General features: G+C 60.4%; 53 protein-coding genes (1 of these 53 cut by a window edge). 37 read left to right on the top strand and 16 right to left on the bottom strand.

Annotation, left to right across the window (positions count from 1 at the left end):
• The 9 genes from Q9295_RS15495 to Q9295_RS15455 all read left to right on the top strand — a co-directional run.
• Positions 1-439, top strand: the 3' portion of a protein-coding gene (locus Q9295_RS15495; RefSeq protein WP_306681491.1) for a GNAT family N-acetyltransferase. It extends 101 nt beyond the left edge of the window; only the last 439 of its 540 coding nucleotides appear in the window; its start codon lies beyond the left edge, outside the window; it ends in the stop codon at positions 437-439.
• 7 nt (positions 440-446) lie between these two features.
• Positions 447-725 (top strand): acyl carrier protein, encoded by a 279-nt coding sequence (locus Q9295_RS15490; protein WP_306681490.1) that lies wholly within the window; start codon positions 447-449, stop codon positions 723-725.
• Complete coding sequence (locus Q9295_RS15485) at positions 718-1,890, top strand: cytochrome P450 (protein WP_306681489.1); 1,173 nt, start codon at positions 718-720, stop codon at positions 1,888-1,890. Before Q9295_RS15490 ends, Q9295_RS15485 begins: the two co-directional genes overlap by 8 nt.
• 2 nt (positions 1,891-1,892) lie before the next feature.
• Entirely contained in the window at positions 1,893-3,449 is a 1,557-nt protein-coding gene (locus Q9295_RS15480) for an AMP-binding protein (RefSeq protein ID WP_306681488.1), read from the top strand.
• Between the two features lie 136 nt (positions 3,450-3,585).
• Entirely contained in the window at positions 3,586-4,404 is an 819-nt protein-coding gene (gene phnC / locus Q9295_RS15475) for a phosphonate ABC transporter ATP-binding protein (protein ID WP_306681487.1), read from the top strand.
• A 66-nt stretch (positions 4,405-4,470) separates the two neighbouring features.
• Positions 4,471-5,370, top strand: coding sequence for a phosphonate ABC transporter substrate-binding protein (gene phnD, locus Q9295_RS15470; protein ID WP_306681486.1), 900 nt, complete (start codon positions 4,471-4,473; stop codon positions 5,368-5,370).
• Positions 5,371-5,455: 85 nt separating this feature from the next.
• Positions 5,456-6,331 carry a phosphonate ABC transporter, permease protein PhnE gene (gene phnE, locus Q9295_RS15465; protein WP_373457472.1) on the top strand — a complete coding sequence of 292 codons (876 nt, stop codon included), beginning with the start codon at positions 5,456-5,458 and terminating at the stop codon, positions 6,329-6,331.
• A 3-nt stretch (positions 6,332-6,334) separates the two neighbouring features.
• Positions 6,335-7,675, top strand: a complete 1,341-nt coding sequence (phnE, locus tag Q9295_RS15460) for a phosphonate ABC transporter, permease protein PhnE (RefSeq protein ID WP_306681485.1) — start codon at positions 6,335-6,337, stop codon at positions 7,673-7,675.
• On the top strand, positions 7,672-8,289 hold the full coding sequence (locus Q9295_RS15455) for an LbetaH domain-containing protein (protein WP_306681484.1): 618 nt from the start codon (positions 7,672-7,674) through the stop codon (positions 8,287-8,289). Before phnE (Q9295_RS15460) ends, Q9295_RS15455 begins: the two co-directional genes overlap by 4 nt.
• 19 nt (positions 8,290-8,308) lie before the next feature.
• Here Q9295_RS15455 and phnF read toward each other — a convergent pair whose 3' ends face one another.
• Positions 8,309-9,028 carry a phosphonate metabolism transcriptional regulator PhnF gene (gene phnF / locus Q9295_RS15450; protein ID WP_306681483.1) on the bottom strand — a complete coding sequence of 240 codons (720 nt, stop codon included), beginning with the start codon at positions 9,026-9,028 and terminating at the stop codon, positions 8,309-8,311.
• Positions 9,029-9,146: 118 nt separating this feature from the next.
• Here phnF and phnG point away from each other — a divergent pair, with 118 nt between their 5' ends.
• The 7 genes from phnG to phnN all read left to right on the top strand — a co-directional run bounded on the left by phnG (position 9,147) and on the right by phnN (position 14,224).
• Complete coding sequence (gene phnG, locus Q9295_RS15445; RefSeq protein ID WP_306681482.1) at positions 9,147-9,617, top strand: phosphonate C-P lyase system protein PhnG; 471 nt, start codon at positions 9,147-9,149, stop codon at positions 9,615-9,617.
• Positions 9,614-10,180 (top strand): phosphonate C-P lyase system protein PhnH, encoded by a 567-nt coding sequence (phnH, locus tag Q9295_RS15440; protein WP_306681481.1) that lies wholly within the window; start codon positions 9,614-9,616, stop codon positions 10,178-10,180. Before phnG ends, phnH begins: the two co-directional genes overlap by 4 nt.
• Positions 10,180-11,268 carry a carbon-phosphorus lyase complex subunit gene (locus Q9295_RS15435; RefSeq protein ID WP_306681480.1) on the top strand — a complete coding sequence of 363 codons (1,089 nt, stop codon included), beginning with the start codon at positions 10,180-10,182 and terminating at the stop codon, positions 11,266-11,268. The genes phnH and Q9295_RS15435 overlap by 1 nt, the downstream gene beginning before the upstream one ends.
• A 70-nt stretch (positions 11,269-11,338) precedes the next feature.
• Positions 11,339-12,205 carry an alpha-D-ribose 1-methylphosphonate 5-phosphate C-P-lyase PhnJ gene (locus tag Q9295_RS15430; protein WP_306681479.1) on the top strand — a complete coding sequence of 289 codons (867 nt, stop codon included), beginning with the start codon at positions 11,339-11,341 and terminating at the stop codon, positions 12,203-12,205.
• An 8-nt stretch (positions 12,206-12,213) separates the two neighbouring features.
• Positions 12,214-12,996, top strand: coding sequence for a phosphonate C-P lyase system protein PhnK (gene phnK / locus Q9295_RS15425; RefSeq protein WP_373457473.1), 783 nt, complete (start codon positions 12,214-12,216; stop codon positions 12,994-12,996).
• Between the two features lie 2 nt (positions 12,997-12,998).
• Positions 12,999-13,682, top strand: coding sequence for a phosphonate C-P lyase system protein PhnL (gene phnL / locus Q9295_RS15420; protein ID WP_306681477.1), 684 nt, complete (start codon positions 12,999-13,001; stop codon positions 13,680-13,682).
• Entirely contained in the window at positions 13,679-14,224 is a 546-nt protein-coding gene (phnN, locus tag Q9295_RS15415) for a phosphonate metabolism protein/1,5-bisphosphokinase (PRPP-forming) PhnN (RefSeq protein ID WP_306681476.1), read from the top strand. Before phnL ends, phnN begins: the two co-directional genes overlap by 4 nt.
• On the opposite strand, the gene Q9295_RS15410 is transcribed toward phnN, so the two are convergent.
• Positions 14,191-14,871 (bottom strand): DUF1045 domain-containing protein, encoded by a 681-nt coding sequence (locus tag Q9295_RS15410; RefSeq protein WP_306681475.1) that lies wholly within the window; start codon positions 14,869-14,871, stop codon positions 14,191-14,193. The genes phnN and Q9295_RS15410 overlap by 34 nt on opposite strands.
• Before the next feature lie 95 nt (positions 14,872-14,966).
• Between Q9295_RS15410 and Q9295_RS15405 the strand changes: the two genes are divergently transcribed.
• The gene (locus Q9295_RS15405; RefSeq protein ID WP_306681473.1) at positions 14,967-16,106 is read left to right on the top strand and encodes an alpha-D-ribose 1-methylphosphonate 5-triphosphate diphosphatase; all 1,140 of its coding nucleotides are present in this window, start codon (positions 14,967-14,969) and stop codon (positions 16,104-16,106) included.
• A 70-nt stretch (positions 16,107-16,176) separates the two neighbouring features.
• Here Q9295_RS15405 and Q9295_RS15400 read toward each other — a convergent pair whose 3' ends face one another.
• The 3 genes from Q9295_RS15400 to Q9295_RS15390 all read right to left on the bottom strand — a co-directional run bounded on the left by Q9295_RS15400 (position 16,177) and on the right by Q9295_RS15390 (position 20,181).
• The gene (locus Q9295_RS15400; RefSeq protein WP_306681472.1) at positions 16,177-16,773 is read right to left on the bottom strand and encodes a peptidoglycan-binding domain-containing protein; all 597 of its coding nucleotides are present in this window, start codon (positions 16,771-16,773) and stop codon (positions 16,177-16,179) included.
• A 112-nt stretch (positions 16,774-16,885) separates the two neighbouring features.
• Positions 16,886-18,712 carry a YadA C-terminal domain-containing protein gene (locus tag Q9295_RS15395; protein WP_306681471.1) on the bottom strand — a complete coding sequence of 609 codons (1,827 nt, stop codon included), beginning with the start codon at positions 18,710-18,712 and terminating at the stop codon, positions 16,886-16,888.
• 593 nt (positions 18,713-19,305) lie between these two features.
• Positions 19,306-20,181: a helix-turn-helix domain-containing protein gene (locus Q9295_RS15390; RefSeq protein ID WP_373457471.1), complete on the bottom strand. Its 876-nt coding sequence runs from the start codon at positions 20,179-20,181 to the stop codon at positions 19,306-19,308.
• Positions 20,182-20,758: 577 nt separating this feature from the next.
• Between Q9295_RS15390 and Q9295_RS15385 the strand changes: the two genes are divergently transcribed.
• The 7 genes from Q9295_RS15385 (at position 20,759) to Q9295_RS15355 (ending at position 28,185) form a co-directional block, all read left to right on the top strand.
• On the top strand, positions 20,759-21,916 hold the full coding sequence (locus Q9295_RS15385; RefSeq protein WP_306681469.1) for a TIGR03364 family FAD-dependent oxidoreductase: 1,158 nt from the start codon (positions 20,759-20,761) through the stop codon (positions 21,914-21,916).
• Complete coding sequence (gene phnX / locus Q9295_RS15380) at positions 21,913-22,716, top strand: phosphonoacetaldehyde hydrolase (protein WP_306681468.1); 804 nt, start codon at positions 21,913-21,915, stop codon at positions 22,714-22,716. Before Q9295_RS15385 ends, phnX begins: the two co-directional genes overlap by 4 nt.
• Positions 22,717-22,778: 62 nt before the next feature.
• Positions 22,779-23,882, top strand: a complete 1,104-nt coding sequence (locus Q9295_RS15375; protein ID WP_306681467.1) for an ABC transporter substrate-binding protein — start codon at positions 22,779-22,781, stop codon at positions 23,880-23,882.
• 2 nt (positions 23,883-23,884) lie between these two features.
• Positions 23,885-24,790 (top strand): ABC transporter permease subunit, encoded by a 906-nt coding sequence (locus tag Q9295_RS15370; RefSeq protein WP_306681466.1) that lies wholly within the window; start codon positions 23,885-23,887, stop codon positions 24,788-24,790.
• Entirely contained in the window at positions 24,781-25,608 is an 828-nt protein-coding gene (locus tag Q9295_RS15365; RefSeq protein ID WP_306681465.1) for an ABC transporter permease, read from the top strand. Before Q9295_RS15370 ends, Q9295_RS15365 begins: the two co-directional genes overlap by 10 nt.
• Positions 25,605-26,642, top strand: coding sequence for an ABC transporter ATP-binding protein (locus tag Q9295_RS15360; protein WP_306681463.1), 1,038 nt, complete (start codon positions 25,605-25,607; stop codon positions 26,640-26,642). The genes Q9295_RS15365 and Q9295_RS15360 overlap by 4 nt, the downstream gene beginning before the upstream one ends.
• On the top strand, positions 26,626-28,185 hold the full coding sequence (locus Q9295_RS15355; RefSeq protein WP_306681462.1) for a sulfatase-like hydrolase/transferase: 1,560 nt from the start codon (positions 26,626-26,628) through the stop codon (positions 28,183-28,185). The genes Q9295_RS15360 and Q9295_RS15355 overlap by 17 nt, the downstream gene beginning before the upstream one ends.
• Positions 28,186-28,797: 612 nt before the next feature.
• On the opposite strand, the gene Q9295_RS15350 is transcribed toward Q9295_RS15355, so the two are convergent.
• On the bottom strand, positions 28,798-29,439 hold the full coding sequence (locus tag Q9295_RS15350) for a hypothetical protein (protein WP_306681461.1): 642 nt from the start codon (positions 29,437-29,439) through the stop codon (positions 28,798-28,800).
• A gap of 586 nt (positions 29,440-30,025) precedes the next feature.
• Between Q9295_RS15350 and Q9295_RS15345 the strand changes: the two genes are divergently transcribed.
• Positions 30,026-31,426: a M20 family metallopeptidase gene (locus tag Q9295_RS15345; protein ID WP_306681460.1), complete on the top strand. Its 1,401-nt coding sequence runs from the start codon at positions 30,026-30,028 to the stop codon at positions 31,424-31,426.
• A gap of 10 nt (positions 31,427-31,436) precedes the next feature.
• Here Q9295_RS15345 and Q9295_RS15340 read toward each other — a convergent pair whose 3' ends face one another.
• Positions 31,437-33,086: a gamma-glutamyltransferase family protein gene (locus tag Q9295_RS15340; RefSeq protein ID WP_306681459.1), complete on the bottom strand. Its 1,650-nt coding sequence runs from the start codon at positions 33,084-33,086 to the stop codon at positions 31,437-31,439.
• A gap of 204 nt (positions 33,087-33,290) precedes the next feature.
• Between Q9295_RS15340 and Q9295_RS15335 the strand changes: the two genes are divergently transcribed.
• The 5 genes from Q9295_RS15335 (at position 33,291) to Q9295_RS15315 (ending at position 37,880) form a co-directional block, all read left to right on the top strand.
• Entirely contained in the window at positions 33,291-34,322 is a 1,032-nt protein-coding gene (locus Q9295_RS15335) for a hypothetical protein (RefSeq protein ID WP_306681458.1), read from the top strand.
• A 389-nt stretch (positions 34,323-34,711) separates the two neighbouring features.
• On the top strand, positions 34,712-35,485 hold the full coding sequence (locus Q9295_RS15330) for an ABC transporter ATP-binding protein (RefSeq protein WP_306681457.1): 774 nt from the start codon (positions 34,712-34,714) through the stop codon (positions 35,483-35,485).
• A gap of 10 nt (positions 35,486-35,495) precedes the next feature.
• The gene (locus Q9295_RS15325) at positions 35,496-36,221 is read left to right on the top strand and encodes an ABC transporter permease (protein WP_306681456.1); all 726 of its coding nucleotides are present in this window, start codon (positions 35,496-35,498) and stop codon (positions 36,219-36,221) included.
• Positions 36,218-37,021: an ABC transporter permease gene (locus Q9295_RS15320; RefSeq protein WP_306681455.1), complete on the top strand. Its 804-nt coding sequence runs from the start codon at positions 36,218-36,220 to the stop codon at positions 37,019-37,021. Before Q9295_RS15325 ends, Q9295_RS15320 begins: the two co-directional genes overlap by 4 nt.
• A gap of 88 nt (positions 37,022-37,109) precedes the next feature.
• Entirely contained in the window at positions 37,110-37,880 is a 771-nt protein-coding gene (locus tag Q9295_RS15315) for a transporter substrate-binding domain-containing protein (RefSeq protein WP_306681454.1), read from the top strand.
• A 63-nt stretch (positions 37,881-37,943) separates the two neighbouring features.
• Here the strand turns inward: Q9295_RS15315 and Q9295_RS15310 are convergent, their stop codons facing one another.
• The 3 genes from Q9295_RS15310 to Q9295_RS15300 are packed head-to-tail and all read right to left on the bottom strand — an operon-like array spanning position 37,944 to position 42,328.
• Positions 37,944-39,608 (bottom strand): ABC transporter ATP-binding protein, encoded by a 1,665-nt coding sequence (locus tag Q9295_RS15310; RefSeq protein WP_373457470.1) that lies wholly within the window; start codon positions 39,606-39,608, stop codon positions 37,944-37,946.
• Between the two features lie 34 nt (positions 39,609-39,642).
• Positions 39,643-41,139 (bottom strand): malonate--CoA ligase, encoded by a 1,497-nt coding sequence (locus Q9295_RS15305; protein ID WP_306681453.1) that lies wholly within the window; start codon positions 41,137-41,139, stop codon positions 39,643-39,645.
• A 16-nt stretch (positions 41,140-41,155) separates the two neighbouring features.
• Positions 41,156-42,328 carry a CaiB/BaiF CoA transferase family protein gene (locus Q9295_RS15300; protein ID WP_306681452.1) on the bottom strand — a complete coding sequence of 391 codons (1,173 nt, stop codon included), beginning with the start codon at positions 42,326-42,328 and terminating at the stop codon, positions 41,156-41,158.
• A 135-nt stretch (positions 42,329-42,463) separates the two neighbouring features.
• On the opposite strand from Q9295_RS15300, the gene Q9295_RS15295 reads away from it, so the two are divergent.
• Positions 42,464-43,141 (top strand): GntR family transcriptional regulator, encoded by a 678-nt coding sequence (locus Q9295_RS15295; RefSeq protein ID WP_306681451.1) that lies wholly within the window; start codon positions 42,464-42,466, stop codon positions 43,139-43,141.
• A gap of 25 nt (positions 43,142-43,166) precedes the next feature.
• Here Q9295_RS15295 and Q9295_RS15290 read toward each other — a convergent pair whose 3' ends face one another.
• Both Q9295_RS15290 and Q9295_RS15285 read right to left on the bottom strand, forming a co-directional pair.
• The gene (locus tag Q9295_RS15290; RefSeq protein WP_306681450.1) at positions 43,167-43,931 is read right to left on the bottom strand and encodes an enoyl-CoA hydratase/isomerase family protein; all 765 of its coding nucleotides are present in this window, start codon (positions 43,929-43,931) and stop codon (positions 43,167-43,169) included.
• 21 nt (positions 43,932-43,952) lie between these two features.
• Entirely contained in the window at positions 43,953-44,639 is a 687-nt protein-coding gene (locus Q9295_RS15285; RefSeq protein WP_306681449.1) for an SDR family NAD(P)-dependent oxidoreductase, read from the bottom strand.
• An 86-nt stretch (positions 44,640-44,725) separates the two neighbouring features.
• Between Q9295_RS15285 and Q9295_RS15280 the strand changes: the two genes are divergently transcribed.
• The 3 genes from Q9295_RS15280 (at position 44,726) to Q9295_RS15270 (ending at position 48,142) form a co-directional block, all read left to right on the top strand.
• Positions 44,726-46,276 carry an ABC transporter substrate-binding protein gene (locus tag Q9295_RS15280; protein ID WP_306681448.1) on the top strand — a complete coding sequence of 517 codons (1,551 nt, stop codon included), beginning with the start codon at positions 44,726-44,728 and terminating at the stop codon, positions 46,274-46,276.
• A gap of 62 nt (positions 46,277-46,338) precedes the next feature.
• Positions 46,339-47,295 carry an ABC transporter permease gene (locus Q9295_RS15275; protein ID WP_306681447.1) on the top strand — a complete coding sequence of 319 codons (957 nt, stop codon included), beginning with the start codon at positions 46,339-46,341 and terminating at the stop codon, positions 47,293-47,295.
• Positions 47,296-47,305: 10 nt separating this feature from the next.
• Positions 47,306-48,142: an ABC transporter permease gene (locus Q9295_RS15270; RefSeq protein ID WP_306681446.1), complete on the top strand. Its 837-nt coding sequence runs from the start codon at positions 47,306-47,308 to the stop codon at positions 48,140-48,142.
• A gap of 143 nt (positions 48,143-48,285) precedes the next feature.
• Here Q9295_RS15270 and Q9295_RS15265 read toward each other — a convergent pair whose 3' ends face one another.
• The 4 genes from Q9295_RS15265 to rsgA all read right to left on the bottom strand — a co-directional run bounded on the left by Q9295_RS15265 (position 48,286) and on the right by rsgA (position 51,343).
• Entirely contained in the window at positions 48,286-48,720 is a 435-nt protein-coding gene (locus Q9295_RS15265) for an amidohydrolase family protein (RefSeq protein ID WP_306681445.1), read from the bottom strand.
• Complete coding sequence (locus Q9295_RS15260) at positions 48,720-49,487, bottom strand: hypothetical protein (protein WP_306681444.1); 768 nt, start codon at positions 49,485-49,487, stop codon at positions 48,720-48,722. Before Q9295_RS15260 ends, Q9295_RS15265 begins: the two co-directional genes overlap by 1 nt.
• A 183-nt stretch (positions 49,488-49,670) precedes the next feature.
• Complete coding sequence (locus Q9295_RS15255) at positions 49,671-50,243, bottom strand: hypothetical protein (RefSeq protein WP_306681443.1); 573 nt, start codon at positions 50,241-50,243, stop codon at positions 49,671-49,673.
• A 68-nt stretch (positions 50,244-50,311) separates the two neighbouring features.
• Positions 50,312-51,343 (bottom strand): ribosome small subunit-dependent GTPase A, encoded by a 1,032-nt coding sequence (rsgA, locus tag Q9295_RS15250; RefSeq protein WP_306681442.1) that lies wholly within the window; start codon positions 51,341-51,343, stop codon positions 50,312-50,314.
• Between the two features lie 150 nt (positions 51,344-51,493).
• Between rsgA and Q9295_RS15245 the strand changes: the two genes are divergently transcribed.
• The 3 genes from Q9295_RS15245 (at position 51,494) to Q9295_RS15235 (ending at position 55,890) form a co-directional block, all read left to right on the top strand.
• A complete protein-coding gene (locus Q9295_RS15245; protein WP_306681440.1) occupies positions 51,494-52,090 on the top strand; it encodes a hypothetical protein in 597 nt (198 codons plus the stop codon).
• Between the two features lie 1,096 nt (positions 52,091-53,186).
• Positions 53,187-54,134: a hypothetical protein gene (locus Q9295_RS15240; protein ID WP_306681439.1), complete on the top strand. Its 948-nt coding sequence runs from the start codon at positions 53,187-53,189 to the stop codon at positions 54,132-54,134.
• Positions 54,135-54,684: 550 nt separating this feature from the next.
• Complete coding sequence (locus Q9295_RS15235; RefSeq protein ID WP_444860517.1) at positions 54,685-55,890, top strand: tyrosine-type recombinase/integrase; 1,206 nt, start codon at positions 54,685-54,687, stop codon at positions 55,888-55,890.
• Positions 55,891-56,122: the final 232 nt, after the last annotated feature.

Here is a 56,122-nt window from a genome sequence, read left to right as displayed (position 1 = left end):
TTATGTGAAGCGCGGATTGAACATCAGCACCCGTGCTTTCACCCTCTTCGACCATATGCGCCATATCGAGCAATGCCGGGATGAGGGCTTCCTTCTTCTGACCATCGCGGATGCAGCCAATCTCGGGCTGAACTGCTATCTGAAGGTCCGGTTCGACAAGACGCATAAATTGGCCGATTTCGATTTGGCTATGGATCGCGCCTTGCAGGATCGAGCAGAGCTTTTGCTGAACGCCAGCCGCGTTCTGATGCGCCATCTTTTCAAGCGGATGGGGGTGGCAAAGGTGAAGCTGCGGATCAATCGCGCGAATGCAGCCGCCCGGCTTTACGCCGATCAGTCGAAGTTCCAATTGGAAGGCGTTTTGCGCAGTGAGGTGCTCACGCCGAACGGCAAACGCGACGATATCTTGCTTTACGCGCTTTTCCCTGAACCGAAGTAAGCCATTTATGACCTCGCAGCCGATCCATTTTGCCGCGCCCAACCCACGCAAAGCTCTCACGCCCGAGAAGCTGCGTGATGCGATATGCCGCTGCCTTGCCTTGCCCAAAGGCGCTTTGTCGATGGATGAGGATCTGCGCGACCGGGCAACGATCGACAGTCTGGCGATCGAGTTGATCACGCTGGAGATCGAAGATTTGACCGGGCAGATCCTGAACCTCGATGCGCTATATCGTTGCACCACTGTGAACGATATTTTTGCTTTGGTGACAGGCGCGGATGTTTGATCAGCTGCTGCAGATCGCGCAGAGCCATCCGCAGGAAAACCGCCCGCTGACAATGCAGGGGGAGCAGATCCTGCTGATCCAAAAGCCTGCCGATATCTTTGCCGTCATGCGCGCGCCCTCGCATGTGCTGGAAAAAGACTTGCAGTGGATGCGGCAAATCCTTGGACCGTCGCGCTTTACGGAAAACGGTCTCGCTTGGCAGGCACGGCGCGCGCTCAGCGACACGTTTTTCAAAGAGTTTTCAGCCCCCGCGCTTGCCGCTGCAACCAAAGCCCGTGTCGCGCGGATGATCTTCGAGGCAGGGCGCAATCCCCCGGCTCCTTGTCACTCCGCGCTCTATCAGTTGCTGTTGGACGTGTTTTTAGAGGTCCAGTTTGGCGTCGAACAGGATCAGCTGCCCCTGATCGATGCGCGCGCGATCATGCTGCTTTCTGATACGGCGTCGCGCAACACCTTTGTCTCCAACCACTATTTCAAAACGATTGAGCCTGATGCCCGCGCGGCCCAGCTGCGCGCTTTCAAAGCCGCGCGTGAGCAGGCTTTGGACGCTTTGCGCCGCTTGCGGCAGGGCCATGCTGCCTCGCAGCCGATCTTTGCGCGCTTCACCGAAGCCGAGGCGCGCGGCGAGATCGAGAACGTCGATCTTGAGGTGTTGAACCTGATCGTCGCGGGCGTCGATTCTTCAAGCTCTGCATTGCATTGGATGGTGCTCGCGCTCGCGTCTCACCCTGAATTGGCTGAAGGTATCCGCGCCGAGGGCGGCAATGCGGCGGCGCGGTTTGTTGAGGGTGCGCTGACTTTTCTGCCTGCAACTCCCTTGGTCGCCCGGCGCGCGCTTTGCGATTTTAGCTTTGCGGATGGGAGGGTACTTGCGCCGGGTCATCGGGTCATCGCCAACCTACTTGGCGTGAATGGTACCGATGCCGATACGCTGATTGCAAGGATCCGCGACAGTGTCTTGGCCGAGGATAAGCTTGGTCGTCTTTTGGCCTTTGGAGCGGGCGAAAGGGTATGCGCCGGTGCACTCTTCGCGCGGCAGATGCTGAAAGCTGCGGTCGAGGGGTTTGCCGAGCTGAGCGCGCCGAAGATCGTCTCGGGTCCCTTGGGGGCGCTGGACTGGCGGCTCTCGCTGTCGCTGAAGCAGCTTCCAAGCGTGGCGTTTTGACGATGGGGGCCGAAACCGCCTTTCAGGCGCTTTGCCGTGCGGCGCAGACCGCGACGGGGATCACCTTCTACGACCGTCCGACCGAGCCGGGCGTGAAGCTCAGCTATGCGAGATTGCAGCGTAAAGCTGAGCAGGCGGCCAATCTCTTGGTGTCGCTTGATCTGCCGCGGCAGGCGCGGGTTGCCCTGATCGCGCGCAATGATGCTGACTTTGTCACCCTCTTTTTTGCGGTGCAGGCGGCAGGTTGCACGCCTTGTAATCTGGCCGAGCCGCATCCGCGCAAGGACCGCATGGCCGAGGTTCAGCGGCTTGCGCAGTATCTTGCGGCGGCCAAGGCGGATCTTCTGATCGCCGATGACGACATTCTTGAGATGGTGCGCGGCTCTGCGCTTGTAGCCTCGGTTCAGCTGGTCGCATCGCAAAGCCTTCTGGATGAGACAGAGGCCACGGCCTTTGTACCGCGCCAACACGAAGCCGCTGATCTGGCGGTTATCCAGTTCACCTCTGGCACGACCTCGCAGCCAAAGGCGATCGCGCTTGGGCATTCTGCGCTGGACCATGCCGTCCGCGCCCTTTGTACGCGCTTGCAGGTTGGCCCCTCCGATTGCGCCCTTTCTTGGCTGCCGTTGGCGCATGACATGGGCTTTGTGGGGATGCTGCTCTGCTCGGTCTATAGCGGGATCGAGTTGCATCTGCTTTCGCCACGTGCCTTCCTGCGGGCGCCGCTGGACTGGCTAGACCTTTGCGCGCGGACTGGTGCCAGCATCACCTATGTGCCGCCCTTCGGGCTAGAGCTGTGCAGCCGGCGCCAGCAGGCCGAGAACCGCCCACTGCCCGCGCTTGCAAAGCTGCGTGTCATTGGTGTTGGGGCCGAGCCTATCAAGGCGCAGGTCTTGCAAGAGTTTATCGCTCGCTTCGGTTTGGGGGGCCGCGAAGGGGTGATCCACCCAAGCTATGGTATGGCCGAGCTGGGTCTTGGTGTCAGCATCGGCAGTGGCATCCGGGAAGGCATTTGCACCGATAATGGGGGCGGCTATCTTGATTGCGGCGCGCCCTTGCCGGGGGTCGATGTTTCGATCGTCGACCCTGAAGGTCAGCTGTGCGCAGAGGGGCAGGCGGGGCGCATCTGCGTCTCGGCCCCAAGCTTGGCCACGGGCCTTGCAACCTTTGCCCATCCGAAAACCGCCCAGCCGCTCTATGACACCGGGGATATCGGGTTTCTCCGCAGCCAGCAGCTCTTCGTCGTTGGTCGAGGCGATCATGCGGCCAAGGTGAATGGACGGATGATCAACCTTGATGATATCGACCAATTGCTGCGCGAAACGACCGGCTGCACAAGCAAAGACGTGGTGTCGGTTCTGGAAGAAGGCCCCGACGGCCGCGCAGCATTGGTGATTTATCTTCACAGCACAGCGGCGGCCGAGCCTGAGGTAAAGGGCTTGGAGGCCGCCGTGTTCCAAGCCTTCGGCGCGCCCTGTCGGATTGTGCTGACGCCGACCTCTCCGACCCGGTTCTCCGCCTCAGGCAAGGTGATCCGAAAGTCGCCGGACCGGGTATAATCAAGCTACAGCAGGCGCGGGGCAGGGCGATCGCTATGGCTCAGCCCTCTTGCATTATCATAAAAACGTCACCGAACTGAACATCGGCTGTGATGTGTCGCCGTTATCCCCCACCTAGACCTGTGGGAGATGGCTTTTGCTTCGCGTTCAGAACGTCACCAAGATTTTCGGCAACCGCACTGCGGTGGATCAGATCAACTTCCGCATTGACGGGCCGGCCTTTGTCGGGATCATCGGGCGCTCGGGTGCGGGCAAGTCGACCGTTCTGCGGATGATGAACCGGCTGACCGATGCCAGCTCGGGTGCGATTGAGGTGGATGGCCAGAACATCCTTGCCCTGCAAGGCGCGCAGCGCCGCGAATGGCAAAGCCAATGCGCGATGATCTTCCAGCAGTTCAATCTGGTGCCACGCTTGGATGTGGCCTCGAACGTGCTGCATGGGCTGCTCAATCGCCGTTCGACCTTGACCACTTTCTTCAACCTCTGGCCCCGCAGCGATATCTTGCGCGCGCTTGAGATCCTTGACCGGCTGGGCATCGCCGAGCAGGCCCCGAAGCGGGCCGAGGCTCTGTCGGGCGGGCAGCAGCAGCGCGTGGCGATTGCGCGGGCGCTGATGCAAGACCCCAAGATCATCCTTGCTGATGAACCGATTGCCTCGCTTGACCCGATGAACGCCCAAGTGGTGATGGACACGCTGAAGCGGATCAACACCGAAGACGGGCGGATGGTCATCGCCAACCTGCACACTTTGGACACTGCGCGGCGCTATTGCGACCGGGTGATCGGCATGCGCGATGGTCGCATCGTGTTTGACGGCGTGCCGTCGCAACTTTCGACCGGCGTGGCCCGCGACATCTATGGCGCGGATGAGAGCTTTAACGAGGCCGCGACCTCGACCTCGATCCCGCAAGATCACATCCCCGATCAGGCCTATGCCGATCAGATGATGGCTTAACCCTTTCCCCCGGCCCGCCTTGCCCCGGAACGGGGGGGGCGGCCTTTTTCCACCGACGGAGACGTTATGAAACAGATCGTTCTGGCCCTTGCGGCCACCACCGCGCTGACCTCGGCTGCTTCGGCGCAAGGCATCACCGGCTTCAACATCGGCATCCTTGGCGGCGAGAATGCGCAAGACCGCATGACCTCGAGCGAATGCTACCGCGTGGCGATTGAAAAAGAGCTGGGTGTGCCGGTCAAGGTCTTCACCCCCGCCGATTATGACGGCGTGATCCAGGGCCTCTTGGGCGGCACCTTGGACATGGCTTGGCTGGGCGCTTCGGGCTATGCCAAAATCTACCTGACCGACGCTGAAGCCGTTGAAGTGAAGTTGACCAAGCAAAACATGGACGGCTCGACCGGCTACTACGCCTTCGGCTTTGCCCATAAAGACTCGGGCATCACCTCGATCGAAGAGGCCAAAGGCAAAGGCTTTGCCTTCGCCGAGCCGAATTCGACCTCGGGCTATCTGGTGCCGGCAGCTGAACTGACCGAAACCCTTGGCAACCTTGAAGAATTCTTCTCGGAAGTGAAATTCTCGGGCGGCCATGAGCAGACCATCGTTGCTGTCGCCAATGGCGATGTGGACGCAGGCGTCAGCTGGGCCGATGGTCTGGGCAACTGGGAAGACGGCTACAACTCGGGCGCCTTCCGCAAAGCCGCGGATTCCGGTCTGGTCGAGATGAATGATCTCGTAGAGATCTGGAAGTCCAAGCTGATCCCGGAAGGCCCGATGGTTGTCCGCAAGGCACTTCCGGAAGACGTGAAGGCCAAAGTCACCCAACTGACCGCTGACCTGCACGAGACCGACAAGGCCTGCGCCTATAGCGTTGCTGCCGGTGAAGCCAAGGACTTCGTCGAGGTTGGCCACGACGAATATCTGGGCGTGATCGCCGCACGCAAGCTGCAAGAAGCCAGCCAATAATTTCCCAGCCTAAGAGCGCCGTGTCCCCAAGGGGCGCGGCGCTTTTTTACATGCCTACGGCCCTGGCCGGGCAAGGAGAGCCTTCATGGTAGATATCGCCTTCGGGCCTGAGCCGGGACCAAGACCGAAAGCCGACGATCCGGCTGCGCATTACATGGAATTGACCCGGCGCCGCCGGCTCTATGGCACGATCCTTTTGGTGTTCTTCATCGCCACGATGGCCTCGGGCTTTCATCTGGCCGAAGAGCGCAACGCCGGAGGGTTCTTCTCGGGCCTGCCGATGGTCTTTGCCTTTCCTTCTGAAGTGGTGGCCGAGGCTTGGGAAAAGCGCGCCAATCTGCCGGGCCTTTTCTGGTCCTATCTGCCCTCGCTGATCGAGACGCTGAATATTGCAGCGGTATCCACCCTGATTGGCGGCGCGCTGGCCGTGATTATGGCGCTTTTGTCCTCGCCCGGCCTTTCGCCTTGGCCGCGCCTGACGCCGGTTTTGCGCCGTATCATGGATGCCAGCCGCGCTGTGCCTGAGATCGTGATCGCATTGATCTTGATCTATATCCTTGGCCCTGGCCCGGTGCCTGCGGTCATCGCCATTGCCATTCACACCACCGGGGCTTTGGGCAAGCTTTTCTCCGAAGCGGCTGAGAATTCCGACATGAAGCCCGTCGAAGGGCTGACCTCGGTCGGGGCCAATTGGATGCAGCGGATGGGGCTTGGCATCTTGCCGCAGGTCGCACCGAACTGGCTGTCCTATGGCTTGATGCGGCTTGAGATCAACGTCCGCGCCTCGGCGATCCTTGGCTTCGTGGGTTCGGGCGGCATTGGTTATGATCTAAAGATCGCCATGCAATGGGGCCTTGGCCGCTACGATCAAGTGGTTGCGATCTTCTTGCTGCTCTTCCTTGCCATCGCGGTGATTGACCGCCTGTCCGACAATGCCCGCGCGCGTCTGGTAAAGGGATAAATCATGACCACCACCACCCTGAACCCTTCGGTTTCCCCAAGCCTTGCCCAAAGCGTCACCGCACAATTTGCCCGGCGCAAGATGAAGGCGATGCTCTTGCCGCTGATCGTGCTGGCCTATCTGATCTATAGCGCAATGGCCTTTGATCTGCCGGGGCTGGCAAGCCGCGCGCGGATGGACAATGCCGCCATCCTGATGTCGGACTTCTGGCAGCATAAGACCCATGTCACCCGCAACAACCGCTCGGGCGTGGTAAGCATTGCCATCGATGGTGAGGGCAAGGGCACCTATCCGGCGGGCTATCTGCCCGAATGGGTCAGCGAGACCAGCGATGGCACCAAGGTTGACCTTGGGAATGGCCATTTGATCACCTATTTCGACGGTGGCGCGCGCTATGAGGTGCCGGGCTACGGCGATATCGTGATCACCCAGACGGCGGATGGGGTGACGCTTGATGCGCCGCAGCCGCTGCCCGAGTGGATCAGCGCCAGCGAGTCCCGCGTCAGCGTCACCACCGATGCCGGGCGGTTCTCCTACACCCGCGCCAAGGCCGAGACCCTCAAGTATCAAGCAGGCTGGGCTTTGTTCTTCTTCGGCATCGAAAGCCCGTTCCACTATATGAGCTGGCCTGAGATCGCCGCCTCGGTGCTTTGGGGAGAGCGGGTCGAGGCGGAGCGGTCGAACATTTCGGCCGTGTTGCACGACTTCTGGACCAATTCGATGTGGCGGCACGGGGATGTCGCTTGGGCGATGTTCGAGACCGTGCTGATGGCCTTCCTTGGCACCTTTGGCGCTGCCCTTGTGGCCTTGCCTTTGGCCTTTATGGCTGCACGCAACATGATGCCCTTTGCCAGCCTGCGCTTTGCGCTGCGCCGGGTGTTTGACTTCATCCGCGGCGTTGATGGCTTGATCTGGACCATCGTGCTGGCCCGTGCCTTTGGTCCGGGGCCGATGACCGGGGCTTTGGCGATCTTGCTGACCGACACTGGCAGCTTTGGTAAGACCTTCTCGGAAGCGTTGGAAAACATTGACGAAAAGCAGGTCGAGGGCATCCGCTCTACCGGCGCCAATACTGTGCAACGTGCCCGCTTCGGCGTGCTGCCGCAGGTCGCTCCGGTGCTTTTGAGCCAAGTGCTGTACTTCCTTGAATCCAACACCCGTGGCGCCACCGTGATCGGCGCAATCGTTGGCGGCGGCATCGGCCTTTTGCTGACGCAAGCGATCCAGACCCAGAAAGATTGGGAAGATGTGGCCTATTACATGGTCTTGATCGTGCTGACCGTGATGGCGATGGACAGCTTCTCGGGCTGGTTGCGCCGCAAATTGATCAAGGGCAACGCATGACCAAATTATCCTCAGATCAGCCCTTGATCCATCCGGGCGTGCAGCTGGAGAATTCCAGCTGCGGCGCTTGGGTCGAGCTTGGCGAGCAGAGCGTGATCCTGAACAGCCGCTTTGACGATTACGCCTATTGCGGCCGGCTTTGCGATATCGCCAACAGCCATATCGGCAAATTCGCCAATATCGCCTCGATGTGCCGGATCGGGCCGACCGATCATCCGATGGATCACGCCAGCCTGCACCACTTCCTTTATCGCTCCTCCTATTATTGGGAAGGCGAGGCGGATGACGCAGAGTTCTTCGCCCGTCGCAGCAGCCGCCGCACGGTGATTGGCGTGGACACTTGGCTGGGGCATGGGGTGATCGTGAAGCCCGATGTCACCATCGGCACCGGCGCGGTCATTGCCTCGGGCGCGATCGTCACCAAGGATGTGCCGCCCTATATGATTATGGCAGGCGTTCCAGCGGTGCCGATCCGGGCGCGCTTTACCCCCAACGTGGCCGAGCGGATGCTGGCCTTGGCGTGGTGGGAGTGGGATCACACCCGCCTGCAGGCGGCTTTGACGGATTTCCGTCAGCTGAAGGCCGAGGCTTTCTTGGAAAAATACAGCGGCTAATCCCGCCACACCCTGACCGTCAGCCTGCCCCCTCGGGCGAGACGGTCAGGGTCACCCGATCCCCCGCAAACCATGTTGACCCATATTCCACCGGCACCCCCGCCGCATCGGCATTGATCGCGACCGAGCGCAGGATTGGCGCGCCCTCTTTCAGTTGCAAATGCAGCGCTTGCAATGGGGTGGCGAGTTTCGCCGTCAGCCGAGTTTCCTTCCGGGTGTAATCCTCCAACCCGCAAGCCTTAAGCGCGGCGGTCAGGGAAGGGGTCTGCGCCAGATGGCGCAAAAGCTCGGGGAACCGCCCGGCATCAAGGACCGAGCGGAAATGCGCGACGGGCTGGCCATCAACCAGCGACAGGCCCTCAACCACATGCACCGGGGCCGCTGGGGGCAAGGCCAAAGCCTCGGCCTCTTTTGTCGAAGCCGGGCGGGTCTCGAGCAGCGTCAATCTGCGCGAGGGCGTGCGCCCGGTGGCTTCCACGTTTTGGTGAAACCGCACCCGGCGGCCCAGCGGGTAATCTGTTGGCCTTGCGGTGACGAAAACCCCCGCACCCCGGCGGCTGCTGACCAAACCTCCCTCAGCCAGAGCCGCCAGCGCATGGCGCACGGTGTGGCGGTTGACGCCAAAGCGGCTGGCCAGTTCGGCCTCGGTCGGCAGGCGGGTGCCGGGGGGGTAGATCCCTTCGGCGATCTCGGCCGAAAGCGTGGCATGGATGCTTTGCCAGATCGGAGTGCGACTCATCTGTCACCAAAATTTCACAACAAAAGCGTTGAGGCCGAAGCGGCGGGCCTTTATGGATTTGTATAGTTGTCTAGTTATCTAGACAAGTCCGAAATCTTGTCGAGGACAAATGTCTCAGATGCAAAACTCCCCTGACACGGTCGCGCTTGCGGACCCCGCTCAAGCCGCGCGGCAAGAGTGGATGGCCGTTCTGGCCAAGGCCTCGCCGGCGCGGCTGGCCGAACTGCTGCCCAAGCTTCCCGCCCATGAACTTTTGCGCGCGCCTGAGATTGGCGCGGTGATGGTGCGGGGCAGGGTGGGTGGCACCGGCGCGCCCTTTAACCTTGGCGAGATGACCGTGACCCGTTGCTCGGTGAAGCTGGCGGCGGGCTCTGTCGGCCATGCTTTCGTGCAAGGCCGCGACAAATCCCACGCTTTGCGCGCCGCCCTTCTGGATGCGATGCTGCAAGCGACAGGCGCTGCGGCGCTGGAGGCCGAGGTGTTGGCCCCCTTGCGCCAAGAGGCCAAGGCCCGTCGCGATCTGCGGGCTGAAAAGGCCGCCGCGACCCGTGTGGAATTCTTCACCCTGATGCGCGGAGAGGATAAATGACCGCAATCTTGACCGGCGGTTTCGCCGATCCCGCCCCGCAATCTGCCCATGCGTTCCGCGCTTTGCTTGAAGCGATGGCGCGGCCGGGTCGCATCCATACCGTGCTAGGCGCCGAGCCGCCTGCGCCCTTGTCCGTCGCCGCCGGTGTCACGCTTTTGACGCTGACCGATGCGACGACCCCTCTGCATCTGGCCGGAGCCTACGATTGTGCTGATCTGCGCAGTTGGATCGCCTTTCACTGCGGCGCGCCGCTGGTCTCAGCACAAGAGGCGCAGTTCGCCCTTGGCGCTTGGGAGGATCTGCACCCCGTCACCCAGTTCAAAATCGGCGATCCTGCCTATCCCGACCGCTCAGCCACGCTGATCGTCGAGATGCCGGAACTGACGGCGACCGGGGCCAGATTGACCGGGCCGGGGATCGCGGCGGAGGCGCGGCTTTCGCTGCCCGAGACGGCCGCCTTCCAAGCCAATCGCAAGCTTTTCCCCTTGGGCTTTGACGTGATCCTGACCTGCGACAAGCGCCTTGCCGCCTTGCCGCGCAGCACCAAAGTGGAGGCCAACTGATGTATGTTGCTGTCAAAGGCGGCGAGCGTGCCATCGATGCCGCCCATGCCTGGCTTGCCGAAGAGCGGCGCGGCGATCTTGCCATTGCCGAGTTGAGCATCGCGCAGATCCGCGAACAGCTGGCGCTGGCGGTGAACCGGGTGATGGCCGAAGGCTCGCTTTACGACCCTGATCTCGCCGCTTTGGCGATCAAACAGGCGCGGGGCGATCTGATTGAAGCGGTGTTCTTGATCCGCGCCTATCGCACCACTTTGCCGCGTTTCACCGCCTCAACCCCGGTTGATACTGCGTCAATGACCGTGGACCGCCGCGTCTCGGCGACTTTCAAGGACCTCCCCGGTGGCCAAATCCTTGGGCCGACCTTCGACTATACCCACCGGCTTTTGGACTTTGCTCTGATGGCGGAAGGCGAGGCCCCCGCCGCGCCGCGCAGCCCCGCAATCGGCGAGGCGGTCCCGCATGTGACTGAGCTTTTGGACCAAGACGGTCTGATCGAGGCCGAGCCTTTCAGCGATCTCACCCCGCGCGACTTGACCCGTGAGCCGCTGGAATTGCCCGCCGACCGGGCGTTGCGCTTGCAGGCCTTGGCGCGGGCGGATGAGGGCTTCACCCTTGCGCTGGCCTATTCCACCCAGCGCGGCTACGGGCGCACCCATGCTTTCGTGGGCGAGTTGCGCATTGGCCGCGTCGCGGTTGAGGTGGAACTGCCCGAGTTGGGCTTTGCCGTCGAGATTGGCGAGATCGAGCTGACCGAATGCGAGTCTGTGAACCAGTTCAAAGGCTCTAAAATCGAGCCGCCGCAATTCACCCGTGGTTACGGCCTTGTGCTTGGCCAGTCCGAACGCAAGTCGATCTCGATGAGCCTTGTCGACCGGGCTTTGCGCTGGAAAGAGCTGGGCGAGGATAACATCGGCGCCCCGGCGCAGGATGAGGAGTTTGTGCTGTCGCATTGCGACAACATCCAAGCCACTGGCTTCCTCGAACATATCAAACTGCCGCATTACGTCGATTTCCAAGCCGAGCTGGAGCTTGTCCGCCGCCTGCGCGCCGAGGCGATCGCTGCGCAAAAGCCCGAGGATGCAGCGTGATGCCGCATTTCCTTGTCCTTGCCTTCCTGAAATCCGGCCGCCCTGCGGCCCCGAAAAAGGTCAAAACCCGATGACCGATCAGGCTTATAATTTCGCCTATCTGGACGAACAGACGAAAAGAATGCTGCGCCGGGCCTTGTTGAAAGCCTTGGCGGTGCCCGGCTACCAAGTGCCCTTTGCCAGCCGTGAGATGCCGATGCCTTATGGCTGGGGCACCGGCGGGGTGCAGGTGACGGCAGCCTGCCTGACGCCGGTCGACCGGTTGAAGGTGATCGACCAAGGCGCGGATGACACCACCAACGCAGTCTCGATCCGGCGCTTCTTCCAGCGCACCTCGGGCGTGGCGGTGACCGAGGCAACGGCTGAGGCGACGATCATCCAGACCCGCCACCGCATCCCCGAACAGCCGCTGAGCGAGGGCCAGATCCTAGTCTATCAAGTGCCGATCCCAGAGCCTTTGCGCTTCCTTGAACCGCGCGAGACCGAGACGCGCAAGATGCATGAGCTGGAAGAATACGGGCTGATGCATGTGAAGCTTTACGAAGACATCGCCCGCCACGGCGAGGTCTCGACCGCCTATGCCTATCCGGTCAAGGTCGAGGGCCGCTATGTGATGGACCCTTCTCCGATCCCGAAATTCGACAACCCCAAACTGAATGACAGTCCCGCCATCCAGCTTTTTGGGGCCGGTCGCGAATGCCGGATCTACGCTCTGCCGCCCTTCACCAAGGTCGTCAGCCTCGATTTCGACGATCACCCGTTCCAAGCCTCAAAAGCCGAGCATAACTGCGACCTTTGTGGCTGCGGCACCAGCTATCTCGATGAGGTGATCACCGACGATCAGGGCAGCCGGATGTTCGTCTGCTCGGACACCGATTTCTGCGCCACGCGGCAGGCCGAAGGCCATCGCGGGCGCCTTTCCCCGGAGGCCGCATAATGGTCATGATGGAGCGACAACTCTCGGCGCAGGCCGCCGCACCCTTGCTCTCGGTGCAGGGTCTGAGCCGCTATTACGGGGCGCGCATCGGCTGCAAAGACGTGAGCTTTGATCTTTATCCCGGCGAGGTGATGGGGATCGTGGGCGAAAGCGGGTCGGGCAAATCGACGCTTTTGTCCTGCTTGGCAGGGCATCAACGCCCCGATGCCGGGGGGCTGTCCTACAATGGTGTGGATGTGCTGGCCTTAAGCGAGGCCGAGCGTCGCCGTCTGTTGCGCAGCGATTGGGCCTATGTGCACCAAAACCCGCGCGATGGGTTGCGGATGGGCGTCAGCGCTGGCGGCAACGTGGGCGAGCGGCTGATGGCCGTGGGGGCCCGGCATTACGGGCAGATCCGCGACACCGCGACCGATTGGCTTGGCCGGGTCGAGATCGCCGCCGAGCGGATCGATGATCGTCCCTCGGCCTTCTCGGGCGGGATGCAGCAGCGCTTGCAGATCGCGCGCAATCTGGTCACCGCGCCGAAGCTGGTCTTTATGGATGAGCCGACAGGGGGCCTTGATGTCTCGGTCCAAGCGCGGCTTTTGGATCTCTTGCGCGGCTTGGTGCGCGATCTGGGCCTGTCGGTGGTGATCGTGACCCATGATCTGGCGGTGGTGCGGCTTTTGGCCGACCGGCTGATGGTGATGAAATCCGGGCATGTGGTTGAGGCGGGCCTGACCGATCAGGTGCTGGATGATCCGCAGCATGCCTATACCCAGCTTCTTGTCTCCTCGGTCTTGCAGGTGTGATGATGATCGAAGTTCGTAATCTTTCCAAAAACTTCACCCTGCACAATCAAGGCGGCACCGTGCTGCCGGTGATGGTGGGGGGGCATCTTGATGTGGCGGCTGGCGAATGCGTCGGGCTGATTGGCCAGTCGGGTTCGGGCAAATCCACCATGATGCGGATGGTCTATGGCAATTACCTTGCCGCAGGCGGCTCGATCCGTATCGGCGATGTGGATGTGGTCACGGCCTTGCCGCGCGACATCGTGGCTTTGCGCCGCCATACGCTGGGCTATGTCAGCCAGTTCTTGCGGGTTTTGCCGCGCGTCCCGACGATCGATGTGGTCGCCGAGCCGCTTTTGGTGCTTGGCACCCCGGTGGACGCCGCCCGCGCCAAAGCGGCGGCTTTGCTGGAGCGGTTGAACATCCCGCAGCGGCTGTGGGCGCTGTCGCCCACCACCTTTTCCGGCGGTGAGCAGCAAAGGGTGAACATCGCGCGCGGCTTTGCGCATGACTACCCGGCACTGTTGCTCGATGAACCGACTGCCAGCCTTGATGCCGTGAACCGCGAAGTGGTTTTGTCGCTGATCGAAGAGGCCAAAGCCCGTGGTGCCGCGATCCTTGGCATCTTCCATGACGAACCAGCGCGTGAGCGGGTCTGTGACCGGCTGGTGGATGTGACCAGCTTCACGCCGGGTCTTTCGGCATGATCCGGCTGGTCGCCGTCGTCGGCCCCTCGGGGGCCGGCAAGGATCTTCTGATGGCAGCGGCGGCGCAATCGGCGGCCGATGTGCGGCTGGCACGGCGGGTGATCACCCGTCCTTCCGCCGCAGGCAGCGAGGATTTCGAGGGCGTCAGCGAGGATGAATTCGCCGCGCGCGAGGCGCGGGGCGAATTTGCGTTGCACTGGCGCGCGCATGGTCTTGGCTATGCGATCCCCAAGGCCGAGCTGGCGGGCGAGGGGGTTTTGCTCTTCAACTGCTCGCGCCAGATGCTGGGCGCGGCGCAGGCGCAATTCCCGGATCTGGCGGTGATCCATGTCACCGCCCCGCCCGAGATCATCGCGCAACGGCTGGCGGCGCGGGGGCGCGAGTCCGGGGCGGATCTCGCCGCCCGTCTGGCCCGCGCCTCTCTGGCCATGCCCGAGGGGCTAGAGCTGCATGAGGTGGTGAATGACACCACCCCGCAAGAGGGCATCGCCCGGTTTTTGGCAGCGCTTCAACCGCTTAGAGGCGCGCGGTGCAGCAAGTGAAACTGGCCGCTGTCGCTGTCTTCGCCAAAAAGGCAAAGCTCAGCGATGGCGAAGGGCTGCGGCAGCACCGGGGCGAATTGGCGCTGCAAGATGTCTGCGGCTTCAGTGGCGATCTCTGGGGCCAAACGGTCGGTCAGGGTGAGGTGGAAGCGAAACTCTTCCATCACATAGGGATAGCCAAATTCCGCCAGCAACTCGCGCTGCCGCGGGCTCAGGCTTTCGGGGCGACGGCGGGCGATCTCGGCCTCGTTCAGGGGCGCACGGAAGGGCTCCAACCCGCGCACCACCGCGCTGGACAAATCGCGCAAAGGCCCCTCATCGCCTTGCGGCACCAAAGCCAGAAACCCGTCGAGGTTCTTAAGCCGCAACCCGGGCAGCGTGACCGGCGCAAGGCTGGCCGCCAGCGCCTGCACCGACCCTTGCAAAGCCTCAACGCTTTGATCGGTGGCCAAACGGAAGGGCGGTTTGATGGTGCCGTGAAAGCCGTAACGGCGCGGCTCGCGGGTGATCTCGGCGGCGGGCAGGCCCCATTCGGGCTGGGCTATCGCCAGCCCCTGTTCGGCATCCCAGCCCAGCCAATGATTGGCCAGATCGGCGAAGGCCCCGGCCGGCGGGGCGTAATACACGGCGTAGCGTCTGATGTTCATGCGCTGCCCTTTAGCGGCCAGATGTCACATCGCTGTGACAGCTGTGTGCCATTCAACGGCTAAGCGCGTGCTTCGGCAAGACAGGATAAAGTAAGATGACGGATACGATTTTTGCCAATGCCACCCTTGTGTTACCGCATGAGGTGATCCGCGGCAGCCTGCGCATCGAAGAGGGCAAGATTGCCGATATCGCCAGCGGATCCTCGGTGCCTTCGGGGGCTTTGGATTGCGACGGCGATCTGGTGTTGCCGGGGCTGATTGAGCTGCACACCGACAATCTTGAGCGCCATATCCAGCCGCGCCCCAAAGTGCATTGGCCGCATCATGCCGCCATTCTGGCCCATGATGGAGAGCTTGCCAGCGTTGGTATCACCACGGTGTTCGACGCGCTTCGCGTCGGTTCGATCACCAATTCCAACACCAATTACGGCGAATATGCCCGCGCTTTGGCCGATGAGATCATCGCTTTGCGCGGCAAAGGGGCCTTGCGGATCAACCATCTTTTGCACCTGCGCGCCGAGGTCTGCTCGGAGACCTTGGTCGAAGAACTGGCAAAGTTCGGCCCCGAAGACACCGTCGGCATCGTCAGCCTGATGGACCATACCCCCGGCGCACGGCAGTTTCGTGATCTGTCGAAGTTGAAGGAATACATGGTCGGCAAACACGGCATGTCGGATGAGGGTTTCCGCGACCATGTCGCCACCCAGCAGGCCATTGCCGAGCGGCTTGGCGCCGTGCATGAGGCGGCGGCCGTGCAAGAGGCGCGGCGTTTGGGGGCGGTCCTTGCCAGCCATGATGACACGACGGCCGAGCAGGTGGCAGCTTCCAAAGCGCATGGCGCCTGTTTCGCCGAATTCCCCACCACCGAAGAGGCCGCGCAGGCCTGCCGCGATCAGGGCATTGCGGTGATGATGGGCGCGCCGAACTTGGTGCGGGGCGGCTCGCACTCGGGCAATGTCGCGGCGGCGCATTTGGCCGAACTTGGTCTCTTGGACATCCTTTCGTCGGATTATGTGCCCTCGGGCCTCCTCTCGGCGGCGCTGATGCTGGGTGATCTTTGGGGCGACACCGCGCGCGGTGTCCGCACTGTGACCGAGGCACCGGCAAAGGCCACCGCTCTGGCCGATCGTGGCAGCTTGGCCCTTGGTTTGCGCGGCGATGTGATCCGGGTGCAAAGATCCGGTCCGGCGACGCTGGTGCGCGGCGTCTGGGTCGGCGGTGAGCGGGTGGCATAAGTCCCGCTGACCTCCAGCCACCCGAACCGGCCGCTCCTGCGGCCCTTACCAAAGCTGACCCGTCCCTGCCTTAAAGCGGGGGGCGGGTCATAGCGTAAAAGAGGGGGCCGGTCGGCACTGGCATATTCGGGATGTTGATCTGGCTTTGAATGTCGGCAATTGCCGCGCCAGTTTGACCGCCAAAGTTGCCGTCGACTGTCAAATTATAGCCCAGAAGATTCAGATCCGTCTGCAGCTGCATGACGACATCTTGATAGAACCAGTAGCTGTTGCTTTCATAGGTGACACTCACCCGTGTCGGATCGTTCGACCAATAGGGGCGCATCCGGCCAATGGCGGTCGCCACGGCGCTGTGCCAGATCCCTTCGGCGAAATTGGCCTCTTCGCAGATCAGAAGCGCGATCTTCACCAAGTCACCCGGGTCTCCGGTCGGCGAGACATCGACAACCTCATGGGCCAGCGCCACGCCAACCGAAAATCCGTTCACCCATTGAAGATAGAAGCCACGATCATGGTCGGTGCCCGTTGGCCCGAAAACCCGGATCGCTTCGGCGCAGGGCGCACCGCCTGCACCTTTCACTGTAACCGGCTTGTCATTGTCCTGAGCAAAGGCAAGCCCTGGCATCAAAAGAGCGACAGTGCAGCACAGAGACAGAATTTTATTCACGAGGCTTGCTCACAAGGTCGGTAAAAGATTTCGCTTGGTCACCAACTGAATAGAGATGCCCCCGGAAGTCTTCAACAGAGCTTCCGGGGGCATCCGTTAGAAAGGGCTGGCCTTACCAGCTGTAGCCGATGCCGATGCCGGCGCCGGTTTCACCCGAAGAGTTGCTCACCGAGCCGCGCAGCAGCCAGTTTTCGCCCAGACGCGCAGCACCGCCGATGGCGAAAGCATTCGCACCATCGAAGTGGCCCGCTGCAAAGCCCAGCGAGAACTTCTCATCGCCGGTCGGGACGGGCATCTGGGTCATCGCCATTGCCATCGCCACGCCACCGTTGATCTTGTCAGCCACAGCATCCAGCTGACGGCGGTTCACAGCGTCGGTCGGGGCGATACCATCGGCCACACCGCTCATGCGGACCGGGCCACCGGCGCCGTCATCCAAGGCAACGCCCGACGAAGACACGACCATGCTGGTGCCGCCACCCGAGACCGTCGAGGACTTCTCGCCGGTCACACTGGTATGGCCCTTTTTCGACTCAATGCCGTTCTTACCGTCCGCAGTCAGCAAGCTGACCCGGTTTTCGCGAACAACAAGGCCATCGCCTGCGCCGCCCACGGTGACGGTCATACCGCGGCCGTTCACGTCAAAGGTCGTGTTTTCATTGCCCGAGGTCATCGACAGGTTGCCGTTGAGGGTGGTCTTGCCGTTGATCGTTTGACCACCATTGATGGTCGAGCCACCGTAGACATCTTGGCCGCCACGAACTTCTTGGCCGCCGCGCACAGTTTGACCACCGCGCACGTCTTGGCCGCCGCGGACGGTCTGGCCATCGTTCATGGTGCTATGACCGTCGACAGTCAGGTCGTTACCCACGTTCAAGTTTTCGTCGATAATAGCGTTGTCAGCATAGACGATGCCCGCCTCCACGACGTCAGCATCTACGGTGTCTGCATAGACAACGTCGGCGTCGACAACGTCGGCATCTACCGTGTCTGCATAGACAACGCCGGCCTCGACAACGTCAGCATCTACGGTGTCTGCATAGACGACACCGGCCTCCACAACGTCGGCATCTACGGTGTCCGCGTAGACGACACCTGCCTCGACAACGTCTGCATTGACGGTGTCTGCATTGACAGCGCCGGCCTCCACGACGTCGGCATTGACGGTGTCGGCCTCCACAACGTCGGCATTGACGGTGTCTGCATTGACGATGCCAGCCTCGACAACGTCGGCATCGACGGTGTCTGCATAGACAACACCGGCCTCGACAACGTCAGCATCGACGGTGTCTGCATAGACAACGCCGGCCTCCACGACGTCTGCATCTACGGTGTCTGCATAAACAACACCGGCCTCCACGACGTCAGCATCTACGGTGTCTGCATAGACAACGCCGGCGTCCACCACGTCTGCATTGACGGTGTCTGCATTGACGGTGTCTGCATTGACCAAGTCAGCTTCCACGGTTTCGGCTTCCACCAAAACGGCATCCACGAGATCGGCATCCACCGTGTCAGCCAACACATTGTCGGCCACCACGTTGTCTGCCGATACGGTGTCTGCCGATACGATGCCGTCAACAATAACGTTATCTGCTATAACGTTGCCGGCATCGATCGTGTCGGCAAGTACGTTTGTAGCATCGATGGTGTCGGCAAGTACGTTTGTGGCATCGACCGTGCCGGCGAGTACGTTTGTGGCATCGATCGTGTCGGCAAGTACGTTTGTGGCATCGACCGTGCCGGCAACTACGTTCGTGGCATCGATCGTGCCGGTAACGGTGAGGTTTTCGTTGACCGTCAGGTTGTCGTAAGTTGCGTCTTGAGCTTGCGCGACGCCCGCAAAGGACACCAGCACCAAGCCCGCCATCGCCGGAGCAATGCTGGCGACGCGGCCTTTCCAAATGGTCAGGCGTCCGCCCCTCATCTGAGTTTTCATCATGATCTCTTTCCTCTCACTTAGGTCGCGCCTTGCCTGCATGCTTTTCTCGCGTCCTTGGTGAGGGCCAAAATTATGGCGCAAGGCTTCGATCCAGACGCCGGAATGGGCGCCTGAAAGCAGACGGGCTTAGCAATGTTTGGTCATGTCTCAGTCGCAGGACCGCCGTGAATGGGGCGACAGGCGACGTTATCGCGACGATGAGAATTGAGAATTCGGCATCGTCAGATAGGGGCTTAGGCTTACTCTATTCGATACGTCATATGGTTTGTGATCGGCAAATTTCTACAACTGCTAGTCGCATCCCATGTGCCTTGTGGCTGTGTCAACCGCTTGCGATGATCGCTGGGGTGCTAAGTGATGGGACTTCATTCTGGGTCCAAGCTTTACGCCAAGACTTCATTCTGCGTCCCGTCTTGACGCAGGGCTGTCCCGCAAAACCCTCACGGAATTTGCCCGTTCCCGTGGTCGCAGATGGGACGGTGTGGCGACCTCACGGGTGCGGTGTGAGGCGCTTGAGGGCCTCTCTTCAAGCGGCAACGGAGCCGAGCGACGCATGTCATCCTCTGGCGCCAAAGCCTCTGGGGCCGAGCTCAGCTCAGCTCCTTGATCCAGCGACTCCAGTTGCTGTCGATCTCGGTGGCAGCCACAGATTTCTGAACTGCACTTTGTTGTCGGAACGCGCGCGGAGACATGCCAAAGGCGCGGCGGAACATGCTGCTGAAGGATTGCGGATTGCTAAACCCCCATCCCAGCATGATCTCGGAGATCGTCTTGTGACGCAACTCAGGCCGTCTGAGGTCAGCACGGCAGGCGCGCAACCGCCGCTCAAGAATGAAGGCGCTGACCCCGCCGACCGGTTTCATGATCCGGTAGACGGTCGACCGCGACAGGCCAAATTGCGCGGCTATATGCGGCAAACCAAGGTCGGGCGATCGCAAATGGGCATCAACAAATTTGCGAATGGGCAGGAGAAGGGAGCTGCGAACCTCGGGGGCGATATCCTCGCTGACCACACCATTTAGCGTGGCCGCAACCAATGCGATTGTGGCGGGCTGAAGATCGGCCATTTGCAGATCGGTGAGCTTTGGTGCGGCCTCGGTCAGCGCTGCAAGATGGCTGCGCAAAAGCGACACGAGCGGCAGTCTTGCATCATGCACCCGGCCGCCATGCGCATCGGGATAGACCAGCAAAGGCGCCAGCTTGCGGCGGGGGATGACCAGATCATTGCTGAGGTAACTTGACGACATCGTACTGACCGTCTGGGTCATGTCCAAGGTGACAAGATCGCCGCCGCGGGCCGTGCGATCCTCGAATCGGTCCAAGATTCGGCGAAAACCGCGGTTGTAGAACTGCAGCATGTAATAATCGAAGCCGTCTTGAGCGATCCAGTCTTCGGTCCGATTGGTGGTTTGGCTGGTGCTTTCGATCGTGCCGAAGATCAGCTCATGCCCATGCCAGGCTTTCACCTTGGCGCTGAAATCTTGCTCATCGGCTTGTGAAATGTCCCAGACTGCAGTCGCAGCCTCTCGCCAGGCCTTAAGCCTTGACCGCCTTGGCAGGCGCGAAGTGTCAAACTCAGAAAGGAACATTGAAGGCACGTCAAGAAGGCAAAATAATCAATACTACCAGTTGCGTAACAGTAGATACTTAACACTTAGGGCAATGAGAGCCGAGCGCAAGTAAAACAGTTGTCATCAGCCTAACCTTTAGGTTGTGTGCTTAATATTTAAGCGTGTGCTTCTCTTGGGTGGTTGTTTTACACCCTGCAAGGCCTCCTGGCAGGCCAGCAGATGGGAGCAGCCGGGCTTTGCCGCGCCGATCCTACTCCCGCCCTCGCTAAGCTTGGCGGTCAGAGATCCGTAGGAGCGTGCGAAATGCAGGGGGGCTCAGTCCAAGTATCTGATTAACTTAGAAAGTCATCAGGGGCGATTGAAGTTTTTATGTTTCTCGCCGTCGCCTTACGATTTCATGCTTCTGATACATTTTCTCCACATGGTTGATTCAGAGGCCCCGTAGCAGTCCCCCAAGAAGAAGGGCTGCTACATGTTAAAGTTTTACGATCTTGTCGTTGTCGGTGCCGGCATCCTAGGGCTTGGCACCGCGCTGGCAGGGGTCCGGGCAGGCAAGTCTGTCTGCGTGATTGAGCGCGACGCTCGGGCCAACGGGGCCTCGGTGCGCAATTTTGGCTTTGTCACTGTCGCGGGGCAAATGGCCGGTCCGCATTGGCGGCGCGCGCGGCGCTCGCGCGATGTCTGGGCCGAGGTGGCCCCGCAGGCTGGCATCGCGATTCTCCAAGAAGGCCAAATGCTTCCCGCCTATCGCGAAGAAGCGGCCACGCTGCTGCATGATTATCTTGCGCTGCCTGAGATGGGGGCTGAATGCCGGCTTCTTACGCGTGAAGAGGCTCTGAGCCGCATCCCGAACCTGCGCATTGATGGTCTGCGTGACGTGCTGCTCAGCGCCCCCGATCTGCGGGTGGAAAGCCGCGAGGCGCTCCCGAAGCTCGCCGCTTGGCTTGAGAAGTCTCAAGGCGTCGACTTCCGCTTTGGCACGGCCGTGCTTGAAGTGACGGCGCGCGGCGTCGTTACCTCGGCAGGTGAGATCTCGGCCGGCGCGGTTGTGGTCTGCCCGGGTGACGATTTTGCCACCCTATACCCAGAAATCTCCCGCGAGGCGGCTTTGCAAAAATGCACGCTGCAGATGCTGCGCGTGGCCGCGGATGGCATGCCCAAGCTGCAAAGCGCAGTGATGTCGGACCATTCCTTGGCCCGCTATGACGGATTTAGAGCATTGCCGCGTGCCGAGAGCCTTATCGCAAGGCTTGAGCGCGAGGCCCCCGCCCATCGCGCGGCGGGCGTGCATCTGATCGTCGTGCAATCGGCAGATGGCTCGCTCGTCGTGGGCGACAGCCATGTTTATGGCCCGGCGGTCGAACCTTTTGCCACCGCCGATTTCGATGATCTCATCATGGGTCTCTTTGACGAGGTGATCGACCAACCCAATCGCCGCATCATTGGCCATTGGACGGGCAGCTATGCCTCGGCCAGCGACCGGCGCGTGCTTATGGCTCGGCCCGAACCGCATGTCCGGGTCGCTATGATCACCGGTGGCACCGGCGCCTCAACCAGCTTCGCCTTTGGTGAAGAAATCATCGCCGACCTCTTCGGCACCTCCACCCATTTGCCCGAGGATCTGCAATGAACAAGCTGGAAGCCGTTATCTTCGATTGGGCCGGAACGCTGGTCGATTTCGGATCGCGCGCGCCGATGGGCGCTTTCGTAAAGGCCTTTGCCGCCTTTGACGTGGAGATCACTTTGGATGAGGCCCGCGCGCCGATGGGGCGCGGCAAGCGTGACCATATCGCGGCGGTCTTCGCCACGCCGCGCGTCGCCGCCGCATGGCAGGCGCAGCACGGCAAAGCCCCTGACGACGCGGCCATCGACGCGCTTTATGAGGTTTTCCTGCCGCTCAACACCGAAACGGCAGCCCATTATTCGACGCCCATTCCCGGCGCCGCAAAGGTTCTGGCCGATCTGCGCGCGCGGGGTCTGAAGATCGGATCGACCACCGGGTATACCCGCTCGATCATGACCCGCGTCCTGCCCGTCGCGGCCGAGGGCGGTGTGGCGACGGATCTGCTGTTCTGCTCGGACGAGCTTTGCGCAGGTCGCCCCCATGCGGCGGGCATGTTTGCCAATATGCTGAAACTGGAAATCGCCAATGCCGCCCATGTCGTCAAAGTCGATGACACCCCGGTGGGCATTGAAGAGGGCCGCAATGCTGGCGCTTGGACCGTTGGCCTGACGCTTTCGGGCAATGAAACCGGGCTGAGCGAGGCCGAGCTTGACGCGCTTTCCGCAGAGGAGCGCTCGACCGCCCGCGACCGCGCCACCGCACGCTTCACCGCGGTTGGGGCGCATTTCGTGATCGACACCATCAACGATCTTCCCGCCGTGCTGGCCGAGATCGAAGACCGCCTCGCCGCAGGTCAGCGTCCCTGACGCCTGCCTTACGGCGATTGCTTACTACCAAGATGACTAACTCCCAGAAGGGTTCTTAAAAGATGACCACGTTCTCCCTCTCGCGCCGTGCTTTGCTGCAGGCTTCCTTGCTTGGTTCGGCGGCTACTTTGCTGCCGTCCATCTCCTTTGCCGCAACGATGGAAGACTGGGCGCTTCCGGTCGATATCGAGGCTGCACGGCTTGAGGCTGAGGTCTACACCTCCTACGGTATGCCGGCGACTTGGGCCAATTACGGCGAAGTCATGGAGCGCATGGCCGCGACCTATAACTTCACCTACACCCATCACGACACCGACATGTCCTCGATGGAAGAGATCCTGAAGTTCGACGCCGAGCGTAACAACCCGGTGGGCATCTCGGGCGATATCGGCATTCTCTTCGGGCCGGTCGCTGAAGCGCGCGGCGTGGTGCCGAACTACCTGCCGCCGAATGCCGACAAACTGCCCGCAAGCCTGAAGTCGGCAACGGGGGGCTGGGTTGCAACCTTCACCGGCGTTCCGGCGATCATCGTCAACACCGACGTGGTCAAGAACGTGCCGCGCTCGTGGGAAGACCTCTTGAAGCCCGAATACACCGGCCTGATCAGCGCGGTTGATGCCTCGGGCATGGGCGGCACGCAGATGGCAACCTTCATCGCTTGGGCCTATGCCTTCGGCGGCTCGGCCACCGATCTTGCGCCGGGCGCTGAATTCGCGCGCAAACTTGTGCCGCAAATGGCGGGCGGTTCTTCGACCTCGCTGACCATGGAACGCGGCGAAGTGCCGATCCAGATCAAATACGACTTCAACTGCATCGCTCAGGCCGCTGCGTTGAAAGAAAAGGGCATCAACTGCGAAGTCATCATCCCGCAAGGCACGATCTACGCGCCTTCGGCCATCCAAGTGAACCGCTACAACTTGGAAAAGATGAACATTGCCAAGCTGATGCTTGACTTCGTTCTTTCGGATGAGGCGCAGATCGCCTTCGCAAAATTCGGCGCACGCCCGATCCGCTGGGTGCTTGGCGATCTGGAGCTTCCGGCCGAGGCTCGCACCTCCTGGCTGCCGGATGAGCTGTACAAAGACGTCATCCAAGTCGAAGACTGGTCGGCCATCGATGTCAGCGCGCTCGCCCAATACTGGGTCGACAACGTTGTGAACGGCTGATCATGCAGCGCGCCCTTGGCGATGCTGCGCCTGTTGCGTCCCGGCGAATAGCCGGGCGCAATCCGTTCGTTCGGTGGCTGTCGGACTGGGGTCCGGCGCTGCCGATCATTGTCATCAGTGCAACCCTTCTGATCCTGCCCTGCCTGATTATGGTGCGCAGAAGCTTTGCCGGGCCCGAGGGCACCGGCTTTACGCTGGATAACTGGCAAAGCGTGCTTGCAAGTGCCTCTGCTTGGCGCGCCATTGGCAATACGGTGATGCTGGCCGCCACTGTCGCCACGGTGGCGACCTTGGTGGGCGGGCCTTTGTGCTGGATGCTAACCCGCATGACCCGCGGCTGGAGAACCCTGCATATGGGCCTTCTGACGGTCGCCAACAATTTCTCCGGCATTGGTCTGGCCTTTGGTTTCATGGCAGCGCTGGGGACGTACGGCATGATCACGCTGGGCCTGCGCTCGATGGGGTTTGACTTCACCCCGCCGGTGCCAAGTGGCTTTGTCGGCCTTGTCATCGCCTATAGCTACGGTTTCGTGCCGATGTATGTGCTGCTGACACTGCCCGCGATGGGGCTGGTACGGCAGGACTGGTGGGAGGCCTGCCAATGCTGTGGCGCCTCGCGTCCCGAGTTTTGGCGCTATGTCGGTCTTCCGATGCTGCTGCCCTATCTGGGTGCAGGTTGGATCCTGACCTTTACCTCGGCCATCGGCCAATACGCGCTGCCCTTGGCGCTGTCGAATTCCTCAATGCCTGCCTATCCGCTGATCACGCTTGACATGAGCCGCAATATGCTGGGCTCGCTCTTTGGCAGCCAGAGGATGCCGGTCATGGCGGTGATCTTGATGATTTTCGCGATCGTCAGCCTTTTGGCTTACCGTCAGCTTCTTAAACGGGGGGCGAAATGGCTGTGAAAAGTTCAGTCTTGCCCGGCCGGATTCTGCTGGCCTTCGTGGCCGCCTATATCCTTCTGCCGGTTGCCGCCACGCTGCTTTACTCTTTGGCCACCGTCTGGCGATCCGAGATGCTGCCCGAAGGCTATACGCTCAGCCACTGGGCCAAGTCCTTCATCGATCAGCGCTTTGTCAGCGTCTTGCTGCGCACCCTTGGTCTGGCGGTTGTGGTCTCCTTTGTCACTCTGGCGCTGCTGTTGCCGGCGGTCTGGTGGCAAAGGGTGCGCAATCCGAAGATCGGTATCGCGCTGCAAATGCTGGCGGCGGTGCCCTTCGCCTTGCCCACTTTGATCATCGGTCTTGGGCTTTTGACCCTGACCGGAGACTACCTGCCGCAAGCGCAAGGCACGGTATGGTTGCTGGGTCTGGGCCATGTCGCCTTGGCTTTCCCCTTTGCCTATTGGGCGCTGGATAATGCGATGGCGGCGGCCAATGTCCGCGCCTTGTCCGAGGCCGCAAGCACCTGTGGTGCCAGCCCCTTTGCGACGCTGATCCGGGTGATCTTGCCCAATGTCGGCCCCGGCATCGCTATGGCGGGCATTATGGCCTTTGGCACCTCGTTTAACGAGTTGGTCCTGACCCAGCTCTTGGTCGGCTCGCGCTATGAGACGGTGCAGCTTTACGCGCTCAACATGCTCAAAGGTGCGGATGCGGACTACAACCTTCTTGCCGTGATGACGGTGATCAACTTCACAATTACGCTTGTCCTGTCGATTGCGATGGTGAGCCTGAACGGCCGCACCGCCAACGCCAGCCTGCCGAAAAAGGCAAAATCATGAGTACGCCCATCCATCTTGGTGCCATCACCAAAAGCTTCAACGGCAAACCCGCGCTCAGCGGCATCGACCTTGATATCGCCCAAGGCGAGATGATCGCGCTGCTTGGCGCCTCGGGCTGCGGTAAGACCACGCTTTTGCGGATCATCGCGGGGCTTGAGCAACCAAGCAGCGGCCAGATCCACTTTGGCACGCGCGATGTCACCGATCTGTCGGTGCAAGCGCGCCGCATTGGCATGGTGTTCCAAGGCTATGCCCTGTTTCCCAATATGACCGTGCGCCAAAACATCGGCTTTCCGCTGAAGATTGCAGGGGAAAGCGCCTCTGCCATCACCGCCCGCGTGAACGAGCTTTTGGAGATGACCGGGCTTGGCCCGCGCGGCGATCACCACCCGAACCAGCTTTCGGGTGGTCAGCAACAGCGCACCGCTTTGGCCCGCGCCTTGGCGCCGCGCCCGGATGTGCTTTTGTTGGACGAGCCGCTCTCGGCGCTGGATGCGCAGGTGCGCGACCATCTGCGCGATGAGATTGCTCGCATCCAAAAGACGGTGGGAACCACCACGGTTCTGGTGACCCATGATCAGGCCGAGGCTATGGCCATCGCCGACCGCGTGGTGATCATGCATGAAGGCCGCGTCGAGCAAGCCTCGCGCCCCGAAGCGCTTTATGAGATGCCTGCCTCGGGCTACACGGCCAGCTTCATCGGCACCCGCAACCGCTTTGACGTATCGCCTCAGGGCGGCGAGCTGCGGATTGGCGGCTTTTTCCGGCAGGCCGCGGCCAATAGCGCCGCGCATCAGGTCTGGGTCCGCGCCGAGGCGCTGCGGATCGTTCCGGCAGGGCAGGGCCTAGCCGTGACGGTCGAGGCCAAGCTCTTCCAGGGTCCGATCACCCGGCTTTATCTGACTTGCCATGCTGATGGCCTGTCGCAAACCTTGAAGCTTGACGCCCCAAGTGAGGGCCTGCGCGGGGTTGAGCCCGGTCAATCTTTGCATGTCACCTTTGATCAGGAGAGCGCCGATGTCTTTGCCGCTTGACGCCCCGCGCCGCCCCGATGTGGTCTTCATCACCGTCGATCAATGGCGCGGTGATCTGGCCCCCGGCGTGCCGGGCAGCTTCATCCCCACGCCAAACCTCAGCGCCCTTGCGCGTGAGGCGACCAGTTTCCGCAGCCATTACACCCAAGCCTATCCTTGCGGACCGGCGCGCGCGGGTTTGCTGACCGGGCTATACGCCCATAAACACCGCTCGATCTCGAACGGGACGCCGCTCGATCGGCGCCACCGCACGGTCTTTGAGGCAGCACGCGATCGCGGTTACGCGCCGGTGCTTTTTGGCTATACCGACACCACGCCTGATCCGCGTAGCCTCTCGCCACGCGATCCGGCACGGCTGAATTATGCCGGTGTCGCTGCGGGGCTTGAGGTGGGCTGCCTGCTTGACGAAGACGCCCGGCCTTGGATCGCCCATCTTATGGCGCGCGGCTACCAAATCGATGCCCCGCAAAAGGGCCGTGACGGCGTCTTTGCGCAGCGCGCTTTCGGGGCGCCTGCGCTTTACGGTCCTGAGGATTCCGAGACCGCCTTCCTGACCGATCAAGTCTTGGGTCATATGGCGACGGCCGCAGATGATCCGCTTTTCTTGCATATTTCCTATATCGCTCCGCATCCGCCCTTTGCCGCAACGGCCGAATGGCTGAACCGGATCAACCCAAAGGATGTGCCAGCGCCGCGGCTTGGTCCCGATGCAAGCCCGCAGCATCCGCTTTTGGACCATCTCTTGGCCAATGCCGATCTGTCGCGCTTCGTTCCGGGCTTGTCGGGGCCAGCCGCCGCAGCCTCGGCCGAGGTTATGGCCACCATCCGCCACGCCTATGCCGCATTGGCAGCCGAGGTTGATCACCACATTGGGCGCTTGATCGCCCAGTTGAAAGCGATGGGAAGGTGGGAGAACACCATTTTCATCCTCTCAGGCGATCATGGCGAGATGCTGTTTGATCGCGGTCTTTTGGGTAAAGTCGGCTGGTTCGACGAATCCGCGCATGTGCCGCTGATCTTCCGCATGCCGGGCGGGGCCCAAGGCCACATTGTCGAGGATTTCACCCAATCGATCGATATCTTCGCCACCTTGGTCGAGCTTTTGGGCCTGCGCGATGATGTGAACCTAGACGGCAACAGCCTGTCGCCATTCTTGCAAGGCAAAGCTCCCGCTGATTGGCGCCAAGCAGCTTTTTGGAGCCATGATTTCCGCAGCCTTGCAGGACAGGGCGCGGGGGCGGCGCTGAAAATCCCGCCGGGAAGGTGCAACCTGCAGGTTATGCGCGGGCGCGATTTCAAATATGTGCATTCGACTGGCTTGCCGCCGCTGCTCTTTGATCTGCGCGATGACCCGGATCAAAAGCTCAACCGGATCGGCGACCCGGCCTGCCGGGATCTGCACATGGCCGGTCTCGAGGGGCTTTTGGAGCTGCGTTTGCAGCATGAGGCGGAAGAGCTCTCCGCGGTAGAAGCCTCGGATGGCCAGCTTTGGGATTGGCGGGCACAGAACCGGCGCGATCTTTACACGCTGCGCGAAGACTGAGCTGCACAAACTGAAAACCCGCCCATGCATGCTTGGGCGGGTTTTGATGCTGAGGCCATGGATCTGAACATCGGTCGCGCCCATTTGGCCCTGCTTTTGATCTTCTGGTTTATCGCCCCTGGTTGCGCGATACCTGAGGTGCAACGGCGCGCATATATGAGCAGGCTGGTGCAGATCTGATTATGCATATTTGATTCTGGGCGGGTCATGGTGACATTGAAATTGCTGAGATCCTAAGCCTCGATATGCAATCTCCTAAGTCTCTGTCTGCCGCAACCCATTGGATGGGCGATAGATTTTGTATCGCTAATTGGTTAATTGTTCTGTCATCAAGGCGGCGTGCAAAACTGCCCTTGCGTTTGGGTTGATGGGCCTCAGCCCGATGATGGCTGCTCCCATCTTTCCAATCCTTCGCACTGTCCTGATTGCGCCCATGCAGCGCGAGACGATTGAAACAAGTCCCGACCGACAGGGCGGTGGCGTTGAAGCTGTCGCGATCCCTGAACAACTTTCCAAAGTTAAAATAAAATGGACGCCCCCTCGAAAGGAGCGTCCAGACTGTCGATACGTGAAAGGCGCTTGCACGCAAACCCTTTAATTGAAAGCGCTATTTTACGGCTTGCCCTTCTGTTTTTTCACCTTGCCGCGGTTGTCTTCCTCGGTGGGGCTAAGTTTTTCGTTCTTTTCGTTCTTTTCGTTCTTTTCGTTCTTTTCGTTCTTTTCGTTCTTTTCGTCCTTGTCGTCCTTGTCGTCCTTGTCGTCCTTGTCGTCCTTGTCGTCCTTGTCGTCCTTGCCGTCCTTAGGCTTTTTCTTCTTGTCGTCCTTGCCGTCCTCGCGGTCCTGGGGCTTTTTCTTCTTGTCGTCCTTGCCGTCCTCGCGGTCCTTGGGCTTTTTCTTCTTGTCGTCTTTGCGGTCCTCGCGGCCCTTGTCGTCCTTACGGCCCTTGCCGTCCTTGGGCTTTTTCTTCTTGTCGTCCTTGTGCTTGTCTTTCTTCTTAGCCTTCTTACGGTCCTTCTTGGGGCCTTCAGGGGCGACCCCATCATCAGGCTCGTCTCCGAGTTGCTGGGTGCGGCTGTTATCTTCACGAGCCAGCGGCGCGTCGTTCTCGTATTGGCTCAGGCAGGAGAAAATGGACGCAAAGGTGCATTTCTCTTTAGGGCCGTCTCCGGGGGCCGCATGGGCCATCGATGCCGTTGTTCCTAGCGCGCCTGCGATAACGATCGCTGCGCTCAGGATGTAAGAGGCGATCTTCATAATGCCTATTCCTGTCTGTAATGTTGATGAAATTTGGAGAAATATCCACTATTTGGAAACAGTCTACCGCTCTAACACATTAACGCATTAACCAGTATGTGCTCATTTGCAAGTTACTTGATAAATGAGCACCCGTCTGGGGGCAGCGATAATCGAACGTCTAATAGGGTTGAGTGGTTTGGTATTTGTCACTCAGAGCACTTGATGTATCGGAAATCTTGAATGTATTTGCGGGGTTGCGCGCGTGTGACATTGCAGAGCCAATTTATAATCCTGCGCAGCATTGCTGAAATGTTGTCTGAATTGGCTGCCTCAGACTGGGCAAAGGTTGCAGTCGGGCAAGAAAGTTGTCGCACGGATTGAAGATATAACGTCAGGATATTCCAGCAGAACGTCCGTCTCGTCGAAGGAGAGGTCCGATTGTGCTTGGATCAGCGAGCGCCGCAAGCAGGCCCGAGAAAAATCAAGAAAGATGGGTCTATCGCGGTGGAATGGCTTGGCCTAACCTGCGCCTTGCAGCCGCCGTGTCACGGCTCCGGCCGTGCCCAAACCCCAAGGCGATTTCGGGGTAAACTTGTGAGATATCATGACATTCTCCTCACGCGCTGGCGCCATTCAAGCAGCTGCCCAGCATTTTGACAGCGGCGCTTTTCTCAAAGATCTCGCCGCCCTTGTTGCGCGTCCCAGCGAAAGCCTAAACCCCGCCGCTGGAGCCGCTCTGGGCGCCTATCTGACCGAGGATATGCAGCCCATGCTGCAAGCCTTGGGCTTTCAGATCCAGATCCTGCCCAACCCAGACCCGGCGGGCGCGCCCTTTCTTCTGGCAAGCCGTATCGAGGATCCGGCCTTGCCAGTGGTCCTCATCTATGGCCATGGCGATGTGGTGCATGGTCAGGCCGAGGACTGGCGACCCGGTTTCGCGCCCTTCACTTTGCAGCAGGAAGGCGACCGGATCTATGGCCGCGGTACGGCGGATAATAAGGGCCAGCACCTGATCAATATCGCCGCTTTGGCGCAAGTGATCGGCCAGCGCGGTACTTTAGGTTTCAACGCCAAGATCTTGATTGAAATGGGGGAGGAGGCAGGCTCTCCGGGGCTGCAAGACTTTTGCCGCAACCAAGCCGCCTTGCTGCAAGCTGATGTGCTGATCGCCTCGGACGGGCCGCGGATCGATGCTGAGCGCCCGCTCATCTTCACCGGCTCTCGCAGCTCGCTGAACTTTGAGATCAGCGTGGATTTGCGCGAAGGGGCGCATCATTCGGGCAATTTCGGCGGGCTGATTGCCGATCCGGCGATGATCCTGGCCCATGCTTTGGCCGCGATCACAGACCGGCGCGGCCAAATTCTGGTGCCGGAATGGCGGCCCGAGACGTTGACCCCGCGCATCCGCGAGGTGCTGGCACAGGTGCCGGTGCCGGATCCGGGCTTTGCGCTGGATCCGGAATGGGGCGAAGCGGGGCTCAGCCAGCAAGAGCGGGTCTTTGGTTGGAACAGTTTTGCGGTGCTGGCGATGAAATCCGGTCGGCCCGAGGCGCCGGTCAATGCGATCTCGGGCCATGCCAAAGCCACCTGCCAGCTGCGCTATGTGGTCGGCACGGAACCCACCGAAATCATCCCGGCATTGCGCAGTCATTTGGACCGTGCGGGCTTCCATGAGGTGCAGATCACCCTTTGCGACAGCGGCTATTTCCCCGCCACACGGCTTGATCCTGACCATCCTTGGGTGCAGTTCTCGGCCCGCTCGATCGAGCAAAGCACCGGGATCGCGCCGCATCTTCTGCCCAATCTCGGCGGCTCGCTGCCCAATGATTGTTTTGCCGATATCCTAGGCCTGCCAACGATTTGGGTGCCGCACAGCTATGCCGGATGCAACCAACATGCGCCGGATGAGCATGCTTTGGCCCCGATCCTGCGGCAGGGGCTGATCGCGATGACCGGCCTTTTCTGGGACATCGGCACGCCAGGTCTGGCCCCAGCGCGGGCTTGAGGCGTCTCGGTTAGGGCGTCTCGGTTGAGGCGCGGGGCCAAAACCGCACCTCGGGCGCGGCATTCTCGCCTGAGATGCCCACCGCATGGCCATCGGCGCGCCAACAGGTCGCGCCGGTCAGCCGCGCTTGTCCAAGGCCATCGCCCATTGCAATCGCCGCCATACCGCCGCCGATATGCGGCACCGGGCGCAGATCAGCGTTGCGCTTTTGCAGATCGGGCAGGCGGTGGCTTAGCCCCGGTTCCACCTCGACCAAGCCGCCCTCGCTCCAGACCCTTGGGGCCTCAACGGCCGATTGCAGATCCATCTTCAGATCGATCAGGTTCACAAGCGTCTGAAAGATCGACGGAAAAATCCGCGTGCCGCCGGGCATGCCAATCGCATAGGCAGGCGTGCCAGCCTTGGTCACGATCACCGGCGCCATCGAGGCCGGCGTGCGTTTGCCCGGAGCGATCGACATTGCCCGGCCCGGCACTGGATCAAAGGTGCGCATGTAATTGTTCGGCATCAGCCCGGTCTCGGGCAGCATGATCTGCGCGCCGAACATGCAATAAAGCGTCGAGGTGGCCGAGATCATCGTGCCATCGCGGTCCACCACACTCATATGGGTGGTGTCGCGGCCCTTGGCGGGGCTGTGCGGGGCAGGGCGGGCCAAGGGCTTTGTCAAATTGGCCTCAGACAGGATCTGCGCCGCGCCCTCGGTGCCAAAACCCGCCCGATCGGCAAAGGCCTCGTGCTGGATGTCGATCAACAGTTGCAACCGCTCGGGATCGTCAAACCCCTGCCGCAGATCGGCATGCTGAGCATAGCGCGCCAGCATCTGCGCCATCGCCACCCCGCCCGAGGCGGGGGGCGGCGGGCAATGCACGGTGAAGCCTCGGAATTCCGCCTCAAGCGGTTGATCCCAGATCAGCGCATAATCCAGCAGATCCTGCATCTGCATAATCCCCGCAGGCGCGGGGGCGCTTTGCAGCCGCTCAATCAGCTTTTGCCCGATCTGCCCGCCGTAAAGCGCCGCCGCCCCTTCTTTCGCAATGAGTTGCAGGCTCTGCGCCATATCGCTTTGCACAAGACGCGCCCCCGGCGGCAGCGGCTCACCACCCGGCAGATAGACCTTGCGGGCAGCCGCATCCTTGCTCATCTCAGGCGCGCAGTCGCGGATCGCCCCCGCCAGATAGGGCGAGATCTCAAATCCCCGCCGCGCCCAGCGGATCGCAGGATCAAGGCAATCGGCGCGGGGCAGGCGGCCATAAAGCCGGTGCATCTCGGTCCAAGCCAGCAGGCTGCCCGGCACCGCCACCGCTTGCGGACCGTTGAGATTGGCCTGACCCAAAGTGTCAAAGGGATCCTCGGCCCCCGGACCTGCCGGAGTGAACATATCCGCCCGCGCAGCGCTTGGCGCATTGGCCAAAGCGTCCAAGGCCAGATGCTGGCCCGAGGGCAGGCGGATCTGGATCAACCCCGCGCCCAAAACGCCCACCATCATCGGCTCGGTCACGCTCAGCGTGGTCAGCACCGCCAAAGCAGCGTCAAAGGCATTGCCGCCCGCCGCCAAGATCTCGGCCCCGGCAAGGCTGGCCAAAGGCTGGTTCGCCGTCACCATCGCCTCACGGCTGGTGGCAGGGGCCTTTTTGCAAAGGAACGGCAGGGCGAGGGTCATGGCGGCACTTTCAAGCAGGGGCGTGGCGCGATCCTTCCCGCAAAGCGGCCCACGGGCAATGGGACTTTGCGGCCCATCCCCCTAAAACGGCATCATCAGATCGCAAATGGACGGCTGGCTGCGGCCTTTCATGCTAGCCCTATAGGTCAAATGATGGTGCGTCCCCCGAATGGCCGCGCCCAAAAGACCAAAAGGGAGCGCGGAATGACAAAGGGTTTGGGCTGTGCCTATGGCTCGCATCGGGCCGGGGGGCGGATGCCGCAACCGGCAGAGCGTCTCGATGCCGATATGCAGATCTGGGACAATGAGTTGTTGCTTGATGTGACCTTTCTAAACCTCGATTCCTCCTCGATGAGGCAATTGGCCGAAGCGAATGACCAAGACCCACAAGCCGTTGGCCGCGCCATTGCCGGGATCGTCGCGGCACGCGGCAAGATGCAAAACCCGGTGACCGGATCGGGCGGGGTGGTGGTCGGACGGGTGCGCCAGATCGGCCCGGCGCACCCTCGGCAAGACCTGAAGATCGGCGATCTGATCTGCCCCTGCGTCTCGCTCTCCTTGATCCCGATGCGGCTGACCTCAGTCGGAGAGGTGAACATCGCCACCACCCAAGTCATGGCGCAGGGCCAAGCGGTGCTTTTCGCCAGTGCCAACATCGGCCTTTTGCCGGATGATCTGGAACAACCGTTGGCCGTCGGCGTGCTCGATGTTTGCGGCGCGCCGACCACCGTCTTTCGCGCGCTGAGCCCGGGGCAAAAGGTGGCAATCCTTGGCGCGGGCAAGGCCGGGCTCATCAGCGCCGTCGCAGCACGGCGGGCGATTGGCCCGCAAGGCCTGCTGGTCGCCTTTGACCGCTCTGAAGAGGCCCTCAGCGATATGCGCGCGCTGGGCGTGGCCGATCATTGCCATGCCGTCGATCTGACCGACCCTTTGGCGACCTTGCGGCTGGCTAAGACCGCCAGCGATGGCGCCTTGTTCGACTATGTCGTCTCGATGACCAATGTCGGCGGCACCGAGACCGCCGCAATCCTTTGCGCCCGCCCGCGCGCCACCGTGTTCTTCTTTGGCATGGCAACCTCCTTCACCGCCTCGGCCCTTAGCGCGGAAGGGGCGGGCAAAGACATCGATATGCTGATCGGCAATGGCTATGCCGAGGGCTGCATCGATTACGGCTTCGATCTGGTCCGCCAAGAGCCGACCTTGCGCGCCATTCTCAGCCGCAGGTTGCAGGCTTAGACAGAAGAGGCGGCCCATAACCCGCCTCTCCGACACGAAAATAATCGCCCGGCGTTGGATTTTTGTTGAATTCTACAAGTGTAGAACGCAGGCTTAAATTGGCGATATGGGGCAACGGACTCATGTTGCACCTTTGGTCTTGAGTGAATGTTGAGCCGTCACCGCCGTCCGTCTTCCGCGCCACCTGACCGGCTTTGCCGCAAGCGCTGAGCGACGGGCGCTCCCTTCCGGCCAGGAGTTGGTCGCTTGACGATTGGCCGATGAGATGAAGATGCGCGACCCCTCGGCCCTTTTGTGTGGCTCAGCACAGCGTCGATGCCGCTGGCCTCTGCGATGCCTAAGCCCAAGCGCCTGACCGCAACCTACATGACGACAGGAGACGAATAACGATGGCGGACAGGAAGGTAGCGGTCCAACTGACTGGCCTGCGCAAACGCTTTGGCGATCTTGAGGTGCTGAAAGGCGTCTCGCTGACCGCCCATTCCGGCGATGTGATTGCCATCATCGGCGGCTCAGGCTCGGGCAAATCCACCTTGCTGCGCTGCATCAACTTTCTGGAAACCCCAACCGCGGGCGAAGTGCGCCTGCACGGCGAATTGGTGGCGATGAAGCCCGATGGCGAGGGCGGCTTTCGCGCCGCCGATCCAGCTCAGTTGAACCGGCTTCGGGCGCGGCTTGGCATGGTGTTTCAAAGCTTCAACCTTTGGCCGCATCGCACGGTTTTAGAGAATGTGATCGAGGCTCCGGTGCATGTCTTGGGGCAAAACCGCGACGCCGCCATTGCCAATGCCGAACGTCTCTTGGATCGAGTGGGTCTCTTGGCAAAGCGCGATGTCTACCCTGAGATGCTGTCGGGCGGGCAAAAGCAGCGCGCCGCCATCGCCCGCGCCTTGGCCGTTGACCCCCATGCGATGCTCTTTGATGAGCCGACCTCGGCCCTAGACCCCGAGCTGGTGGGCGAGGTTCTCTCGGTCATCGCTGACCTTGCCCGCGAAGGCCGCACCATGATCCTTGTGACGCATGAGATGCAATTTGCCCGCAATGTCGCCAGCGAAATCATCTTCCTGCGCAATGGTTTGATCGAAGAGCAGGGCAAGCCCTCGGATGTTTTCGACAATCCGAAATCCGAAGCCCTGCGCGCCTTCTTGGCGCCGAAATACTAAGGCGCACGGGATGGATTTTCTCAACATCACCGATTGGAGCCTTTTGGCCCTCAACTCGCCCGGCTGGGGCGGGGCGCTGCTCTGGGGCGCGGTCAAAACCGTGCAGATCGCGCTGGGCGGCTATATCATCGGCCAGATCATCGGGGTCTGCGGAGCGATGGGCAAAGTCTATGGCCCGCCTTGGCTGAAAGAGCTTTTGGCGATCTACACCACGCTGATCCGCGCCGTGCCCGAGCTGATCTTGATCTTGATCCTTTTCTACGCCGGCACCGCCGCGCTGAACACTCTGGCGGCCAAGATCGGCATGGGGCCGATCGATGTGAACGGCGCTTTGGCCGGGGTCTTGGTGATCTCAACCGTCCAAGGCGCCTATAGCACCGAGGTGATCCGCGCCGCGATCCAATCGATCCCCTCGGGCTGCCATGAGGCGGCTGCGGCTTACGGCATGTCGAAATGGACCACCTTCAAACGGGTGACCTTGCCCTTGCTGGTGCCGCGCGCGCTGCCGGGGATGTCGAACCTTTGGGTGATCGCCACCAAAGAGACAGCGCTTTTGTCGGTCGTCGGCTTTTCCGAGCTGGCCTTGGTTGCCAAACAAGCCGCTGGCAGCACCAAATATTACATGACCTTCTTCCTTGCCGCCTGCGCCATTTACCTGACGATCACTTTGATCTCGCGGGTGTTTTTCAATCAGGTTGAGGCGCGCTTCAGCCGCGGCATGGTGAAACACAAATGACCGCTCTTGCACTTCCCACCCGCCGCCGCCTGCGCAAAGTGATGCCGGTTTACCGGATGATCTATATCGCCATCGGCCTTGCCACGCTTTATCTGATCGTCACCGGCCTCAGCTGGGATTGGCTGCCGAAATACCTGCCAAAGCTTTGGACAGGCTTTCAAATCTCGCTGGCGATCTGGGCGGCCTCGGTGATCTTTGGCTTCCTGATCGCCTTGCCCTTGGGTCTGGCGCAGGTGCTGAGCCGTGGGCCTTTGCGCTGGCTCTCGGTCGCCTATTGCACCACCCTGCGCGGCACGCCGCTTCTGATGCAGCTTTGGCTTTTCTACTATGGCCTTGGCGCGATGATGACCCAGATCCCGGGCATCCGCAGCACCGTCCTTTGGCCCTATCTGCGCGAGGCTTGGCCCTTTGCCGTCCTCGCTCTATCGCTCAACTTCGCCGCCTATGCGGGCGAGATCATGCGCGGCGCCTTCGCCGGCGTGGGACGGGGCGAGATCGAGGCGGGCAAGGCTTTCGGCATGTCCAGCACCAAGGTCTTCTTCCGCATCTGGCTGCCCTTGGCCCTGCGGCAGGCCTTGCCGACCCTCGCAGGTGAGACGGTGATGCAGCTCAAAGCCATCCCGCTGGTGGCCACCGTCACCGTGCCCGAGATGTATGCCGTGATCAGCCAATCGCGCCATGACACCTTGCTCACCTATGAGCCGCTTTTGCTGATCGCGGGGATTTACCTCTCGCTCACCTTCCTCTTGGTGCAGGCGCTGGCTGCGGTGGAAAGACGGTTCAGCCTTGCCAAACGATAGCGTTGGCAGGCCACAAAAACGGGTGAAGAACCCGCGATAAGGTAACGATTTAAAACCACAAATACAAAACAACACGGAGGATTATACCATGAAAAAGACCGCACTGACTTTGGCCTTGGCTTTCGGCCTTGCCGCCCCCGCACTGGCGCAAGATCTGAAAATCGGCATCGATTCCGCCCCCTATCCGCCGATGAGTTGGCAAGAGGCCGACGGCAGCTTCCATGGTTTTGAGGTCGAACTCGCCATGGCCGTCTGCGCCGCAGCGGCGCTGAATTGCACCCATGAAGGCGTGGCTTGGAACGGCATCATCCCGGCTTTGGAGACCAATAAGATCGATATGATCGTGTCCTCGATGACGATCACGCCCAAGCGCCAAGAGGTCGTGGAATTCTCCGATCCCTATGTCTCCTCGAATGCGATCTACATCGGACATAAGGATTTTGTTTTCGATCCGAACGATCCTGAGATCATCAAAAACACCCGTCTCGCCGTGCAAACGGGCACCTCGCATGAGGATTACCTGACCCGCAAATTCGACGGGCAGGTCGATCTGAAAATCTACCAAGCGCAAGACGAGCAGCTGGCCGATCTGGTCGCGGGCCGTATCGATGTGGTCCTGTCGGGCCGCATGGGCTCGCTCGCCTTCCTGTCGTCGGAAGAGGGTAAGGATTTCAAAGCACTGGCGATGGTCGAGGATGAAACCTATCCGCCGCTGAAGATCGGTGCCGCCTTCCGCAAGGGCGATGCCAATATCGCCAAGTTTAACGAAGGCCTGAAGACCGTTCTGCAAAACGGCACCTATGACGAAATCGCCAATAAATACTTCGATTTCGACGTGTACGGCATGCCGAAACCCTAAGCCGCAGCGTTAAGGGTTAACGGAAAAAGGGCAGCCGATGGGCTGCCCTTTTTTCATCGCTCTTCAAGCCCGCGCCGCCTGCCTTTGCGCCATCGCTTGCTCGAGCCAACCCACCTCCATTGTCGGGACCGAGGCAAGCAGCGTCGCGGTATAGGCGTCATAGGGGCCGGTCAGCACCTCTTCCGCCGGACCTTGCCGCACCGAGACCCCCTTATGCAGCACCAAGATGCTGTCCGATATTTGCCGAACCGTTTCAATATCATGCGTGATGAAAAGATAGCTCAGATCATGGCTCTTCTTCAGCTTCATCAGAAGTTTCAAAATGCTGTTGGTCACCAAAGGATCCAGCGCACTCGTCACCTCATCGCAAATGATGACCCGAGGTTCCGCTGCCAAGGCCCGCGCGATACAGACCCTTTGCTTCTGTCCGCCCGAAAGCTCGGACGGGAAGCGATCGATCAGACTGCGGTCCAACTCGATCGCATCCAGCAGCTCTAACACCCGCTGCCGCCGCTTTTCGCCCGTCAAACCAAGGTAAAAGGTTAACGGTCGCCCGATGATCTCGCCCACCCGGTGCTGCGGGTTCATCGCCATATCGGCCATCTGGAAAACGATTTGCACATCGCGCAAATCCTGCCGGCTGCGCGCGCGGTAATCGGGGTCAAACCGCCGGTCCTGAAAGCGGATTTCTCCAGTTCTGATCGGCAAAAGACCGGCAATGCAGCGTGCCAAGGTTGACTTGCCCGAGCCGGATTCACCCACAATTGAAAGTGTCTCGCCCGCGCGCAGGGTGAAGTTGATCTCTTTCAACACCTGAAAGTCGCCATAAAACGCGTTCAAGGCTTGCACCGAAAGCACCGGTTTCGTGGCAGTCGCTTGGCCCTCGCGCAGCACCTCATGCGCGGCCACCAAGGCCCGGGTGTAATCTTGCTGCGGCGCATCAATGATCTGCCGCGTCTCGCCCAATTCCACCAGCTTGCCATGGCGCAAGACCATGATCCGCGTGGCAATTTGCGCCACGACCGCGAGATCATGTGTCACATAAAGCGCAGCCACCCCGGTGTCGCGGATCGCGGCCTTGATCGCGGCCAGAACCTCGATCTGCGTGGTCACATCCAGCGCCGTGGTCGGCTCGTCAAAGACGATCAGATCGGGCTTCGGGCACAAAGCCATCGCCGTCATCACCCGCTGCAACTGCCCGCCCGAGACCTGATGCGGGTAGCGCTCGCCAATCGTGTCTGGGTTGGGCAGGCCCAAAAGCGCGAACAGCTCGCGCGCCCGCGCCTCGGCGGTTTTACGATCCATCAGCCCGTGCAACAGACAGCTCTCGATCACCTGATCGATCAGCTTTTGCGCCGGATTAAAGGCCGAGGCTGCCGATTGCGCGACATAACAGACCTTACGGCCGCGAATATCGTTCAGCTCTTGCCGCCGTGCGCCGCGCAAATCGGTGCCATCCAGCAAGATCTGCCCGCCGATGATCTGCAGCCGTCCACGCCCAAATCCCATCGACGAGAGACCCAAGGTCGATTTCCCGGCCCCTGATTCCCCAATCAACCCAAGGACTTCGCCCTTGCGCAGCGTCAATGAGACCTTGTCGACAATGACCTGCCGTCGCAGCCCGCCCTCGGGCGTCTCGACATCGGCCACGATCTCGATCTGATCGATCTGCAAAAGGGCAGGGCGGTCCACGTCGCTTTCGGGCGCCAGCGTCTGAAGATCGGTCATCATCACTCCTTGAGGTCGGGCGTAAAAGGGGGGCTTAGGCGCGGTAAAGGTCTTGGAAGCGGCGGCGCAGCTCGCTTTTTTGGACCTTGCCCATCGTGTTGCGCGGCAATTCGTCCATGAAAATAACCTCTTTGGGCTGTTTGAAGCGTGCCAGTTGCGTCGCCAGCCCAGCAAGGATCGCGGCGCCCTCCAGCGCTGCGCCGGGCTTGGCGACGACCACGGCCGTGACCGCCTCGCCAAAATCGGGATGCGGCACACCGATGACGGCGCTTTCCAAGACGCCATCAATCGCGTCGATCAACGTCTCAACCTCAATCGGGTAGACGTTGTAACCACCCGAAATCACAAGATCTTTGTCGCGGCCAACGATGTGCAAATAGCCATCCGCATCAAACTTCCCCAGATCGCCAGTGATGAAAAACCCATCCTTGGTGAATTCCGAGGCGGTCTTTTCCGGCATCCGCCAATAGCCCTTGAACACATTCGGCCCGCGCAATTCGACCATCCCGGTCTCGCCTTGCGCCAGCGGCGCGTGGCTTTCCGGATCCGCAACCCGCAGCGTGATCCCCGGCAAGGCCTGCCCCACCGTGCCCGCCCGCCGCTCGCCCTCATAGGGGTTCGAGGCGATCATCGTTGTCTCGGTCATGCCATAGCGCTCAAGGATCCTATGGCCAGTGCGTTCTTCAAAGGCGCGATGGGTCTCGGCCAGCAGCGGGGCCGAGCCTGAGACGAAAAGCCGGATCTGCGCGCAGGCCGCTTTCGTCAGCCCCTCATGCTGCAAAAGCCGGGTGTAAAAGGTCGGCACCCCCATGAAAGAGGTCGCACGCGGCAGATCGGCCAGCACGGCATCTGCGTCGAATTTCTTATGGAAAATCAACGATCCACCGGCAACCATCGTCACGTTGATCGCCACGAACAAGCCATGCGCATGGAAGATGGGCAAGGCATGGACCAGCCGGTCCGCATCCGTAAAGCGCCAATGCGCCTTCAGCGCCCTTGCGTTCGACAGCAGATTGTCATGGCTCAGCATCGCGCCTTTTGACCGCCCCGTGGTGCCCGAGGTGTAAAGGATCGCGGCAAGATCATCTGGCCCGCGTGCCACCGTCGCAAAATCCGCAGCCATGCCGTCGGCCAGCACCGAAAGCTGCGCCATCGTCAGCGCAACGGGCGGCTTTTTCCCCGCGCCCCCCGCACCATCCGGCAAAGCGCCGCTGTCATTCACCAAAACGGCTGCCTCGGCATCATCGATGAAATAGGCCATTTCCGCGCTGGTATAGGCGGTGTTCAGTGGCAAAAAGATCGCGCCAGCCCGCAGGCAAGCCAGATAGAGCAGCACCATCTCGACCGATTTCTCGGCCTGCACGGCCACCCGATCATCGGGCTCCACCCCCAAAGACACCAGCGCCCGCGCCAATTGGGCAGAGCGCGCCCAGGCCTCCGCATAGCTTAAGCTTTGCCCCTGATGCTCCAAAAACAATGCGTTATCAGAGGTTTGGCCACGGCTCAGCCCGTCAAAAAGGTGGTTCGTCATCGCTTTATTCCCAATCTCAGGCGGCGCTTTGCACGACGCCTGCCGCTTCCAGCACGTTAATCTGTTCAGCCTCATAGCCGAGATTGATCAGAACCTGCCGAGAATGTTCGCCCAAAAGCGGTGCCGGTGGCGTCGGGACAGCCTCAGCCAGCGGGTGTTTGCTGAACCGGCGCGTCGCATCCGTCGTCAGGCCCACAAAAGCACCGCTTTCTTGTGCAAATGCGCTGGCGGCAAAACCCGCCACATCCATCAGGGGAGCACAAGCGATCTTGGCCAGCCGCATCCGCTCAAGCCAATGATCCACCGGTCCGGTCGCAAAATGCCGCTCCAGCACCGCGCTCAAAGCATCGCGGTGCTCAAGCCGTAACTCGGTGCTTAGGAACTGCGGGTGATCGGTCAGCGCATCTGCCCCAATCGCGCTGCAAAAGCGCGGCCAATCGGCATTGCTGCCCAAGGCGATCACCATATGCCCATCGGCGGCGGCATAGCTTTCAAAGGGCGCAATCGATGGGTGGCGCGAACCCATCGGGGCAGGGCGGTCGCCCGCATTCAAATGCCGCGCATAGGCGTTTTCCAACAGCGCCACCTGACAGCCCACCATCGAAATATCCAAAGGCGCGCCGGGGGCTTGCCCTGCCGCATCCCGCTCGTAAAGGCGGTGCAGAATGCCGATGGTGGCGAACATCCCGGCCGCGATATCGCCGATGGAAAACCCCACCCGCACGCCTTTGGTGTTCTCTTCACCATTCACACTGATCACCCCGCTCATCGCCTGCGCAATGATGTCATAGGCGGGATATTCCGCATGCGATCCGGTCTGCCCGAACCCGCTGATCGAGGCGGTGATGAGCCGCGGGTTGATCGCCGCCAGCGCCTCATCCGAAAATCCCAGCCGGGCACGCACCCCGGGGCGGAAGTTCTCGACCAAGACGTCAGCGGTCTTCAGAAGTTCGGTCAGGATCTGCTTTCCCGCTTCCGTCTTCAGATCAACCGCAAGACTTTTCTTGCAGCGATTAACGCTTTCGAAATATATGCTTTTTCCGTTAACAAAGGGAGAAGTCTCTCGCGCGCTGTCGCCCTTGTGAATGGCTTCAACCTTGATGACCTCGGCGCCCAGACTGGCGAGAGTCCAGGTGCAATAGGGGCCCGAGAGATGTTGGGTCAGATCGACAACGCGGACATGTTTCAAGGCGCACCTTTGGCTCAGGAATGAGCAAAGCCTAGCAGCGAATCGTCGATTGTCAACAATCGATCATCGAGTTAACTGCTTGTCCCGATTGACAGTTCAATGCGGATCGCCTCAATTGGCGGTCGGAGGTCCGAAATGGTGAAATTGTCTATAGTTGAACGCCGCAGCAGCGTTGACGCCGTGGTTGATCAACTGCGGCAAGGCGTTATTCACGGGCATATGCAGCCCGGAGAGCGCATCACAGAGATGGAGCTCTCGGCTGCCTTGGGCATCGGGCGCAGCACGGTGCGCACCGCGCTGTTGGAGCTGGAGAAAGACGAGCTGGTGGTGCGCAAGCCTTACAGTGCTTGGGCCGTGGCGGATATTTCGCCGATCAAGATCTGGGAAATTTACACATTGCGCGGGGCTCTGGAAGAGCTTGCCATCAAACTGGCGACCGAGTCTTTGACTGAAGAGGGGCGGGCCAAGCTCGCGGAAGCCTTTGACCTCTTAGATAAAGTGCAGCGCAAAGGGCTCACGGAGCAGCGCACCGATGCCGATCTGAACTTCCACCGCACCATCGTGCAGCTCAGCAATCATAAGAAGCTGATTAAGACCTATGAATCGCTGCTGCTGCAGGTGGAATGGGTTTATCGTTGGTCCGAGCGGCAGCGGCCGACCTCGATCCACCTCTCCGATTGGCACCGACCGATCTACGATGGCATCCTTTCGGGCGATCCCGCGGCGGCGGTTGCGGCGAACCTCAACAATTACGCCGTGACGCTTGAGCTTGATAAGCAGCAGGCCACCGTGGCCGAGGAGACGGGGCTCTAGACTTCGCTCTAAAGCCCCGGATCGGTCAGGGGCCCGTCTGCAAAAGCGCAGCGGCGGATGGATCTTTGTCGTAAACCGCACGGTAGCAAAGATCTTCCAGCCGCGCCGCTTCGGCGTCGCGGTCGATCAACCGCTTCGCCGCAAGAAGCGAGATCGGATGCGCCGTTTCAAGCCGCGCCATCAGATCCGCCATCGCCGCCCAAGGCTCTGCCTCCTGCATCAGCCCATCGACCAGACCGGCGCGGAGCGCCTCGGGCACGGGCAGCTTTTCACAAGCCAAAAAGATGCGGCGGGCGGTGGATTGCCCGCCTGCTTTGGTCAAACGTTCTACATCCATAGGCGAGGGCATGAAGCCATGCCGGGCCGCAGGATAACTGAAATAACCCTGCGCTTGGGCGTAGCGCAGATCAAAAGCCAGCGCCACGCTCATGCCGCCGCCGATGCAGCCGCCATTCAGCAGCGCCAGCGTGACGCAAGGCAGCCGGGCGATGCTGGCCGTCAAGCCGTCCCATTGCGCATCATAGGCGCGGGCTTGAGCGGCCGAGCCGGTCTCATTGCCCGCCTCGCTCAGATCGGCCCCGGCGCAAAAGATCCGCTCTCCCGCCCCGGTTAGCGCGAAGAGCCGGATGCTCTCATCCTCGGCCGTGGCCGAGATCACCGCCTGCAGATCGGCCAACATCGCTTTGGTCAGCGCATTGGCCTTGGTGGGGCGGTTCAAGGTGACAAGACGGGCAGCGCCGCGCGTCTCGACCGTGATGTCGGTCAGTCTGTCAAATGGGGCAGGCATCATCATTCAATCCGGTCTCGCCGCTCAATCGCGTTCGTTGTAATTTTTGTCAGAGCCTTCGGGGCTGTAGATCAGCTCTGAGGAAAATGCTCCGGGCTGTTGCATATGCAAATCCCAATAGCTTTGCGCGATGCGGTCCGGGTCAAAATCCCCGCCCGGCGCGATATGGCCGCAGATCGTCACGCTTGCCGCATGCACGCCCTTTGCGCCGACCGCCTTGGCCAAAGCCGTGGTATAGGCGCGCAGCCCAGCCTTGCCCACCGCGACCGAGGCCCAAGGCTCCACAGGGTTCAACGAAAGCCCGCCGCCGGTGGTAAGAATCGTGCCTTTGCCCTGCGCCAGCATCTCTGGCAGCACATGTTGCACGCATTGCGCGGCGCCAAAAAGCGTGGCGCCAAGGTCGTCTTTCAGCTGATCCGCGCTTAGCGTCGCAGCGGATTCTTCGTTGAAAGTGACGGCATTATAGACCAGCACCGAGAAGGGGCCCGCCCAGTCGGAGGCTTGCGAAAGGGCGCGCGAAAGGGATGAGAAATCGGCCGCATCTGCCTGAAATGCCTTGATATTCCGCCCTTGAAGGCGTTCAGTCCGCGCAATGCCTTCCAGCGTATCCGCGCTGCGGGCGACATAGGCAAGCCTCTCACCGTCGCGGCTAAACCGCTCGACCAAAGAGGCGCCCAAGCCCGGGCCTGCGCCTATCACCAATACTGCCATTCAAGCCCCCATCATTGTTGACAATCGATTATTGTCAATGAAGGATACACCCATAACAAAAGTCAATCCAACAGGGAATACGATCGATGCAATGGCGTCCTGAACTCAGCAGACGGCACTTCCTTGGCGTCTCCGCCGCCGCAACCTTGGGCCTGATGGGCGCGCCTTTGCGCGCGCAAACCGGGCCGAAACGCGGCGGGCACTTCCGGCTTGGCGTAGGGGGCGGGGCCACCACCGACACGCTCGACCCGGCGAACTGGAAGCCCTTCATGACCAGCTATGGTCATGCTCTGCATGGCTATCTGACCGAGGTTGGCGCCGATGGCGTGCTGCGCGGCGAGGTGGCGGAAAGTTGGGAGGCCAGCCCCGACGCCAAGATTTGGACCTTCAAACTCCGCGCGGGGCTTGAGTTCCACAACGGCAAAAGCCTCAGCGCAGAAGACGTTATCGCCTCGCTGAACCACCACCGCGGCGAGGGCAGCAAATCCGCCGCCAAGGCCATCCTCGCCTCCGTGGTCGATATCCGCGCCGATGGCCCCGATGTCGTCGTGGTCGAACTGGCCACCGGCAATGCCGACTTCCCCTATCTCCTTGACGACTACCACCTGCCGATGATGCCCGCCAAAGACGGCTTGGCCGATACCTCGGGCGTGGGTCTGGGCGGCTATGTGCTTGAGATGACGGACTTCGGCGTCAAAGCCTCGGCCACGCGCTTTGCCAACTACTGGAAGCCGAACGCCGCTTGGTTCGACTCGATCGAGGTGCTGGCGATCCACGACGCCACCGCCCGCACCAATGCGCTTTTGACCGGTCAAATTCATGCGATGGACCGCGCCGATCTCAAGACCATCCATATGCTTGAGCGCAACCAAGGCATTGAAATCACGTCGATCGCCGGCACGCAGCACTACACCATGCCGATGCTGGTCGATCAGGCGCCTTATTCGAACAAAGACCTGCGTCTGGCGCTGAAATACGGCATCGACCGCCAGCAATTCTTGGACACCATCCTGCGCGGCTATGGCCAGATCGGCAATGACCACCCGATCTCGCCCGCCATGCGCTATGCGGCGAAAGACCTGCCGCAGCGCGCCTATGACCCCGATCGCGCCAAGTTCCACTTCGAGAAAGCCGGTCTCAGCGGCACCAAGCTCTCGCTTTCCACCGCCGAAGCCGCCTTCCCAGGCGCCGTCGATGCCGCCGTCCTCTACCAGCAAAACCTTGCCGCCGCCGGGATCGAGATCGACGTGCTGCGCGAGCCGAATGACGGCTATTGGGACAATGTCTGGACCAAAAAGCCGTGGTGCACCGCCTTCTGGTCGGGCCGCGCCACCGAGGATTGGATGTTCTCGCAAGTCTACGCCAGCGGCACCGAATGGAACGACACCCGCTGGGGCAATGAGCGCTTTGATGAGCTTCTGCTCAAAGCCCGCGCCGAGTTGGACGAAAACCTGCGCGGCGAGATGTATGCCGAAATGCAAGGCATCGTGCACGAAGACGGCGGCGTCGTGGTGCCGGTCTTTGCCAACTATGTCGGCGCCATGTCGCGCAAAATCGGCCACGGCACCATCGGCACCAGCTGGGCCTTGGACGGCTACCGCAGCACCGAGCGTTGGTGGTTCGCCGAAGAGGCGTGAGCGTCCCCGAATGACTTTCCCTGCCGTCCCGCAATGGGGCGGCAGTCACCTTTGGTAAGCTGATGAAGAATTTAATCAATCTGATCCTGTGGAAGGTGGCGCTCGGCGTCCTGACCCTCTTTGCCGTCTCGCTGATCATCTTCACCGGGGTGCAGATGTTGCCGGGCGATTTCGCCACCGAAATTCTGGGCCAAGCCGCCACAGCCGAGGCCGTGGCCGCGATCCGCGAAAGCCTTGGTCTCGATTTGCCCGCCCATCAACGCTATTTCGCTTGGGTCGGAGACCTTCTAACCGGCGATTTCGGCACCGCCTTTTCCTCGGGCCGTGACGTGGCCGAGTTGATTGGCCCGCGCCTTTGGAACACCGTCTTTCTTGCCGGTCTGACGGCGATGATCGCCGTGCCTGTGGCTTTGGCCCTTGGCCTCATCTGCGCCGTCTACCGCGACAGCTGGTTTGACCGCGCGGTGAATTTCGTCACCCTTGCCTCAATCTCTTTCCCCGAATTTTTCGTGGCTTACGTGCTGATGCTCTGGCTGGCCGTGAACGCAGGCCTCTTGCCGGTGCTCTCAGATGTCGACATCAACAGCACGCTGTCGGAGCGGATTTACCTCTCAATCCTGCCCGCGCTGACCCTCACCTTGGGCGTCTTGGCCCATATGGTGCGGATGACCAAAATCTCGCTCGTGAGCCTGCTTGAGAACGAATATATCGAAACCGCCCGGCTCAAGGGCAATTCAGAGCTGCGGGTTTTGGCCCGGCATGCTTTGCCCAACGCTTGGGCTCCCGTCGCCAATGTGGTGGCGCTGAACCTTGCCTATCTCATCACCGGCGTTGTCGTGGTCGAGGCGGTCTTCGTCTATCCCGGCATGGGCCAGTTGATGGTCGATGCCGTGCAGGTCCGCGATATCCCCGTGGTGCAAAGCTGCGCGCTGATCTTTGCCGTGGCCTATGTGCTGGTGAACCTTGCGGCGGATGTGATCTCGACCGCGACCAACCCCCGTTTGCTGCACCCAAAGTGAGATCGGCATTATGACAACTTTGCTTTTGCCCCGTCGCCGCCGCTTGCCGTTCCGGCTCACTCCCAGTGCAGCGCTTGGGGTGGCGATCATTCTCTTCTACGCCGTGCTGGCCGTCTTCGCCCCGCAACTCGCGCCTTATGGCGAGGCCGAGATCGTCGGCAGCCAGTTTGAACTCTGGAGCGAGGCTTTCCCCCTTGGCACCGACAACCTTGGCCGCGATGTCCTCAGCCGGTTGATCTATGGCGCGCGCAACACCATTGGCATCACGCTGACGGCGACCTTCCTTGCCTTTGTCATCGGCACCGGCTTTGGGCTTTGGGCGGCGGGGAAGGGTGGTGCGGTGGATCGGTTCCTCTCGACCGCCGTCAACGTCTTCATGTCGATCCCGCTTTTGATCTTCGCACTTTTGCTGCTGGCTTTGTTTGGCACCTCGCTCGTCTCTCTGGTCGTCATCGTGGCTTTGCTGGAAGCGACCCGCGTCTACCGTGTGGTGCGGGCGGTGGCGATGAACGTCATGGTCTCGGATTATGTCGAGGTGGCGCGGGTGCGCGGCGAGGGGCTTCTTTGGATCCTCTGGTCCGAGGTGCTGCCCAATATCCGCATCTCGCTCTTTGCCGAGCTTGGTTTGCGCTTTTGCTTCATCTTCCTTTTGATCAGCGGGCTTTCCTTCCTTGGGCTTGGCATCCAACCGCCAGCGGCGGATTGGGGCTCGATGGTGAAGGAATATTCCGCCCTGATCGCTTACGGCGACATCACCCCGCTCTTGCCCGCAGGGGCGATTGCCACGCTTTCAATCAGCGTCAATCTGGTGGTCGACTGGCTGGTGCGCAGCCGTACGCAAAGATGACGTAAGCCATACCAAAGCCATACCTTTACCATACGCTGCCCCATGCCCCCAGCATGGGGCATTTTCATTTTTGCCCCTGCCCAAACGGCATGAAAAAAGGAAGGCCGCGATGCAGCCTTCCCCCTTGTCGATCCTTTGCGGGATCAGCCCGCTTTTTGGCCATCCATCTGCCGCGCATAAAGCCGCAAGGCATTGTCCGCCAACAGGTTTTTGGAGATGTTGAGGCATTGCGCCGCACTCAGCACATCACGGCTGATGAAGGAGTCCGACACTTCCGCCAAAGCGCCCTTGGCAAGGCTTGAGCACAGCCAAGCCATCTCAGGCGTGTCATGCCCGCCGCTGCCCAGCATCAGCTTGTCAAGATTGGCAACCCCTAGAACATCCTTGAAAGTTTCCGCCATCCGCAAGGAAACCCAAGGGCAAGTCCAGCTGAAATCCATCCAAACATTCGGCAAAGCATGGGTCAAAGACGCCGCACTTTGCGACCAAGGATGCCCCGCATGCAAAAGCACCACCTTGGTTTTGATATAAGCCGGTTGGCGAATAATCTCCGCCAAAGCATAGGGATCACAGTTCATCAAAGGCCCCGTATAGGCCCCCCCGTCATCCCCGTATGGAAGTGGATCGAGATATCCAGCTCCGCACAAAGCAGCAGCGCCTCTTGCAAAAGGCCGACATAGACGACCTGCATCGCATTGTAATCGCTCGCTTTTGCCGCCGCGAAAGCATTGCGCGCATCATCGTCCGTGACGACGGGAGAGTTCAGACCAAAGCGCTCGGCCAGGTGGCATTTCACCGCCGCCGCCCGGTTGATCTTGTAATCGCGGTGCAGCTCATCTGCATAATACAGCTTCAGCGCATCAAAGCTGTCGCATGCCGCAAGGCCGGCATCAAAGGCATTGTCGAACTGAAACGTCTTCAGCGTCACGCCGGGAAAGAGCAACATGCCCGGATCATCATCGGCACCAGCGGCATCGACCATCGTGGCGAAGATCTTTGCCTCATCGTACATCTCATTGATATATTTGGGATAAGACACAGCAGTGCGGCGGTTGCGCTCTGCTGCCACCGCCTCAAGCGTTTCTTCGCAGCCAAAGCGCTGCGACAGGCGATGCACCAAGGTCTGTACGATCCCAAGGCCGGGCAGGCGCGCCATCAGCTCCGGGCTCTTGTGCCAGAAATATTCGCCATCCTCACCAAATGGGATGTCGCCCGCCCCGTGATAAAAGCACTGCGCCAGCTCCAAAGGCGTCATCTGCGCCTTAGCGGGATCCATCATATGGCAGTGGTTGTCGAAGACCGGCAGCTGCGCAATGCGCTCGGCTAAGTCCTTGTTGGTCTGCATTTTTTGTCCTTCGAGATCGGGTTCACCCCGCGCAGGCGGCCCCTTGCCACTGCGTTACCTCGGCTAGGTTAGCCCGAGCGATTAAGGGCATCAATGTTAATTATCGATGATTGACAATCGATAATTGGAAAGCTCCACCTACCTGTTCTCGCTACGATTTGCCGAAGACATGGAGGAGGGGGATCAGTCGAACGACAAGAGCAACTGGCCCGATGCCAGAGCATCCGACATCGGTCCAGCTGAAGGGCGATGAGTGATCTTCAAAGCCGATCGTGCGTGAACTTCACAAGCGTCCAGCTTGAACAGGTAGCTGTGGCTGTAAGCCATTCCACCGGCAGTGTTATATTCCTCCGTATCGGCGTCATGCAGGATGTAGGTCTCTTTCCAATCCCCGCCCAGATGCGGCAGGATCGGCCAACCCAGCTCATCATGGCTGTGCGGCTCATAGACCATCTCCAACTTCTTGCCGTCCTCATCATAATCATCAAAAGCGGCATCCAGCGGCTCGGCGGTGGCGGATTTCTGATTGGATTCCGAGCCTTTGAACCAAGCGACGAAGTCTTGGATATCCTCGAAATCGCATGCGGTGCGGTCATCGATCTGGGCGCTGGCAAGACTGGGAAGGCAGAGCAGGCTGGCGGCAAGGAGGGCGGTGATCTTCAAAGGACTGTCTTTCCATAAAGTCGCTTCGCGCATCCTATAGGGTTTGACGCGCGCCTGCACGGGATCATCGCTGCCTTGGCAGAATGGGGGCATGGCGGCATTATCGCCGCGCTTGCCCGAAGCTATATCCAAAGACCCTTTGCAGCCCCCGCTTCCGAGGTTCAGCGGCGTGAACCTGCCGGGCGGGTCACCTTATTGCCGCGCGCGCCAGTGACCACGGGGGTATTGGCGGCGTTTTCTTCTTGCAACTTGTGCCAACGCTCCAACCGCGCGGCGTCTAAACTGCCCGCCGCAACGGCTGCGCGCACGGCGCAGCCCGGCTCATGCACATGGGTGCAATTGCGAAACTTACAGTCAGGCGCCAGCTCTGAGATCTCGGCAAAAAGCTGGTCCAGCCCCGAGGTGATATCCGAGACATGTAAGGTGCGGATGCCGGGCGTGTCGATGACCAAAGCCCCGCCCGCAATTGCATGCAAGGACCGCGAGGTGGTGGTGTGGCGGCCCTTAGCATCGGATTCCCGAATAGAGCCGGTGAGCTGCGCTTCTTCCTCAGACTTCTCGGTCAAGGTGTTGAGAAGCGACGACTTTCCAACTCCGGAAGATCCGACCAAGGCCACAGTCTGGCCGATGCCACACCAAGGAGCCAAGATCTGCGCGGCCTCGGGACTGTTGCCATTCAGCGTCACAACTTCCAGCCCGCGTTGCAGCCCGGTGACCTGATCGCGGTAGGGGGCGACGTCGGCGACCTGATCGGCCTTGGTCAGGACCACCACCGGTGTGGTGCCAACCTCGTTGGCCAAGGCCAGATAACGCTCAAGCCGGGCCGGGTTCAGATCGTCATTGCAGGAGCTGACGATGAAAAGCGTATCGACATTGGCTGCAATAAGTTGCTGCTGATGAGCGCCCTCGGTCCGGCGCTGTAAGAGCGTGCGGCGATCCAGACGGCGGCCGAGATCGGCGGTGTCAGGATCGACCAGCACCCAATCTCCGACGGCATAGGCGCCGGTGTTGCAAAGGGGAGGCAGCATCAAGCGGACCGTGCCGCTGGCGCCAAGCGCGCTCATCTTCGCGCGGTGCACGGTGGCAATGCGCATCGGCACCAGCCCGGCATCCTCCTCCGTCAATTGATCGGCGAAGAAGGGGGACCAGCCGAGGGCCAGCAACTTTTGCGGGATCTGATCATCTGCAACCATCACAAGGCTCTGAATGCTGCGCTTGCGCGCGCAGTGCAAGCCCATCTGCACCAAAGCGCCCACGGCTTTTGCAAGGCGTGGCGGATGGGTTGCGCTGCAGCGGTCTGCAAGGGTAGGAGCAAGGCAAGAGTTAATCAGCGGGGCTTGGCCATGCTTTGGGATATCCGGGCGCTGATGAAGCCCGCGCTTTCGGTGATCGATATGATCCCCAATGTGCACCGCACGGCGGCTTTGACAGCCTTGCGCCGCGCGGTGATCGATGGCCGCCCCACGACCCTAAAGCTTAGCCGCGATGAGCGGGATTTGGCGTTTTATGAGGCAAAGGTCGTTCTGACCTCGCCCATTGGGGCGCGGATTTTGCTGGCTCTGTATCAGGGCGGGCATTTGAAGCTGAAAAAACCGCCCCAGAAAGTGCTGCCCGCGCTGAACGCCTATATTGCGACCGAGCCGGCGTTTCGGGCCGAAGTGGCGCGGATCATTGCGGCGGATGAGGCTGCGCGCGACCGACTTGCTGAGATCATCGCTGATCCCAGCGTTGCGCGGGAAGATGAATTAACGCCTCGATTGATCGACCGGGTGATCGCGGCTCGGCTCGGGCATGGCTATTTCGGCACGATGGAAATTGCGGGGCGTTTGTGCCACCGCGAGCGCATCAATGCCGTGGCACAAGACGGCTTGCGCGGCGAGGACGCGGTGATCTGCTGGTGGATCGATGGCGCGGGCCAGCGGCAGGGTGAGGGGGCCTGATCTTCCTGCGTTGCGAGCCTAGCGTTGTGCCGTGAATGGATCTGTAAAGCCCTGCGGCTTTTGATCCGGGCTGCAACTTTTGTCTAAAGGTCAAGCTGGGGACACCTCTTGATCCGGGGGATCCGACTGTGGGTTGGCACGCAAGGCGGTGACTCCATGGTTGGTCAGGTATCTGCCATTTCGCGAAAGCCGAATCCAGTCATCCTCTCACTCCGCAGGCCGTGAAATATCGCTGTGCGATTGATCTTCACAGATGATGCAAAAGGTAAGGGGCGAAGATTTTTGATCTAATTCATCTGTCGTGAAGATGTTGAGGGTAAATAGATTTTCGAGCCTCTTTTAATTTATCTTGCTCGCTGCGGAGATTAATTCTTAGCTCGGTTCGCAAGCGTTTCACCGGGGTAAGAGCAGGGCGCGACATTCATCACCTTGTTCGTGGGCGCTGTTGCGACGTCTTGAAAAAAAGGCGCGCTATTCTGGCAGGTATCCTTGCCATTATCGCTATGGGTATTTCTATCGTAAGTCTTGCTTATCGTTTTGATGGGGTGAGATAATTTTTAATTATAGTGACTGCAACCTTTTTCGGAAAGCGCGACGCTCCGCCCAGTTCCGCACCATTGTGATATCCGTCAGCTGCTCTGTTCCCGCTTTTCCTTGGCGTTTGGCGGTGCGGCTCGCGCGGCGAGGCTTCATGCTGCATGTGTCTGTCGATGTATACGCCTTGGCGCAGCTAGTCGCTGCGTAAACTCTCGCAAAGATTGTTTCGGCGCGGCCAATATTTTCTAAACAAGCCGATCCAGGCGGGGGTGATGGGGTGCAACCTCTAGGTGTGCATGATTGGCGTATCTCTTTAGTTTTTGTTGAAATTTTCAAAATAATTCCGTTAGTTGCCTGTATTTATGGATTTCAATTGCTGGTTGTGCTGGGGGGGCGATTTCCCCTCGCTGGCGCTCTGGCTGTTGCTTTTGGGGCACGCGCTGTGGCGGAGTGTGTTAATGATTGATGCATGTTGGTCATAAAGTGTTAATCATTCCGCGCATCGCCTCTGGCCCGCTTATTTTGGCTGGTTCTATGGATGCTTGTTAGGAGAATTACTATGATTAATAAGATTTCGGCAGCTGCTGTATCATTGGCTTTTTGTGCGACGGGCGCATTGGCGCAAGACTTCTCTGGCGCGGTGACGCTGGGATACTCGCATACGAAGCAATCGGACCTCGAGGTTTCGCTGAACGGACTTACCCTTGATGGCCGGGCTGATTTTGCCTTGGGTAATGGGCTGACCTTCGGCGCCCGTTACAACTCTTTTAGCTTGGACGTTGCCGGTTTCGATCTGGATATCAACGGCAGCCTTATCGGGCTGGATGTGAAATACGCGATCAGCGACGCCTTCTCGGCGGGTGTGTTCTTGGAGCAGGCTGAAATCGGCGGTGAGTTGGGCGGCGTTAAGGTGTCTAGCCTTGCAGCCTCGAAGACCGTCGGTATCGAAGGACATTACACGAGCGGCAACCTGGAATTTGGCGCCTTCTATGCGACCAGCACCCCGGGCGGCTTGGCTGCTATGCTCCTCGCCGGAACGGATATGTCGCACTTCGGCCTCTCTGCGCAGTATAACGCGAGCGCTGCCTTTACCGTCGGCGGCAGCTTCATGCGCACGACCGTCGAAGCGCCCGGCGGCGGCATGAGCTTTGATCTCGACTATGTGGGCCTTGCGGCGGTCTATAGCGTGAATGACAGCACCAGCCTCTTTGGCGGTTGGTCGAAGACCAGCCAGGGTGATTTGGACATCGCGCTGAGCACGCTTGCTGTGGGCGGTGCCTATGACCTTTCCGAACGGGCTGGCATGCCGCTGATCGCTTCGCTGGAATTGGCTCGCACCACTTTGGACATCGCAGGCGGGGGCTTTGAGCCGACCGTGGAATCGATCCGTCTGGGTCTGACCATGCCTTTGGGCCGCGGTTCGGTTAAGGCACCGCTGAACAGCACTGCAGATGCGATCCTGAACCCGTCGCATACGGTGATCAGCCAGACCTTTATGAACTTCTAATCAGCGCGGGCTCTTTTTGCCCAAGTATGATGGACAGGGGCGGCGCAAGCCGCCCTTTTTTCATGCGCGTAGCAGTCGATAAGGTCGAGGGCTAGCTGAGCCATAAGCCGCTCTTTGGCGATGGAGCGTGAGACGGCACGGTTGCCAAATGAGTGATCTATCCCGGCCGAAATTGCTCTGCCAGCCGCTGCCAGATCGGGCTGCAACAAGAGCACTGCTCAATAGATCATTGAAAAGATTTGGAGGCGGGTACCGCCTCCAATATTCCCTAACTGCATCTCACAGGCGATAACGTAAAATACTTATTTTAAAGCATTTTGTTCGGGTGACTTGCCGGAATATCTAACATTTCCTATATCCGCAGAACAGTATTTTTGGCGGATAGGATGGTGGATAGATGCCGAAGGTTGCGAGGGAGTTACGACAGCTTGAAATAAACAGGTGCGGTTCAAAGTATCCTGACAGGCCAACGCTTCATGCGGTTGGGGGTGTCCCCGGCTTACATCTTCAGGTCACGCCCTCCGGTGCCAGATCGTGGGTGTTGAGGTTGATGGTGAACGGCAAGCGTCGGGAGATGGGGCTGGGTTCGGCAGGCAGCGTTCTTCTGGCCAAAGCGAAGGAGCTGGCCCGAGAAGCGCACGAAATGGCGCGTTCCGGCAAAGACCCGATTAAGGCGCGTGACGATGCAAGGAACGAGGCCCGTGTGGCCGATCTGGCGTCCATTAGTTTCTCACAGGCCCTCAAGGAATTTGTGCCTATCAAGCAGCAAACCCTATCACCAGGCAAATATCGCGATCAGTGGGAGAACAGCGTCTCACGCTATACCTACGCGCTAGGTGATAAGTCCGTGGCTGATATAACCTTCGACGAGGTTCAGGGCGTGCTCAACATTCTAAGCACCAACGGCAAGCATGAGACGCGTTCAAAGCTAAGGTTGCGGCTTCGGGAAATTTTTGACTACTGCATATCGAGGGGTTATCGGATTAGCGACAACCCGATCCCGTCCAAATCCTCGACCGAAGATAAGCTGATGCAAGGTGCCGCAGCGGCTGCGGCGGAACACTATCCGGCCTTGCAACTGCGGGATGTGGGGCGGTTCTGGCACGCTCTCAACCGCCGCGACGGGATGGGCGCTGCGGCGCTGCGGTTTCAAACCATGACCGCCACCCGGACCGGGGCAATCCGGTTCATGTCTTGGGACGAAGTTGATTTTGAGAATGCGGTCTGGACGGTTCAGCCGGGTCGCGTTTCGTCAAAAATCCCGAAGCGGGAATCCCCTAAGCGGGTGCCTCTGACGGGTGAGATGGTTGCACTGCTGAAAGAATTGCCGCGCCTCGACGGTTGTGACTACGTTTTCTGGGCACCTCGCGGTGGGCCGTTGTCTGACGCAACACTCGGCAAGCTAATGCACATGATCCACGACGCGGACGTGAAGGCAGGCGGCAAGGGGTTTCTCGATGCGAAAACCGGGGAGCGTGTCGTTCCTCACGGCACTCGGAGCACGTTCAAGGGGTGGGCGACCGAGCGCGAGGACTTTGAATGGAATCTATCCGAGGCCGCGCTCTGGCATGCCGTAGGCAACAAGGTCGAACGCGCCTATGCCCGGTCAGATATGATCGAAAAGCGCCGAATAATGATGGAAAGATGGGTTGGATTTATATTGGAAAGCGCCGACTTATCCGCCAAAAATGTGTTAGATAAGTCCGGTAAGTCATTGAATTATATAGATCGACACCCTCAAGGCTTTCGCGGGTGATTAGGGCGCTGTTAGACACTGTGATATTGTAAGCCATTAGCACAAAGAAAGGACTGCTCGATGGCTACACTTGTTTCTGCAAAAAACGTTCGCGACCGCTTCGGCGTGACCGATATGTCTATCTGGCGATGGCTCCGTGACCCCAGTTTAGGGTTTCCGCAGCCGATCTAGGGTCAGGACTCGTTCTTGTGTCATAGCCAGAAGATGACGGTTGCGGCGAGGGCGACGACGG

This window comes from Pseudogemmobacter lacusdianii, assembly GCF_030848395.1.
Taxonomy (GTDB): domain Bacteria; phylum Pseudomonadota; class Alphaproteobacteria; order Rhodobacterales; family Rhodobacteraceae; genus Pseudogemmobacter; species Pseudogemmobacter lacusdianii.
This window is presented reverse-complemented; position numbering and strand designations above follow the sequence as displayed.

Bases quoted from the DNA above. Each gene is read 5' to 3' on its own strand.
- Q9295_RS15375 (WP_306681467.1), top strand. From the start codon at position 22,779: ATGACCACGTTCTCCCTCTCGCGCCGTGCTTTGCTGCAGGCTTCCTTG.
- Q9295_RS15490 (WP_306681490.1), top strand. From the start codon at position 447: ATGACCTCGCAGCCGATCCATTTTGCCGCGCCCAACCCACGCAAAGCT.
- Q9295_RS15295 (WP_306681451.1), top strand. From the start codon at position 42,464: ATGGTGAAATTGTCTATAGTTGAACGCCGCAGCAGCGTTGACGCCGTG.
- Q9295_RS15310 (WP_373457470.1), bottom strand. From the start codon at position 39,608: ATGACCGATCTTCAGACGCTGGCGCCCGAAAGCGACGTGGACCGCCCT.
- Q9295_RS15275 (WP_306681447.1), top strand. From the start codon at position 46,339: ATGAAGAATTTAATCAATCTGATCCTGTGGAAGGTGGCGCTCGGCGTC.
- phnE (WP_306681485.1), top strand. From the start codon at position 6,335: ATGACCACCACCACCCTGAACCCTTCGGTTTCCCCAAGCCTTGCCCAA.
- Q9295_RS15265 (WP_306681445.1), bottom strand. From the start codon at position 48,720: ATGAACTGTGATCCCTATGCTTTGGCGGAGATTATTCGCCAACCGGCT.
- Q9295_RS15335 (WP_306681458.1), top strand. From the start codon at position 33,291: ATGACAAAGGGTTTGGGCTGTGCCTATGGCTCGCATCGGGCCGGGGGG.
- Q9295_RS15285 (WP_306681449.1), bottom strand. From the start codon at position 44,639: ATGGCAGTATTGGTGATAGGCGCAGGCCCGGGCTTGGGCGCCTCTTTG.
- phnF (WP_306681483.1), bottom strand. From the start codon at position 9,028: ATGAGTCGCACTCCGATCTGGCAAAGCATCCATGCCACGCTTTCGGCC.
- Q9295_RS15305 (WP_306681453.1), bottom strand. From the start codon at position 41,139: ATGACGAACCACCTTTTTGACGGGCTGAGCCGTGGCCAAACCTCTGAT.
- Q9295_RS15355 (WP_306681462.1), top strand. From the start codon at position 26,626: ATGTCTTTGCCGCTTGACGCCCCGCGCCGCCCCGATGTGGTCTTCATC.
- phnK (WP_373457473.1), top strand. From the start codon at position 12,214: ATGGAGCGACAACTCTCGGCGCAGGCCGCCGCACCCTTGCTCTCGGTG.
- phnD (WP_306681486.1), top strand. From the start codon at position 4,471: ATGAAACAGATCGTTCTGGCCCTTGCGGCCACCACCGCGCTGACCTCG.
- rsgA (WP_306681442.1), bottom strand. From the start codon at position 51,343: ATGGTTGCAGATGATCAGATCCCGCAAAAGTTGCTGGCCCTCGGCTGG.
- Q9295_RS15405 (WP_306681473.1), top strand. From the start codon at position 14,967: ATGACGGATACGATTTTTGCCAATGCCACCCTTGTGTTACCGCATGAG.
- Q9295_RS15320 (WP_306681455.1), top strand. From the start codon at position 36,218: ATGACCGCTCTTGCACTTCCCACCCGCCGCCGCCTGCGCAAAGTGATG.
- Q9295_RS15240 (WP_306681439.1), top strand. From the start codon at position 53,187: ATGATTAATAAGATTTCGGCAGCTGCTGTATCATTGGCTTTTTGTGCG.
- Q9295_RS15290 (WP_306681450.1), bottom strand. From the start codon at position 43,931: ATGATGCCTGCCCCATTTGACAGACTGACCGACATCACGGTCGAGACG.
- Q9295_RS15480 (WP_306681488.1), top strand. From the start codon at position 1,893: ATGGGGGCCGAAACCGCCTTTCAGGCGCTTTGCCGTGCGGCGCAGACC.
- Q9295_RS15325 (WP_306681456.1), top strand. From the start codon at position 35,496: ATGGATTTTCTCAACATCACCGATTGGAGCCTTTTGGCCCTCAACTCG.
- phnE (WP_373457472.1), top strand. From the start codon at position 5,456: ATGGTAGATATCGCCTTCGGGCCTGAGCCGGGACCAAGACCGAAAGCC.
- Q9295_RS15360 (WP_306681463.1), top strand. From the start codon at position 25,605: ATGAGTACGCCCATCCATCTTGGTGCCATCACCAAAAGCTTCAACGGC.
- Q9295_RS15385 (WP_306681469.1), top strand. From the start codon at position 20,759: ATGTTAAAGTTTTACGATCTTGTCGTTGTCGGTGCCGGCATCCTAGGG.
- Q9295_RS15435 (WP_306681480.1), top strand. From the start codon at position 10,180: ATGTATGTTGCTGTCAAAGGCGGCGAGCGTGCCATCGATGCCGCCCAT.
- phnH (WP_306681481.1), top strand. From the start codon at position 9,614: ATGACCGCAATCTTGACCGGCGGTTTCGCCGATCCCGCCCCGCAATCT.
- Q9295_RS15315 (WP_306681454.1), top strand. From the start codon at position 37,110: ATGAAAAAGACCGCACTGACTTTGGCCTTGGCTTTCGGCCTTGCCGCC.
- Q9295_RS15260 (WP_306681444.1), bottom strand. From the start codon at position 49,487: ATGCAGACCAACAAGGACTTAGCCGAGCGCATTGCGCAGCTGCCGGTC.
- Q9295_RS15410 (WP_306681475.1), bottom strand. From the start codon at position 14,871: ATGAACATCAGACGCTACGCCGTGTATTACGCCCCGCCGGCCGGGGCC.
- Q9295_RS15270 (WP_306681446.1), top strand. From the start codon at position 47,306: ATGACAACTTTGCTTTTGCCCCGTCGCCGCCGCTTGCCGTTCCGGCTC.
- Q9295_RS15430 (WP_306681479.1), top strand. From the start codon at position 11,339: ATGACCGATCAGGCTTATAATTTCGCCTATCTGGACGAACAGACGAAA.
- phnN (WP_306681476.1), top strand. From the start codon at position 13,679: ATGATCCGGCTGGTCGCCGTCGTCGGCCCCTCGGGGGCCGGCAAGGAT.
- Q9295_RS15245 (WP_306681440.1), top strand. From the start codon at position 51,494: ATGCTTTGGGATATCCGGGCGCTGATGAAGCCCGCGCTTTCGGTGATC.
- Q9295_RS15485 (WP_306681489.1), top strand. From the start codon at position 718: ATGTTTGATCAGCTGCTGCAGATCGCGCAGAGCCATCCGCAGGAAAAC.
- Q9295_RS15365 (WP_306681465.1), top strand. From the start codon at position 24,781: ATGGCTGTGAAAAGTTCAGTCTTGCCCGGCCGGATTCTGCTGGCCTTC.
- Q9295_RS15255 (WP_306681443.1), bottom strand. From the start codon at position 50,243: ATGCCCCCATTCTGCCAAGGCAGCGATGATCCCGTGCAGGCGCGCGTC.
- phnG (WP_306681482.1), top strand. From the start codon at position 9,147: ATGCAAAACTCCCCTGACACGGTCGCGCTTGCGGACCCCGCTCAAGCC.
- phnL (WP_306681477.1), top strand. From the start codon at position 12,999: ATGATCGAAGTTCGTAATCTTTCCAAAAACTTCACCCTGCACAATCAA.
- Q9295_RS15345 (WP_306681460.1), top strand. From the start codon at position 30,026: ATGACATTCTCCTCACGCGCTGGCGCCATTCAAGCAGCTGCCCAGCAT.
- Q9295_RS15455 (WP_306681484.1), top strand. From the start codon at position 7,672: ATGACCAAATTATCCTCAGATCAGCCCTTGATCCATCCGGGCGTGCAG.
- phnX (WP_306681468.1), top strand. From the start codon at position 21,913: ATGAACAAGCTGGAAGCCGTTATCTTCGATTGGGCCGGAACGCTGGTC.
- Q9295_RS15395 (WP_306681471.1), bottom strand. From the start codon at position 18,712: ATGAAAACTCAGATGAGGGGCGGACGCCTGACCATTTGGAAAGGCCGC.
- Q9295_RS15330 (WP_306681457.1), top strand. From the start codon at position 34,712: ATGGCGGACAGGAAGGTAGCGGTCCAACTGACTGGCCTGCGCAAACGC.
- Q9295_RS15370 (WP_306681466.1), top strand. From the start codon at position 23,885: ATGCAGCGCGCCCTTGGCGATGCTGCGCCTGTTGCGTCCCGGCGAATA.
- Q9295_RS15235 (WP_444860517.1), top strand. From the start codon at position 54,685: ATGGTGAACGGCAAGCGTCGGGAGATGGGGCTGGGTTCGGCAGGCAGC.
- Q9295_RS15340 (WP_306681459.1), bottom strand. From the start codon at position 33,086: ATGACCCTCGCCCTGCCGTTCCTTTGCAAAAAGGCCCCTGCCACCAGC.
- Q9295_RS15280 (WP_306681448.1), top strand. From the start codon at position 44,726: ATGCAATGGCGTCCTGAACTCAGCAGACGGCACTTCCTTGGCGTCTCC.
- Q9295_RS15350 (WP_306681461.1), bottom strand. From the start codon at position 29,439: ATGAAGATCGCCTCTTACATCCTGAGCGCAGCGATCGTTATCGCAGGC.